The sequence below is a fragment of the Xanthomonas sp. LMG 12461 genome, from assembly GCF_009192935.1.
Taxonomy (GTDB): Bacteria; Pseudomonadota; Gammaproteobacteria; order Xanthomonadales; family Xanthomonadaceae; genus Xanthomonas_A; species Xanthomonas_A sontii.
In genome coordinates, this window is sequence record NZ_NQYT01000021.1 from 1 (window position 1) to 57,671 (window position 57,671).

Annotated in this window: 39 protein-coding genes (1 of these 39 running past the window's edge); 20 read left to right on the forward strand and 19 right to left on the reverse strand. The window is 68.9% G+C overall.

Annotated features, from left to right (window positions below):
* From CEK68_RS05850 to CEK68_RS05915, 14 genes are all read left to right on the forward strand, one after another.
* The coding region (locus CEK68_RS05850) for a methyl-accepting chemotaxis protein (protein ID WP_226977776.1) at window positions 1–503 on the forward strand (503 nt) is incomplete at its 5' end.
* A gap of 689 nt (window positions 504–1,192) precedes the next feature.
* Complete coding sequence (locus CEK68_RS05855) at window positions 1,193–3,691, forward strand: methyl-accepting chemotaxis protein (RefSeq protein WP_152238830.1); 2,499 nt, start codon at window positions 1,193–1,195, stop codon at window positions 3,689–3,691.
* Between the two features lie 333 nt (window positions 3,692–4,024).
* Window positions 4,025–4,459, forward strand: coding sequence for a hypothetical protein (locus CEK68_RS05860; protein ID WP_226977781.1), 435 nt, complete (start codon window positions 4,025–4,027; stop codon window positions 4,457–4,459).
* On the forward strand, window positions 4,456–6,663 hold the full coding sequence (locus tag CEK68_RS05865) for a methyl-accepting chemotaxis protein (protein ID WP_152238832.1): 2,208 nt from the start codon (window positions 4,456–4,458) through the stop codon (window positions 6,661–6,663). The genes CEK68_RS05860 and CEK68_RS05865 overlap by 4 nt, the downstream gene beginning before the upstream one ends.
* Before the next feature lie 60 nt (window positions 6,664–6,723).
* Complete coding sequence (locus CEK68_RS05870; RefSeq protein WP_026144691.1) at window positions 6,724–7,506, forward strand: flagellar brake protein; 783 nt, start codon at window positions 6,724–6,726, stop codon at window positions 7,504–7,506.
* Window positions 7,507–7,628: 122 nt separating this feature from the next.
* On the forward strand, window positions 7,629–8,123 hold the full coding sequence (locus tag CEK68_RS05875) for a chemotaxis protein CheW (protein WP_017910573.1): 495 nt from the start codon (window positions 7,629–7,631) through the stop codon (window positions 8,121–8,123).
* Window positions 8,124–8,323: 200 nt separating this feature from the next.
* Entirely contained in the window at window positions 8,324–8,686 is a 363-nt protein-coding gene (locus CEK68_RS05880) for a hypothetical protein (RefSeq protein WP_017910574.1), read from the forward strand.
* Between the two features lie 101 nt (window positions 8,687–8,787).
* Complete coding sequence (locus CEK68_RS05885; RefSeq protein WP_152180626.1) at window positions 8,788–11,172, forward strand: methyl-accepting chemotaxis protein; 2,385 nt, start codon at window positions 8,788–8,790, stop codon at window positions 11,170–11,172.
* A 169-nt stretch (window positions 11,173–11,341) separates the two neighbouring features.
* Window positions 11,342–13,567, forward strand: coding sequence for a methyl-accepting chemotaxis protein (locus tag CEK68_RS05890; RefSeq protein ID WP_152238833.1), 2,226 nt, complete (start codon window positions 11,342–11,344; stop codon window positions 13,565–13,567).
* Window positions 13,568–13,928: 361 nt separating this feature from the next.
* The gene (locus CEK68_RS05895; RefSeq protein WP_152238834.1) at window positions 13,929–16,157 is read left to right on the forward strand and encodes a methyl-accepting chemotaxis protein; all 2,229 of its coding nucleotides are present in this window, start codon (window positions 13,929–13,931) and stop codon (window positions 16,155–16,157) included.
* Between the two features lie 97 nt (window positions 16,158–16,254).
* On the forward strand, window positions 16,255–17,121 hold the full coding sequence (locus tag CEK68_RS05900) for a CheR family methyltransferase (RefSeq protein ID WP_152238835.1): 867 nt from the start codon (window positions 16,255–16,257) through the stop codon (window positions 17,119–17,121).
* Complete coding sequence (gene cheD, locus CEK68_RS05905; RefSeq protein WP_017908723.1) at window positions 17,118–17,720, forward strand: chemoreceptor glutamine deamidase CheD; 603 nt, start codon at window positions 17,118–17,120, stop codon at window positions 17,718–17,720. Before CEK68_RS05900 ends, cheD begins: the two co-directional genes overlap by 4 nt.
* A complete protein-coding gene (locus tag CEK68_RS05910) occupies window positions 17,717–18,790 on the forward strand; it encodes a chemotaxis response regulator protein-glutamate methylesterase (RefSeq protein ID WP_152238836.1) in 1,074 nt (357 codons plus the stop codon). The genes cheD and CEK68_RS05910 overlap by 4 nt, the downstream gene beginning before the upstream one ends.
* A gap of 4 nt (window positions 18,791–18,794) precedes the next feature.
* Complete coding sequence (locus tag CEK68_RS05915; RefSeq protein WP_152238837.1) at window positions 18,795–21,392, forward strand: EAL domain-containing protein; 2,598 nt, start codon at window positions 18,795–18,797, stop codon at window positions 21,390–21,392.
* A gap of 132 nt (window positions 21,393–21,524) precedes the next feature.
* Here the strand turns inward: CEK68_RS05915 and acnB are convergent, their stop codons facing one another.
* Genes acnB through CEK68_RS05930 form a run of 3 tightly spaced genes read right to left on the reverse strand, consistent with a single transcriptional unit; the run spans window position 21,525 to window position 24,836 of the window.
* Window positions 21,525–24,116 carry a bifunctional aconitate hydratase 2/2-methylisocitrate dehydratase gene (acnB, locus tag CEK68_RS05920; RefSeq protein ID WP_152180622.1) on the reverse strand — a complete coding sequence of 864 codons (2,592 nt, stop codon included), beginning with the start codon at window positions 24,114–24,116 and terminating at the stop codon, window positions 21,525–21,527.
* A 52-nt stretch (window positions 24,117–24,168) separates the two neighbouring features.
* Window positions 24,169–24,576, reverse strand: coding sequence for a type II toxin-antitoxin system VapC family toxin (locus CEK68_RS05925; protein ID WP_017908728.1), 408 nt, complete (start codon window positions 24,574–24,576; stop codon window positions 24,169–24,171).
* Window positions 24,573–24,836 carry an AbrB/MazE/SpoVT family DNA-binding domain-containing protein gene (locus tag CEK68_RS05930; protein ID WP_010343322.1) on the reverse strand — a complete coding sequence of 88 codons (264 nt, stop codon included), beginning with the start codon at window positions 24,834–24,836 and terminating at the stop codon, window positions 24,573–24,575. Before CEK68_RS05930 ends, CEK68_RS05925 begins: the two co-directional genes overlap by 4 nt.
* Before the next feature lie 149 nt (window positions 24,837–24,985).
* Between CEK68_RS05930 and acnA the strand changes: the two genes are divergently transcribed.
* A complete protein-coding gene (gene acnA / locus CEK68_RS05935) occupies window positions 24,986–27,742 on the forward strand; it encodes an aconitate hydratase AcnA (protein ID WP_152238838.1) in 2,757 nt (918 codons plus the stop codon).
* 67 nt (window positions 27,743–27,809) lie between these two features.
* On the opposite strand, the gene CEK68_RS05940 is transcribed toward acnA, so the two are convergent.
* On the reverse strand, window positions 27,810–29,354 hold the full coding sequence (locus CEK68_RS05940) for a BCCT family transporter (RefSeq protein ID WP_152238839.1): 1,545 nt from the start codon (window positions 29,352–29,354) through the stop codon (window positions 27,810–27,812).
* Between the two features lie 167 nt (window positions 29,355–29,521).
* Between CEK68_RS05940 and betI the strand changes: the two genes are divergently transcribed.
* From betI to CEK68_RS05965, 5 genes are all read left to right on the forward strand, one after another.
* Window positions 29,522–30,112, forward strand: a complete 591-nt coding sequence (betI, locus tag CEK68_RS05945) for a transcriptional regulator BetI (RefSeq protein WP_152238840.1) — start codon at window positions 29,522–29,524, stop codon at window positions 30,110–30,112.
* 39 nt (window positions 30,113–30,151) lie between these two features.
* Window positions 30,152–31,624, forward strand: a complete 1,473-nt coding sequence (betB, locus tag CEK68_RS05950; RefSeq protein WP_017913892.1) for a betaine-aldehyde dehydrogenase — start codon at window positions 30,152–30,154, stop codon at window positions 31,622–31,624.
* A 90-nt stretch (window positions 31,625–31,714) separates the two neighbouring features.
* Complete coding sequence (gene betA, locus CEK68_RS05955; protein WP_152238841.1) at window positions 31,715–33,397, forward strand: choline dehydrogenase; 1,683 nt, start codon at window positions 31,715–31,717, stop codon at window positions 33,395–33,397.
* 230 nt (window positions 33,398–33,627) lie between these two features.
* Window positions 33,628–35,310 carry a long-chain fatty acid--CoA ligase gene (locus CEK68_RS05960; protein ID WP_152238842.1) on the forward strand — a complete coding sequence of 561 codons (1,683 nt, stop codon included), beginning with the start codon at window positions 33,628–33,630 and terminating at the stop codon, window positions 35,308–35,310.
* 149 nt (window positions 35,311–35,459) lie between these two features.
* The gene (locus tag CEK68_RS05965; RefSeq protein ID WP_017908735.1) at window positions 35,460–36,329 is read left to right on the forward strand and encodes a crotonase/enoyl-CoA hydratase family protein; all 870 of its coding nucleotides are present in this window, start codon (window positions 35,460–35,462) and stop codon (window positions 36,327–36,329) included.
* Between the two features lie 66 nt (window positions 36,330–36,395).
* Here CEK68_RS05965 and CEK68_RS05970 read toward each other — a convergent pair whose 3' ends face one another.
* The 15 genes from CEK68_RS05970 to CEK68_RS06040 all read right to left on the reverse strand — a co-directional run.
* On the reverse strand, window positions 36,396–38,573 hold the full coding sequence (locus CEK68_RS05970; protein WP_150411295.1) for an ATP-binding protein: 2,178 nt from the start codon (window positions 38,571–38,573) through the stop codon (window positions 36,396–36,398).
* Between the two features lies 1 nt (window position 38,574).
* Window positions 38,575–39,711 carry a two-component system response regulator gene (locus CEK68_RS05975; RefSeq protein WP_043086876.1) on the reverse strand — a complete coding sequence of 379 codons (1,137 nt, stop codon included), beginning with the start codon at window positions 39,709–39,711 and terminating at the stop codon, window positions 38,575–38,577.
* Window positions 39,712–39,858: 147 nt separating this feature from the next.
* Window positions 39,859–41,376, reverse strand: a complete 1,518-nt coding sequence (lysS, locus tag CEK68_RS05980) for a lysine--tRNA ligase (protein ID WP_043091939.1) — start codon at window positions 41,374–41,376, stop codon at window positions 39,859–39,861.
* 94 nt (window positions 41,377–41,470) lie between these two features.
* Window positions 41,471–42,596, reverse strand: a protein-coding gene (prfB, locus tag CEK68_RS05985) for a peptide chain release factor 2 (RefSeq protein ID WP_100224025.1) whose coding sequence is annotated in 2 segments (ribosomal slippage) — window positions 41,471–42,520 and window positions 42,522–42,596 — 1,125 coding nt in all. Because the reading frame shifts where the segments join, the coding sequence is not laid out codon by codon here.
* A gap of 68 nt (window positions 42,597–42,664) precedes the next feature.
* Window positions 42,665–43,561, reverse strand: coding sequence for a LytTR family DNA-binding domain-containing protein (locus CEK68_RS05990; protein ID WP_226977777.1), 897 nt, complete (start codon window positions 43,559–43,561; stop codon window positions 42,665–42,667).
* Between the two features lie 50 nt (window positions 43,562–43,611).
* Window positions 43,612–46,533 (reverse strand): VIT domain-containing protein, encoded by a 2,922-nt coding sequence (locus CEK68_RS05995; protein ID WP_226977778.1) that lies wholly within the window; start codon window positions 46,531–46,533, stop codon window positions 43,612–43,614.
* A 585-nt stretch (window positions 46,534–47,118) separates the two neighbouring features.
* Window positions 47,119–48,852 carry a single-stranded-DNA-specific exonuclease RecJ gene (gene recJ, locus CEK68_RS06000; protein ID WP_152238844.1) on the reverse strand — a complete coding sequence of 578 codons (1,734 nt, stop codon included), beginning with the start codon at window positions 48,850–48,852 and terminating at the stop codon, window positions 47,119–47,121.
* Complete coding sequence (locus CEK68_RS06005) at window positions 48,849–49,769, reverse strand: phosphoglycerate mutase (protein WP_152238845.1); 921 nt, start codon at window positions 49,767–49,769, stop codon at window positions 48,849–48,851. Before CEK68_RS06005 ends, recJ begins: the two co-directional genes overlap by 4 nt.
* 4 nt (window positions 49,770–49,773) lie before the next feature.
* Entirely contained in the window at window positions 49,774–50,238 is a 465-nt protein-coding gene (gene greA, locus CEK68_RS06010; RefSeq protein WP_026143501.1) for a transcription elongation factor GreA, read from the reverse strand.
* Between the two features lie 8 nt (window positions 50,239–50,246).
* Window positions 50,247–53,489, reverse strand: coding sequence for a carbamoyl-phosphate synthase large subunit (gene carB, locus CEK68_RS06015; protein WP_017915611.1), 3,243 nt, complete (start codon window positions 53,487–53,489; stop codon window positions 50,247–50,249).
* 9 nt (window positions 53,490–53,498) lie between these two features.
* Window positions 53,499–53,942 (reverse strand): hypothetical protein, encoded by a 444-nt coding sequence (locus tag CEK68_RS06020; protein WP_043091930.1) that lies wholly within the window; start codon window positions 53,940–53,942, stop codon window positions 53,499–53,501.
* Window positions 53,942–55,066 (reverse strand): glutamine-hydrolyzing carbamoyl-phosphate synthase small subunit, encoded by a 1,125-nt coding sequence (gene carA / locus CEK68_RS06025; protein ID WP_152238846.1) that lies wholly within the window; start codon window positions 55,064–55,066, stop codon window positions 53,942–53,944. Before carA ends, CEK68_RS06020 begins: the two co-directional genes overlap by 1 nt.
* Before the next feature lie 162 nt (window positions 55,067–55,228).
* On the reverse strand, window positions 55,229–55,945 hold the full coding sequence (gene dapB, locus CEK68_RS06030; protein ID WP_081613515.1) for a 4-hydroxy-tetrahydrodipicolinate reductase: 717 nt from the start codon (window positions 55,943–55,945) through the stop codon (window positions 55,229–55,231).
* A 328-nt stretch (window positions 55,946–56,273) separates the two neighbouring features.
* Window positions 56,274–56,990 (reverse strand): MOSC domain-containing protein, encoded by a 717-nt coding sequence (locus CEK68_RS06035; protein WP_152238847.1) that lies wholly within the window; start codon window positions 56,988–56,990, stop codon window positions 56,274–56,276.
* A 20-nt stretch (window positions 56,991–57,010) separates the two neighbouring features.
* On the reverse strand, window positions 57,011–57,671 hold the 3' portion of the coding sequence (locus CEK68_RS06040; RefSeq protein WP_152238848.1) for a PLP-dependent aminotransferase family protein. The gene runs 548 nt beyond the window's last position; the window shows 661 of its 1,209 coding nt (coding positions 549–1,209); its start codon lies off the right edge, out of view; its stop codon occupies window positions 57,011–57,013.

Below are 57,671 nucleotides of genomic sequence, written 5' to 3' on the forward strand. Positions count from 1 at the left end.
TTCGTACCCTGGCCCAGCTTTCCTCGAATGCGGCCAAGGAGATCAAGACGCTGATCGACGACTCGGTCGGCCGCGTCGCCACCGGCTCGGCGCTGGTCGACCAGGCGGGCCGCACCATGAACGAGATCGTCGCCTCGGTGCAGCGTGTCACCGACATCATGGGCGAGATCTCGGCGGCCTCGCAGGAGCAGTCCGCCGGCATCGAGCAGGTCAACCAGACCGTCACCCAGATGGACGAGACCACGCAGCAGAACGCCGCGCTGGTCGAAGAAGCCACCGCCGCCGCGCGCTCGATGGAAGAACAGGCGGTGCAGCTCAGCGATGCAGTCGCGCTGTTCAAGATCGACCGTGTCGCCACGATCGCGCCGCCGGCCGCGGTCCGCGCGGTACCGGCCAAGCCGGCGGCGCGGGTTGCGAGCAAGGCCGGCGCGGCGCCGCAACCGGCGGCACGCCGTCCGGTCGTGGCCGCCGGCAGCAACGGCGACGCCTGGCGGGAGTTCTGAGGCCACGGCGGTGGCCAGGCGCACACGGCCTGGCCACCTCGCCTGCACCAGCGGCACATTCCGCCATCCCCTGCCTGATCGAACGCCGGCTGTCCCGACGCGCGCTCGACACGCGCCGCCATCGGCCATCGCCCCGCGCCTCCTCGCCACCATCGCGTGCCTGCCACGGCGCGCCAGCGCCCCACTGCCCCTGCCTCGCCCGACCTCGATGCCAGCCCGGCACGGCCGGATCACGCCCACTGCAGGCGACACCAGCGACAGCGGCGCGGCACGTCCATCGGCGAATGGACCGAGCGAGGACATGCCAACACGCGCCGGTCACCGCGGTTCCCGCAGCCTTCTCGACAGGCCTGCACATCCCGGAATCGTGCGGCCGTTTGCAGATCGCGCAGCTCCTGCATCGGCGCTGCATCCGCAGCGCGCCGCAGCGCGTATGTCCTGCCCACTCCTTTCCTCACATGGGCGCCACAACCCTGATGGCCGCGTAACTCCGCCGAGATCACAGATTCAATCTTTGTCTCAAGCCGCCGCTAAAGATCTGCCCGATTCGGCCGAGCGCTGGCGATCCCCTCGCATGCGCGCGTCTTCGCCCGGCGAAGTTCGATCGCTGTCCGCCCCCCTACATTCCCATCGTATGCGCTTGCTCGCGAGCGCATGCCTTCTTTCGCTTTCCCCCAGAGACCCGCGCAATGACGTCGCACTCCGCGAACCACGCCGCTCCGCCCGCCTCCGACCGCCGCTCGCGTTTGCGGGTCTGGCACGATCTCCCCATTGCGCGCAAGCTCAGCCTGATCGGCGTGCTGGCCTTGATCGGGCTGGCCATTCCCCTGCTGCTGTACACCCGCACCCTCAGCGACGGCGTGGAGGTCAGCCGCGCCGAGCTGCGCAGCTACGCGCCATTGCGCGAGATGCTGCGGCTGCTGGCGGCCCTGCAGGAAGAACAGGTCGGCGCCGTCGCCGACACGGCGCAGGCGCGCGACACCGCGGACCGGGCGCTGCGCGAACTGCAACGGACCGTGCCGGCCCTGCCCGGCTTCGACCGCAGCACGGCGGCGCTGGCGCAACTGCAACAGACCTTGCAGAGCAGGCGCAACGACTTCGCGGCGGTCGCCGACCAGGCCGACGACGCGCTGGACGCCCTGCGCGACGACAGCCAACTGGTCTATACGCCTTACGTGGAAAGCTACCACCTGGTGGTCAGCAGCCTGATCTACGCCCCGGTGACCAGCCAGACCCTGACCCGGCTGGACGCGATGCGCGACCCCTCGCAGGCCGGCGCCGACACCCCGGTCCTGCGCGCGCAGATCGCCGAACTGGCTCGCGATCAGGGCCGCCTGCGGCATGAGCTGAAGAAGGCGTTGGGCCTGCTCGAACAGCCGGATCCGGCCCTGTCGCAGTCGGTCGCCGCCGAAGCCGCCGTCGCCGATCGCGCTCTGCCGCAACTGGCGCAGGCCCTGGACGGCGGCAGCGCCGATGCCGATCAGCGCTGGAACGCGGCCCTGCATGGCTGGGACGAGGCCTTGCACGGGTTGAGCGCCACCGCGTTGCAGGCGCTGCAGCGCCAGTCGCAGCGTCATCTGGACGCCTCGCTGCAGGCGATGTGGACCGCGGTGGCCGGGCTCGGCGTGCTGACGCTGCTGATCGCGGCGATCTGCGCGCATACGCTGGTCACGCTGACCCGCAATGTGCGTCGCGCTGCCGGCGTCGCCGCCGACATCGCCGAAGGCCGCCTCGACGCCCGCATCGTGGTGCCCAGCCGCGACGAAAGCGGGCGGCTGCTGGCCGACATGCAGCGCATGCAGCAACAACTGCGCGAAGTGCTGGCCGCACAGATCGAGATGGCGCGGCGCCACGATGGGGGCCAGACCAGCTATCGCATGGACGAGAGCGTCTTCCCCGGCGACTACGGGCGCATGGTCCGCGACAGCAATGCCCTGGCCGCCGCGCACATCGCGGTGACCGAGCGCCTGGCGCAGATCATGGGCCGCTATGCCATCGGCGACCTGTCCGAGAACATGGACCGCCTGCCCGGCGAGAAAGCCCGCCTCACCGAGACGATGGACACGGTCAAGCACAACCTGACCGCGATGAACAGCGAGATCAAGCACCTGGCCGGTGCGGCGGCCGCCGGCGACTTCAGCGTGCGTGGCGACGCCGCGCGCTTCCAGTACGACTTCCGCCTGATGGTCGACAGCCTCAACCAGCTGATGGCCACCGCCGACGGCAACCTGCAGGCATTGTCCGCGCTGCTGCAATCGATCGCCGCCGGCGACCTGACCGCACGCATGCACGGCCAGTTCCAGGGCGTGTTCGCGACCATGCGCGACGACGCCAATGCCACCACCGAGCAACTGGCCGCGATCGTCGCGCGCATCCAGACCGCGGCGCTCAGCATCAATGCCGCGGCCAGCGAGATCGCCACCGGCAACGACGACCTGTCGCGCCGCACCGAGCAGCAGGCGGCCAGCCTGGAGGAAACCGCAGCCTCGATGGAGGAGCTGACCTCCACCGTCAAGCAGAACGCCGAACGTGCGCGCCAGGCCAACCAGCTGGCCGCCGGCGCGGCCTCGGTCGCCTCGCAGGGCGGCGACGTGGTCGGCCAGGTCGTGCAGACCATGAGCGGCATCGAAGCCTCGTCGAAGAAGATCGGCGACATCATTTCGGTGATCGACGGCATCGCCTTCCAGACCAACATCCTGGCGCTCAACGCCGCGGTGGAAGCGGCGCGTGCCGGCGAGCAGGGCCGCGGCTTCGCCGTGGTGGCCACCGAAGTGCGCACCCTCGCCCAGCGCTCGGCCAACGCCGCCAAGGAGATCAAGACGCTGATCGACGAGTCGGTCGGCCGCGTCGCCGAAGGCTCGGCCCTGGTCGAGCGTGCCGGCACCACCATGCAGGAGATCGTGACCTCGGTGCAGCACGTCACCGATATCATGGGTGAGATCGCGGTCGCCTCGCAGGAGCAGTCGTCCGGCATCGAGCAGGTCAACCGCACCGTCACCCAGATGGACGAGAGCACCCAGCAGAACGCTGCGCTGGTGGAAGAAGCCACGGCCGCCGCGCGTTCGATGGAGGAGCAGGCCGGCCACCTGCGGCAGGCCGTGGCGGTGTTCAAGGTGCAGGCGGCGGCATCCTCGGTGCGTGCGCCGGCGGTACCGGTCGCGCCCAGGCCGACACACGCGGCCGCCTGAGTCCAGGCGCGCGGGTCGCGCCCCCCAGGCTCGGCCTGTCACGCCGCGCCGCCGGAACAACAACCCGATATGCCGATCGGCCGCGGAACGCCCCCGCGGCCGATTGCGTTTCCAGGCCTGCGCGGCAGCCTTTTTTCGAAAACCCCACAGCAGCATCGTTACCACTGCGTGAAATGTGATGAATACCACCTTAAGGATCGATAGGCGCTGTCGATAACGTGAACAGCCGGTGAGTGCCGGCGTCGCGCTGGCCGGTTTCCAATGCAGGCACTATCCACCACGACGCCCCGTTGGGGAGGCTTCACCCGCCTGCCATGGGGGCTGTTGCTGCTGGTGCTCTGGAGCATCTGGGCGGCAAGCCAACTGGTGGCGCTCGCCAGCCCGCCGCCGGCCGACAGCGCCGAGGCCATTCGCGCGCGCCTGCTGGCCTTTGCGCCCGCCATCGACGCTGCCGACGGGCAGCCCGTGGCGTTCCGCCTGCGCGTGGCCGGCTGCGAGTGCGCCGCGCCTGCGGCGCTCGCACTTTCAGGGATGCGCAGCGTGGACCTGCGCGAGCGGCTGGCGCCGCCGTCCCTGCCCTATGCACTGATCGTCTTCGATGCGCAGTCCCGCCTGATCTATGCCGGCCCGGCACAGCTGGCCGGATGCGGCACGTCCATCGCCGCCGCGTCGCTGCTGCCGCGGCTGCTCGCCACCAGTGGCGCCGCGCCGCTGATCTCTCCCGCCCAGTGCGGATGTCCCACCGACTCCAAGGAATCCCTCTCATGAGCGCCTCGCCTACCCAAGGCAGCTTTCTCGTCGGCAACGAGCGCTACGTCTACCTGCAGAAACTGGCGGCGCAGGCCGACCGGCTGTTCGTGGTCGTCGCGGTCCTGGCCACCCTCGCCAGCCTGGCCGCCGCCTGGCATCAGGGCGCGTGGACGCCGTGGCTGGCGGTCAGCCTGCCGACCCTGGCCGTCATTGCCCTGCAGGTGAAGCTGCATCCAGGCAGCCTGCTGAGCCGCTGCACCGTGGCCTTGGGCCTGATGGTGCTGGCCGCGGCGCTGATCCAGCAGGCCGGCGGCATGATCGAAGTGCACTTCGGCGTCATCCTGCTGATCGCGCTGCTGCTGTACTACCGCGACTGGCGGCCGATCATGGTCGCGGCCGCCGCGATCGCCGTGCATCACGTGCTGTTCTTCTGGCTCCAGCACCGCGGCCTGCCGGTGCGGGTGTTCACCGCCGAGGCCGGGATCGGCATCCTGGCGATCCATGCGCTGTATGTGGCGGTGGAAGCGGCGATCCTGGTGCCGATGGCGGTGCAGATGCGCCGGCAACTGCTGGACGTGGGCCACGACCCGCACGCCCTGGCCCAGGCCGCGCGCGCCATCGCCCAGCAACAGCCGCTATCGGCCGCGATCCGCGAGCTGGACCTGCCGGAAGGCTCCATCGCCCACACCCTGGTGGCCGCCAACGCGCAGCTGCTGCGCAGCCGCGAGCAGGACAGCGAGGCCCAGCGCGAGACCCAGCGCATCCGCAGCGCGCTGGACGATGTCACCACCAACGTCATGATCGCCGATGCCGACCGCCGCATCGTCTACGTCAACCGCCCGCTGCTGCAGATGCTCAGCGAGGTGCAGGAAGACCTGCGCCGCGACCTGCCGCAGTTCGATGCCAGCGCATTGCTGGGCAAGACCATCGACGTGTTCCACCGCCATCCCGAACACCAGGCGCGCATGCTCGCCGAGCTGACCGGCACGCACCGCGCGCAGATCCGCGTCGGCGGCCACACCATGCGCCTGATCGTCAATCCGGTGACCGACGCGACCGGCAATCGCCTCGGCTTCGTGGTGGAATGGGCCGACCGCACCGACGAAGTGGCGGTGGAAGAGGAGATCGCCGGCATCGTGCGTGGCGCGGTCGCCGGCGACCTCGGCGGACGCATCCGCCTGGACGACAAGCACGGCTTCCTGCTGCAGTTGGGCGAGCAGATCAACGCCATGCTCGCCGCCAGCGCCGCCGGCCTGGGCCACATCCAGCAGATGCTGCGCGCGCTGGCCGAGGGCGACCTGTCGCGGCGCATCGACGCCGACCTGCAGGGCGTGTACGCGAACATGAAGGACGATGCCAACGCCACCGCCGAGCAGCTGTCGGCGATCGTGCGGCAGATCCAGGGCGCCTCGGACGCGATCAACACCGCCGCCGGCGAGATCGCCGCCGGCAACGACGACCTGTCGCGCCGCACCGAGCAGCAGGCCGCCAGCCTGGAGGAAACCGCCGCCTCGATGGAGGAGCTGACCTCCACCGTCAAGCAGAACGCCGAGCATGCGCACCAGGCCAACCAGTTGGCGGTCGGCGCCGCGGCGGTCGCCTCGCAGGGCGGCAGCGTGGTCGGCAAGGTGGTCACCACGATGAGCGGCATCGAAGCCTCGTCGAAGAAGATCGCCGACATCATCTCGGTGATCGACGGCATCGCCTTCCAGACCAACATCCTGGCGCTCAACGCGGCGGTCGAGGCCGCGCGTGCCGGCGAGCAGGGCCGTGGCTTCGCCGTGGTCGCCAGCGAGGTGCGCGTGCTGGCGCAGCGTTCGTCCAACGCCGCCAAGGAGATCAAGGACCTGATCGACGATTCGGTGACCCGTGTGGCCGAAGGCTCGGCCCTGGTCGACCAGGCCGGCCGCACCATGCAGGACATCGTGTCCTCGGTCCAGCGCGTCACCGACATCATGCGCGACATCGCCTCGGCCTCGCAGGAACAGTCGGCCGGCATCGAGCAGGTCAACCAGACCGTCGTGCAGATGGACGAGGCGACCCAGCAGAATGCCGCCCTGGTCGAGGAAGCCAGCGCCAGCGCCCGGTCGATGGAACACGAGGCGGGCGAACTGGCACGGGCCGTGGCATCCTTCACCCTGGAGCAGCGCCCGCCGTCGAACGCGGTCGCCACTGGCGGCAACGTGCAGCCGGTCTACAAAAAAGTCCAGCTCAGCCGATAGCATGCGTGGGGCGGCCCGACGCGGTGCCGCCCCACCCACCTCCAGTACCCACTCTCCACCATGGCCGAAGGCACTCCCAGCGACTCCCCTGTCCCGACTTCGCCGGAAGAAGAAGTGGAGGACGACCGTTTCCTGCTGACCAAGCCGCGACAGATCCGCCAGTTGCTGCAGTCGCTGATCCAGCAGCGTTCGCAGGTCAGCGCGCACGTGGGCGGTCGCGACCAGGCCTTCTCGACCGCGTTGCTGGACCTGGACGAGGACAGCGTGCTGCTGGACCTGAGCGTCAACGAGGCCTCCAACCGCGCCGCCGAGCAGGCCGAGTACCTGCTTTGCTTCGCCCAACTGGACAAGGTGCGGGTGCGTTTCCGCATCGAAAGCCCGCAGCGCACCGACGACAACGGCCAGCCGGGCCTGCGCGCGCCGCTGCCGGAATCGCTCTACTACCTGCAGCGGCGCGAGCATTTCCGCCTGGAGACCCCGATCACCGATTCGCCGTTGTGCGTGCTGCGCATCGACGACGATGCCGGCCAGGTCGAACTGAAACTGCGCGTGGTGGACATCAGCGGCGGCGGCCTGGCGGTGGCGCTGGTACAGGGCCAGCCGATGCCGCAGCTGCAGCAGAGCTATCCGAACTGCGTGCTGCAGCTGCCCGATGCCGACGCCATCCGGCTGACCCTGCAGGTCTGCAACATGTATGTCTCCAAGCTCGCCAACGGCCAGGACACCCTGCGCGTGGGCATGCGCTTCCAGGACCTGCCGCGCGGTGCCGACGCGGCGATCCAGCGCTACGTGTTCCGCATCGAGCGCCAGCGCAGCGCCCGCAAGAGCGGCGTGCTTTCCTGAACGCCGCAAGCGGCCGGCCGATCCAGGTCTAAAGTTCGCCGTGGCCGGGCCGATCTAGCATCAGAGTCGCGCTTTCCCACCCACGCCACCACCCGCAATCCCGTGCGCACCAGGAGCACACGATGAACGACAAGACCACCTCCAATTCCGACGCCACCGGCGGCGAATTCCTCAGCTTCACCCTCGGCGAAGAACACTACGGCGTGGATATCCTCAAGGTGCAGGAAATCCGCGGCTACGACTCGGTCACCCGGGTCCCGGACGCCCCCGAGTACATCAAGGGCGTGATCAACCTGCGCGGCACCATCGTCCCGGTGATCGACCTGCGCCTGAAGCTGCGTCTGAAGGAAGCGCGCTACGACGCCTTCACCGTGATGATCGTGCTCAACGTCGAGAACCGCGTGGTCGGCATCGTGGTGGACAGCGTCTCCGACGTGATCCCGCTGAACGAAGAGCAGATCCGCCCGACCCCCGAGTTCGGCGCCGCGGTCGACACCCGCTTCATCTCGGGCATCGGCACCCAGGACGACAAGATGTTGATCCTGCTGGATATCGAGACCCTGCTCGACAGCGCCGAGTTCGGCCAGCAGCACGCCCACGTCGACGAGGCCGCCTGACCCCCGGCCGCTGCGGCGGCCGCCCGGCTGTAGACGAAACCCGCCGCAAGGCGGGTTTTTATTTGAAATGCGAACTGTTTATCACTTGGGCGAATCAAGTTAACCGGTTTCACGCCGATAGCTGAAGAGTGGCCGGCATCACACGGCCCTCACTTCAGCCCCCGTCCCCAAGGAGTCGTTCCATGAAACCGAGCTTTCCCATGCTGCTGGTCCTGCTGCTCGCCGCCAGCCCCAGCACCTTCGCCCAGTCCCAGCAGATGATCCCGCCGGAGATGGCCACCCGTTTCGTCGGCAAGGACGGCATGGTCTGCGGCAAGGTCGAGAAAGCCAAGTACGCGCAGAATTCCGAAGGCGAGCCGACCTTCCTGTACATGGGCGGCATGTTCCCGCGCCACACCTTCTCCGCCCGCATCGCCGGCGCCGACCGCAGCAAGTTCGGCTTCGCCCCGGAAACCCTGGAAGGCAAGGACGTGTGCGTGATCGGCAAGATCGAGCGGGACAGCTCGCGTGCCGAAATCCAGGTCAGCGCGCCGTCCAGCCTGAAGCTGGCCACCATCAAGTAAGCCATTGCGCCGCCGTGCTGGACCCGTGCGCACGGTCCGGCGCGGCGGCGTTTGCTTTTTTGCCCCTTGTCGTCCCCCTCCGAATTATGGGAAACGCGCTCATGCAGTGGATTAAAGATCTGAAGGTGATGCCCAAACTGATGCTGGCGTTCGGCGTCGTGCTGGCGTTGATGCTGATCCAGGGCGTGGCCGCCTACCGCGGTCTTAACTCGCTCGATGGCGTGACCACGAATGTGTCGTCGCAGGTGGTGCCGAGCGTGCGCACCGGCGGCGAAATGCGCGGCATCCTCGGCGAGTACCGCAACGCGGCCTACCAGAGCCTGATCCGCAGCAGCGATGCGCTGAAGAAGGAATCGGCCGCGCGCAAGGTTGCGCTGAAGAAGCAGATGGACCAGATCCTGGCCCAATATCCGCCCAAGATCGGCAGCCCGCAGGAAAAGACCATCTACGACCGTCTGGTCGCCGACTGGAAGAAGGCCAGCGCCTCCTACCAGTCCGTCGACGAAATGCTGCAGCTCGACCTGCACGACGACGCCATCGATACCTTCACCGGCGAGACCCGCACCCTGCACAACAAGGTGGTGGACGACGTCGTCGCCCTGATCGCCGAGAACGATCGCCAGGCCAAGGCCGCGGCCGACGCCGCCAGCGGCACCTACCGCAATGCCTCGGCAACCCTGCTGATCTGCCTGCTGATCGGCCTTGGCGCAGCGGTCGGTCTGGCCTTCCTGTTCGGGCGGATGCTCGCCAACAGCGTGCGCGATGCGGTCAAGGTGGCCAGCGACGTCGCCGCCGGCAAGCTCGACGGACATATCGACGCCAACAGCAAGGACGAGATCGGCGAGCTGATGCAGGCGCTCAAGCGCATGCAGCAGGACCTGCGCGGGCGCATCGAGCGCGACGCCGCGGTCGCCGCCGAGAACCTGCGCATCCGCACCGCGCTGGACAACTCCTCGACCGGCATGTTCATCGTCGATCTGGACTACAACATCGTCTACGCCAACCCGTCGATGCAGGGCCTCACCGACAAGTACGCCGAGCAGATCCACTCGGTGGCGCCGGCTTTCGATTCGAGCCTGCCGCTGGTCGGCTCGCCGGTGACGGTGCTGGAGTACGGCAACCAGCACGATCCCAAGACCCTGGCGGAGCTGGAAAAGAAGGGGGTGATGGAACGCGAGATGGCCTACGTCGACGCGCGCGTCGCCCAGACCATCACCGCCATCCGCGACCAGCACGGCACGCACATCGGCTTTGTCTGCGAATCGCGCGACCGCACCCTGGAAGCGCAGGTCGAGCAGGAAGTGGCCAAGATCGTGCGCGAGGCCGCCGCGGGCGACCTCAGCGGGCGCGTCGGCATCGAAGGCAAGCACGGCTTCTTCCTGCAGCTGGCGCAGCAGCTCAATGGCCTGCTGCAGGCCAACGGCGACAGCATCGGCCAAGTGTCCAGGCTGCTGACCGCGCTGTCGCAGGGCGACCTCACCGCGCGCATGCATGGCGATTTCCAGGGCGTGTTCGCGACCATGCGCGACGACGCCAACGCCACCGCCGAGCAGCTGGCGGCCATCGTCGGCCGCATCCAGCAGGCGGCGAACGCGATCAATGCCGCCGCCGGCGAGATCGCCGCCGGCAACGACGACCTGTCGCGCCGCACCGAGCAGCAGGCGGCGAATCTGGAAGAGACCGCCGCCTCGATGGAGGAACTGACCTCCACCGTGCGCCAGAACGCCGAGCACGCGCGCCAGGCCAATCAGTTGGCCGGCGGCGCCGCCACGGTCGCCTCGCAGGGCGGCAGTGTGGTCGGCCAGGTGGTGCAGACCATGAGCGGGATCGAGGCGTCCTCGAAGAAGATCGCCGACATCATCAGCGTCATCGACGGCATCGCCTTCCAGACCAACATCCTGGCGCTCAACGCCGCGGTGGAAGCCGCGCGTGCCGGCGAACAGGGCCGCGGCTTCGCGGTGGTCGCCAGCGAAGTGCGCACCCTCGCCCAGCGCTCGGCCAACGCCGCCAAGGAGATCAAGGGCCTGATCGACGCGTCGGTGAGCCAGGTGGCCAACGGCTCGACCCTGGTGCGCCAGGCCGGCCAGACCATGACCGAAATCGTCGCCTCGGTGCAGCGCGTCACCGACATCATGGGCGAGATCGCCGCCGCCTCGCAGGAGCAGTCGGCCGGCATCGAGCAGGTCAACCAGACCGTCACCCAGATGGACGAGACCACCCAGCAGAACGCCGCGCTGGTCGAAGAAGCCACCGCCGCCGCGCGTTCGATGGAAGAACAGGCCGGCCAGCTGATCGAGGCCGTGTCGATCTTCCGCGTCGAGCAGTCGGCGCAGGCCAGCGCGGTCCACGCGCCGCAGGCCGTGTCCGCGCCGCGGCCGGCAGCGCCGGCGAAGAAGCCTGCGGCCGTCGCCGCCGCCAAGCCGGCGGCGGTGCGTGCCCGCAAGGTCGAGCCGGCCCTGGCCGATTCGGACTGGCAGGAGTTCTGAGACAGGCCCGGCCTGTCGCTGCATCCCCCCATCCCCGGCCTGCGCGCCGGGGATTTTTTTGACCGCCGCGCCAGCGCGAGGATTGTCTACGGATCGGTCGCGCCGCGCGCTCAACTTCCCCGTTCCCGGAGCCGTTAAACCTTTGGGAACCTTTCCAAGGATCAGGTCGATGTCGTCTCGCTCGTTGCTCACCCGCCTCTCGGATCTGCCGCTGCGCCGCAAGTTCCTCTGGCAGACCTTGTTGCTGGGTGCCGGCATCGTCCTGCTGGCGGTGATTGCCGCGCGCATGCAGTACCTGGACATCCGCAACACGCGCGAGCAGGCACTGAAGAGCCAGATCGAGCTGGCGCTGGGCGTGGTGCGCGCCTATGCGGCCGAGGTGGACAAGGGCAGCATGCCGCTGGCCGAGGCGCAGCGCACCGCCCTGCGCACCCTGGAATCGATGCGCGCCCGCGACGGCGTGGACTACTTCTACGTGCACGACCTGCACCCGACCATGCTGATGCACCCCACCCGCCACGACCTGGTCGGCAAGGATATCGGCCAGGTGCTCAGCGCCGACGGCAAGCCGATCTTCCGCGAGTTCGTGAAGGCAGCCGAGGCCGGCGGCGGCTACGTCGACTACCTGTGGCCCAAGCCCGGCAGCGACAAGCCGGTCGAAAAAATCTCCTACAACGCCGCGTTCGCGCCCTGGCACTGGGTGATCGGCACCGGCGTGTACATGGACGACGTGCAGGCGCAGGCGCTGGTCTTCACCGGGGTGATGACCCTGGCCGGCGGCATCCTGGTGCTGCTCACCTTCGGCATCAACTGGTTGATCGGCAGTTCGGTGCTGCGACCGGTATCGCGCAGCCTGGAGGCGATCCGCGCGGTGTCGCGCGGCGACCTCAGCGTGCGCATCGACAATCCCGGCCGCGACGAGACCGGCGAGATGCTGCGCGCCACCGGCGAAATGATCCGGATGCTGGAGCGCTTTTCCAGCGAGACCGCGCAGATGGCCGTACTGCACGCCGACAAGGACATGTCCCACCGCATGCCGGAGGATTTCCCCGGCGTGTACGGCGACCTGGCTGCCAGCATCAACCGCATGATGTTCGAGCACCTGGACGCGATCGTCGACGCCATCGCGGTGCTCAACGAGTACGCCAACGGCGACCTGCATCGCGACGCACGCCGCCTGCCCGGCAGCCGCGCGGTGCTGCACGAATCGATGGACGCGGCCAAGGCCAGCCTGCTGGCGATCAACACCGAGATCAAGCGCCTGGCCGCGGCCGCCGCCGCCGGCGACTTCAGCGTGCGCGGCGACGCCGGCCGGTTCCAGCACGACTTCCGGCTGATGGTGCAGGACCTCAACGCGATGATGGAGGTCAGCGACCGCAACCTGGGCAAGCTGTCGACGCTGCTGCAGGCCATCGCCGCCGGCGACCTGAGCGCGCGCATGCACGGCGACTTCCACGGCGTGTTCGCAAGGATGCGCGAGGATGCCAATACCACCGCCGACCAGCTCGCCGACATCGTCGGCCGCATCCAGACCGCGGCGCGCAGCATTCACGGCGCCACCACCGAACTGGCCGCCGGCAACGACGACCTGTCGCGCCGCACCGAACAACAGGCGGCCAACCTGGAAGAGACCGCGGCCTCGATGGAGGAGCTGACCTCCACGGTCAAGCAGAACGCCGAGCACGCCCGCCAGGCCAACCAGCTCGCCACAGGCGCGGCCGCGGTGGCCTCGCAGGGCGGCCAGGTGGTCGGCCAGGTGGTCACCACCATGAACGGGATCGAGGCTTCGTCGAAGAAGATCGCCGACATCATCGGCGTGATCGACGGCATCGCCTTCCAGACCAACATCCTGGCACTGAACGCGGCCGTCGAGGCCGCCCGCGCCGGCGAACAGGGCCGCGGCTTCGCGGTGGTCGCCACCGAGGTGCGCACCCTCGCCCAGCGCTCGGCCAATGCCGCCAAGGAGATCAAGACGCTGATCGACGACTCGGTCGGCCGCGTGAGCGAAGGCTCGGCCCTGGTCGACCAGGCCGGTCGCACCATGCAGGAGATCGTCGCCTCGGTGCAGCGGGTGACCGACATCATCGGCGAGATCGCCGCGGCCTCGCAGGAACAGTCGATGGGCATCGAGCAGGTCAGCCGCACCGTGGCGCAGATGGACCAGGCGATCCAGCAGAACGTCGCCGTGGTCGAGGAAGCCAGCGCCTCGGCGCGGGCGCTGGAAGACCAGGGCCGCCGGCTCGGCGAGGCGGCGGCGGTGTTCCGGCTGGACCCGGCGCAGGCCGGCGCGAACGGCGGCGCAGGCCCCACGCCCGCGGCCCCCGCACGCGGCGCGGCGCGGCAGGCGCCGCTGCGGCTGGTGCGCAAGGCAGTCCCGACCATCGAGGCCGATTGAGCGGCCATACCGTTGCGATAGAAACAATCACGCACGACACGCCGATTCGCACCACGGCACGGTTCAAGCTATCGCCGCGCTAGTCGATATCAGGATCACGCTTCGTGGTCCGCGCACGTCACCGCCGGATCACCAACGCGACCGTTCAGGGAGCACGTGATGCCCAGCCGCCGACATCCGCCATCGTCCACCCTCCCGTCGCGGCGCCGCGGCGCCGCACGCGCGCCCCTATTCGGCATGGGTTCCCGCCCGCCTGCGCGCGCCGCCACTGGCGCAGCGCTGCCCTCGCCCCGCTTCGTCTCCGCCGGCTGATCGCCGGCCGCCCTGCCTTTTTTCAACCGCTGCTGCACATGGAATGCCCATGAACGTACTTGCGCACCTGAAAATCCGCGACAAGCTGATCTTCGCCTTCGCCGTGACCACGCTGCTGACGGTCGTGCTGGGAGGCTTTACCTACTCCCGGACCAACCTGTCCATCGCCGAGCTCACGCACATCCAGCACGATTGGGTGCCGGCGACCCAGGCACTGGCCGAGGTGCGCGCGCAACTGGGCGAATTCCGTACCTACGAACTGGCGCAACTGTCGCGCGCCGGCGATCCCCAGGCCCAGGCCGACTACTTCAAGCGCATGCAGAAGGTGCGCACGGAGGTGGCGAAGAACCAGCAGGTCATCGCCGCGATGATGCGCGACCAGAAGCAGATGCAGATGTACGCCGGCGTGCAGGAGACGCTGAAGGCCTACCTGCAGGCCAACACCGAGATGGGTGCGGCGCTGCGCGCCGGCGACGTGGCGGGCGCACAGAAGATCTCCGACACCCAGTCGCGGACGCTGCGCCGGACCCTGTTCGAGCGCATCGTGGCGCTGACCCAGTACAACGTCGCCGAACTGAACCGGGAGATGGAGCGCGCCGACAGCCAGCTGGCCAACACCAAGACCCTGATCGTGACGCTGCTCGGGCTGGCCGTGCTGTTCGCCAGCATCACCGCCTGGCTGATCGCACGCGGGATGGCACGCCAGCTGCATGCGGCCAAGCGCCTGTCGCAGGCGGTGGCACGCGGCGAACTGGAGGGCGCCACCTATCCGCACGGCAAGGACGAGATCGGCGAGCTGATGGACGATATGCTGATCATGCGCTCGCGCATCCACAGCGTGATCCGCGCCCAGGACGAGATGGCCCGGCAGCACGCGTGCGGCACCATCAGCTACCGCATGGACGAGAACGCCTTCCCCGGTGAGTACGGGCAGATGGTCAAGGGCACCAACGAACTGGTGGCCTCGCACATCGCGGTGAAGATGCGCCTGCTGCAGATCATCCAGCGCTATGCGATCGGCGACCTGTCCGAGGACATGGACCGCCTGCCCGGCGAGAAGGCCGTGCTCACCGAAACCATGGACATGGCCAAGCAGAACCTGACCGCGATGAGCGAGCAGATCAAGCAACTGGCGGAGGCGGCCGCGGCCGGCGCCTTCGGCACGCGCGGCGACCCGGAACGCTTCCAGTACGGGTTCCGGGTGATGGTGCAGGATCTCAACGCGATGATGGAGGTCAGCGACCGCAACCTGGGCGAGCTGTCCACGCTGCTGCGGGCCATCGCCGCCGGCGACCTGACCGCGCGCATGCACGGCGAGTTCCATGGCGTGTTCGGTCGCATGCGCGACGACGCCAACGCCACCGCCGCGCAGCTGGCGGCGATCGTCGGCCGCATCCATGCCGCCGCCGCCAACATCAATGTCGCCTCCACCGAGATCGCCAGCGGCAACGGCGACCTGTCGCGCCGCACCGAACAGCAGGCGGCCAGCCTGGAGCGCACCGCCGCCTCGATGGAGGAGCTGACCTCCACCGTCAAGCAGAACGCCGAGTACGCACGCCAGGCCAACCAGCTTGCGGCCGGTGCCGCCGCGGTGGCCTCGCAGGGCGGCGACGTGGTCGGCCACGTGGTCACCACCATGAACGGGATCGAGGCCTCGTCGAAGAAGATCGCCGACATCATCGGCGTGATCGACGGCATCGCCTTCCAGACCAACATCCTGGCACTGAACGCGGCCGTCGAGGCCGCGCGCGCCGGCGATCAGGGCCGCGGCTTCGCCGTGGTCGCCACCGAGGTGCGCACCCTCGCCCAGCGTTCGGCCAATGCCGCCAAGGAGATCAAGACGCTGATCGACGAGTCGGTCGGCCGCGTCGCCGAAGGCTCGGCCCTGGTCGACCAGGCGGGCCGCACCATGAGCGAGATCGTGACCTCGGTGCGCCGCGTCACCGACATCATGGGCGAGATCGCCGCCGCCTCGCAGGAGCAGTCCGCCGGCATCGAGCAGGTCAATCAGACCGTGGTGCAGATGGACGAGACCACCCAGCAGAACGCCGCGCTGGTGGAAGAAGCCACCGCCGCGGCGCGCTCGATGGAGGAACAGGCCGGCCAGTTGGGCGCGGCCATCGCCGCCTTCAAGCTGGACACCTACCACGGCGTGGCCGCCAACGCGCCGACGGCGCAAGCCGCGCCGACCCCGGCCCGCGCCAGGCCCCGTGCGGCGGCGGCGCGCCCGCGCCCCGCCAGCGCCGCCGCCAGCGAGGCCCAGTGGCAGGAATTCTGAGCCCGCACGCCACCGCCGGCGCTCTTTCCTGACTGCCGGCTGTCAATTTCGTCCGTTCCCGGCCGATAACCCGATTGACCGACCATCGCTGCGCACCATGGCCATCCAGACTCCCGCTTCGCCCTCCTCCGGTTCCGACAATCGCGACTTCGACTTCAGCGACCGCGATTTCAAGCGGGTCTGCGACCTGATCTACCAGAAGGCCGGCATCGCCCTGGCCCCGGCCAAGCGCGACATGGTCTACGGCCGGCTGTCGCGGCGCCTGCGCGTGCTGGGCCTGCGCTCGTTCCGCGACTACCTGGACTGGCTGGAGCGCGACGGCGGCGACGAATGGGAGGCGTTCACCAATGCGCTGACCACCAACCTGACCTCGTTCTTCCGCGAGCCGCACCATTTCGAGCGGCTGCGTGAAGAGTTGCAAAAGCACTCCGGCGCGGCGCCGCTGAAGATCTGGTCCTGCGCCTCGTCCACCGGCGAGGAGCCCTACTCGCTGGCGATCACCGCCTGCGAAGCGTTCGGCACGCTGACCCCGCCGGTGCGGATCCTGGCCACCGACGTCGACACCCAGGTGCTGGCCACCGCCTCGCGCGGCGTCTACGCGCTGGAACGCGTCGCCAGCCTCGATCCCGCCCTCAAGCGTAAGTATTTCCAGCGCGGCAGCGGCGCCAACGAAGGCCACTGCCGGGTGCTGCCGGCGCTGCGCGACCTGCTCGAGTTCCGCCAGCTCAACCTGCTGGAACCGCGCTACGACGTCGCCGGCCCGTACCTGGCGCTGTTCTGCCGCAACGTGATGATCTATTTCGACAAACCCACCCAGCGCGGCATCCTGTCGCGGCTGATTCCGCACCTGGACGACGACGGCATGCTCTACACCGGCCATTCGGAGAACTATCTGCATGCGGCCGACCTGATCCAGCCCTGCGGCCGCACGCTGTATCGCCGGGCGCAGAAGGATCGCGCATGAGCGCCGCGGCCATGGCCCTGGACCAGGTGATGCGCTATCACGACACGCGCTTCCAGACGATGGCGGCCAAGCTGTTGCCGACCCAGTACCTGGTGGTGGACGACGACACCGCGCTGACCACCATCCTGGGTTCGTGCGTGGCCGCCTGCATCCGCGACCCGCTGCTGAAGATCGGCGGCATGAACCACTTCATGCTGCCCGACGGCCAGAGCGGCGACGGCGCGCCGGCCCGCTACGGCAGCTATGCGATGGAAGTGCTGATCAACGACCTGCTCAAGCGCGGCGCCGCCCGCAACCGCCTGGAAGCCAAGGTGTTCGGCGGCGGCAACGTGCTCAAGGGCTTCACCAACAATCCGGTCGGCACGCGCAACGCCGACTTCGTGCTGAACTACCTCAAGGCCGAACATATCCCGGTGGTGGCCGAGGATCTGCGCGGCATCCATCCGCGCAAGATCTGGTTCTTCCCCGCTACCGGCCGCGTGGTCGTGCAGCGCCTGCCGCACGCGCACGAGGAAGCCGAAATCGCCGCGGCCGAGTCGGCGGTGCGCGCCCGTCTCGCCAAAGCCCCCGTCACCGGTGCCGTGGAGTTGTTCGAATGAGCCTGGAAGCCCCTTGCCGCGTGCTGATCGTCGACGACTCGGCGGTCGTGCGACAGATCCTTACCGAAATCCTGTCGGGCGCGCCCGGCGTGGAAGTGGTCGGCTCGGCCGCCGACCCGCTGCTGGCGCGCGAGAAGATCAAGCGCCTGAATCCGGACGTGATCACCCTGGACGTGGAAATGCCGCGCATGGACGGCCTGGCGTTCCTGGAAAACCTGATGCGGCTGCGGCCCACGCCGGTGGTGATGATCTCCTCGCTGACCGAGCGCGGCGCCGACACCACCCTGCAGGCGTTGTCGCTGGGCGCGGTCGACTTCGTCTCCAAGCCCAAGCTCGACGTGGCCCGCGGGCTGGAGGAGTACGCCGAAGAGATCATCGCCAAGGTCAAGAACGCGTCCAAGGCCAAGGTCCGCGCCCTGGACCGGCCGGCCGCGCCGAAACCGGCCGGCGCCACCGCCACGCCCGCCGCGGTGTCCTCGCTGAAGTTCCGCACCACCGACCGGCTGATCGCCATCGGCGCCTCCGCCGGCGGCACCGAAGCGCTGCGCGTGGTGCTGGAAGGGATGCCGGCCGATGCGCCTGCGGTGGTCATGACCCAGCACCTGCCGGCCGGCTTCAGCACCGCCTTCGCCGACCGCCTCAACCGGCACTCGGCCATGGCCGTGCGCGAGGCCAGCGAAGGCGAAGCGATCCTGCCCGGCCACGCCTACCTGCCGCCCGGCGGCAAACACCTGCAGGTGATCCGCGACGGTGCGCGCTGGCGCTGCAAGATCGACGACGGCCCGCCGGTCAACCGGCACAAGCCGGCGGTGGACGTGCTGTTCCAGTCGGTGGCACGCAACGCCGGCGCCAACGCCATCGGCGCGATCCTCACCGGCATGGGCGACGACGGCGCGCGCGGCCTGCTGGAAATGCTGCAGGCCGGGGCCAGCACCCTGGTCCAGGACGAGGCCACCAGCGTGGTCTGGGGCATGCCCGGCACCGCCTTCCGCCTGGGCGCGGCGCAGGAGGTCTTGCCGCTGGACAAGATCGCCGAGCGCCTGATCGCGCTGTCCGTGCACGCGCGCTGACACCATGCCGGGCCGCCGCGTCACAACGTCGAGCGTGCCCAGCGACGTCAGCGTGGAGGCGGCGCGGGTGGCATCGGCCCGTTCCGAACTGGACCTGCTGCACTGCCTGCAGTACGCGCCGGAAGGCGTGCTGATCGTCGATATGCAGGCGCGCGTGGTCGCCTTCAACCACACCGCCGAGGCGCTGTGGAACCGTCCCCGCGCGCAGGTGCTGGGGCGTCCGCTCGGCGAGTTGGCCGATGCCGACGTGCGCGACGACTTCCTCGCGCATTGCCTGCACGACGGCGGCAGCGGCAGCTACGAGCTGCTGTTGCGCGACTACGATGGCGCAGCGCGCTGGCTGGCGGTGAGCGCGGCGCGGGCACCGCAGCACTACAGCCAATTGCAGGTGCTGTTCGTGCGCGACATCAGCGCCGAGCGCGCCCGCGACGCCAGGATGCGACTGCTGTCGCTGGCACTGGACTCCAGCGACGCCGCCATCGTCGTCTGCGATCCGGAGTTGAACATCCTCTACGTCAACGCCGGCTTCAGCCAGGTGTTCGGCTATGCCGAGAGCGAAGTGCTGGGGCATCTGCCGAGCAACGTGTTGGCCGGCCCCGGTACCGACATGCAGACCGTGCAGCACACCCGCGAGCGCGTGCGCGCCGGTTTCGGCCACCAGACCGACATCCTCGCCTACCGCAAGGACGGCACCCCGCTGTGGGCCACCCTGGTGGCCACCCCCATCGCCAGCGAGGATGGCAGCCAACAGCACTACATCCTCTCGTTCACCGACATCACCCAGAGCAAGATGCACGAGGTGCTGCACAAGAACGTGCTGGATGCGCTGGTCCGCGAACAGCCGCTGATCGAGGTCGCCACGCTGATCTGCAAGGAGGTCGAGCGCATCGCGCCGGAACTGATGGCCGCGATCGTGAGTGTGGACGGCAGCGGCTGCCTGCAGCCGCTGGCGGCGCCGAGCATGCCGGCGCGGTTCGGCGAGACCATGAACAATATGCGCGCCGGACCGCGTGCCGGCGCCCTCGCCACCTCGATCTGGCGCGGCAAGCAGGTACTGGTCCTCGACCCGCACACCGACCCGCTGTTCGCCGACTACATGGGGCTGGTGCAGCATGTGCAGTTGGGCACCTGCGTGGCCACCCCGATCAAGTCCAGCAGCGGTCGCGTCCTCGGCAGCTTCGCGCTGTGCTATCGGCAGGTACGCGAGCCATTGGCCTGGCACCTGCGCCTGATCGAGCTCTGCGTGCATCTGTGCGCCCTGGCGCTGGAACGCGAGCAGACCAGGGCACGCGTGCACCAGCTCGCCTTCTACGACTCGCTCACCGGCCTGCCCAACCGGGTGATGTTCAGCGCCCGCGCCGAGCAGGCGCTGGCCGCCGCCGAGCATCAGGGCGCACCGGTGGCGATCCTGTTCGTGGACCTCGACCGCTTCAAGCGCATCAACGAGACCCAGGGCCATGCCGCCGGCGACGGCCTGCTGCGCGACATCGCCCAGCGCATCGGCGACACCCTGGGCCTGACCGATCTGGTCGGCCGCCAGGCCGGCGACGAGTTCGTGCTGATGCTGCCGAACTGCAGCGTCGAACAGGCCGCCGGCGTCGCCGAGCGCCTGCTGCTGGTGCTGGCCGAGCCGCTGGTGGTGGGCCAGGTGACCCTGCACCCCAGCGCCAGCATCGGCGTGGCCATGTTCCCCGACGACGGCCGCGACATCGAGACCTTGCTGCGCCATGCCGACCTGGCCATGTTCCGGGCCAAGCACGAAGGCGGCGACAGCGTGCGTTACTTCAGTTCCGACATGAACCGCATGGCGCAGGAACGCGTGGCAATGGAGACCGCGCTGCGCGACGCCCTGCATCGCAACAAACTGCAGTTGCACTACCAGCCGCAACTGGACAGCCAGGCGCCGCACGCGCTGTACGGCGTGGAGGCGCTGCTGCGCTGGGAACATCCCAATCTCGGCGCGATCTCGCCGGCGCGGTTCGTACCGATGGCCGAAGAATGCGGGTTGATTGACGAGCTCGGGCAGTGGGTCTTGCGCGAAGCCTGCCGGCAGATGGCCGACTGGCGTCTGCGCGGCATCGCGGTGCCGCGCGTGGCGGTGAACCTGTCGGCGAACAACTTCGCCGACCCCGAATTGCCCACGCGGGTGGAAGCCCTGCTCGCCGCGTCCGGCCTGCAACCGGCCGATCTGGCACTGGAAATGACCGAGAGCGTCATGCTCTCCAACACCAACGCGGTGCTGGCCAACCTGCGCCAGTTGCAGGCCAGCGGCGTGCTGCTGTCGCTGGACGACTTCGGCACCGGCTATTCCAGCCTCAGCCATCTGCACCAATTGCCGGTCAACGAGCTCAAGCTGGACATGAGCTTCGTCAGCGACCTGGAGCACTGCCAGACCTCGCGGGCGCTGACCACCTCGGTCCTGCGGATCGGCGAGACCCTGGGCATGCACACGGTCGCCGAGGGCGTGGAAACCGAAGCGCAACGCGCGTTCCTGGCGCGGCTGGGCTGCCGCGTGCTGCAGGGCTTCCTGTTCGCGCCGGCGCTGCCGGCGGCGGCGCTGGAACACTGGCTGCAGGGGCGAGCGTCCGCACCACAGGCCTAGCGCAGGCAAGCGGCGAACCCGCCGTCGTACGCAGCGCAGGCGACACCAACGAAAAAGCCCGGCAGTGCCGGGCTTCTTCGTTGCGACCGTGCCGCATCGGCGGCACGTCGCGCCAGCGCATCGCCGGGGCGATCAGGCCGCGACCGTCGCGGCCACGTCCTGGTAGTCCTGGATCTGATCGAAGTTCATGTAGCGATAGATCTGTTCGCCACTGGTCTTGATCACGCCCACGTCGGCCATGTACTCGTCCTTGGTCGGGATGCGGCCCAGGCGCGAGCAGATCGCCGCCAGTTCCGCCGAGCCCAGGTACACGTTGGTGTTGCGGCCCAGGCGGTTGGGGAAGTTGCGGGTGGAGGTCGAGAACACCGTGGCGCCCTCGCGCGCCTGCGCCTGGTTGCCCATGCACAGCGAGCAGCCCGGCATTTCCATGCGCGCGCCGGCGGCACCGAAGGTGCCGTAGTGGCCTTCCTTGGTCAGCTCCGAGGCGTCCATCTTGGTCGGCGGCGCGACCCACAGGCGGGTCGGGATGTCGCGCTTGCCTTCCAGCAGCTTGGCCGCGGCACGGAAGTGGCCGATGTTGGTCATGCACGAACCGATGAACACTTCGTCGATCGCCGCACCGGCGACGTCGGACAGGGTCTTCACGTCGTCCGGGTCGTTCGGGCAGGCCACGATCGGCTCGTGGATGTCGGCCAGGTCGATCTCGATCACCGCCGCGTACTCGGCGTCCGCATCGGGCTCGAGCAGCTGCGGGTCGGCCAGCCACTCCTCCATCTTCTTGATCCGCCGCGCCAGCGAACGCGCGTCGGCATAGCCTTCGGCGATCATCCACTTCAGCAGGGTGATGTTGCTGGTCAGGTACTCGACGATCGGCTCCTTGTTCAGGCGCACCGTGCAGCCGGCGGCCGACCGCTCGGCGGAGGCGTCGGACAGTTCGAACGCCTGCTCCACCTTCAGCTCCGGCAGGCCTTCGATCTCCAGGATACGGCCGGAGAAGATGTTCTTCTTGCCCTGCTTGGCCACGGTCAGCAGGCCCTGCTTGATCGCGTACAGCGGGATCGCGTTGACCAGATCGCGCAGGGTCACGCCCGGCTGCATCTGCCCCTTGAAGCGCACCAGCACGCTCTCGGGCATGTCCAGCGGCATGACGCCGGTGGCGGCGGCGAAGGCCACCAGGCCGGAACCGGCCGGGAACGAGATGCCGATCGGGAAGCGGGTGTGCGAGTCGCCGCCGGTGCCGACGGTGTCGGGCAGCAGCATGCGGTTGAGCCAGCTGTGGATCACGCCGTCGCCCGGACGCAGCGACACGCCGCCGCGGGTGGAGATGAACTCCGGCAGGGTGTGGTGGGTCTTGACGTCCACCGGCTTCGGATACGCCGCGGTGTGGCAGAACGACTGCATCACCAGATCGGCGGAGAAGCCCAGGCAGGCCAGATCCTTCAGCTCGTCGCGGGTCATCGGGCCGGTGGTGTCCTGCGAGCCGACCGAGGTCATCTTCGGTTCGCAGTAGGTGCCCGGGCGCATGCCCTGGCCTTCCGGCAGCCCACAGGCGCGGCCGACCATCTTCTGCGCCAGCGAGAAGCCCTTGCCGGTGTCCGGCGGGTCCATCGGCAGGCGGAACAGGGTCGAGGCCGGCAGGCCCAGGAACTCGCGCGCCTTGGCGGTGAGGCCGCGACCGACGATCAGCGGGATACGGCCGCCGGCACGCACTTCGTCGAACAGCACGTCCGACTTCATCGCGAACTCGGCGATCACCTGCCCGTTCTTCAGCGCCTTGCCCTCGTACGGACGCAGTTCGACCACGTCGCCGTGCTCCATCTGCGACACGTCCAGCTCGATCGGCAAAGCGCCTGCATCTTCCATGGTGTTGTAGAAGATCGGCGCGATCTTCGAACCCAGGCACACGCCGCCGAAACGCTTGTTGGGGATGTACGGAATGTCCTCGCCGGTCCACCACAGCACCGAGTTGGTCGCCGACTTGCGCGAGGAACCGGTACCGACCACGTCGCCGACGTAGGCGACCAGGTGGCCCTTGGCCTTGAGGTCGGCGATGGCCTGGATCGGGCCGCGCTTGCCGTCTTCTTCCGGCTCGAACGGCGCGCCGTCGCGCTTGTTCTTCAGCATCGCCAGCGCGTGCAGCGGGATGTCCGGGCGGGTGGTGGCGTCCGGCGCCGGCGACAGGTCGTCGGTGTTGGTCTCGCCCGGCACCTTGAACACGGTGATGGTCAGACTCTGCGGCACTTCCGGCTTGCTGGTGAACCACTCGGCCTCGGCCCAGCTCTGCAGCACGGCCTTGGCGTGCGCATTGCCGGCCTCGGCCTTTTCCTGCACGTCGTGGAAGGCGTCGAAGATCAGCAGCGTGTGCTTGAGGCCCTCGGCGGCGACCGCGCCCAGCTCGGCGTTGTCCAGCAGTTCGACCAGCGGATGGATGTTGTAGCCGCCGAGCATGGTGCCCAGCAGTTCGGTGGCGCGGGTGGGCGAGATCAGCGGGGTGGTCTCGCTACCGAAGGCGACCGCGGCCAGGTACGAGGCCTTGACCTTGGCGGCGTCGTCGACGCCGGCCGGCACGCGCTGGCTCAGCAGCTCGACCAGGAACTGCTCCTCGCCGGCCGGCGGGTTCTTCAGCAGTTCGATGACCTGCGCGGTCTGCTGCGCGCTCAGCGGCAGCGGCGGGATTCCGAGCGCGGCGCGCTCTGCAACGTGGTGGCGATAGGCTTCCAACATGCGGGTTCTCCGGAAAAATACGGTGGGGATGTGCGGTAGCGGCGGCGCGGCGTCAGCCGGCAGGCTTGGGGACGATGATCTTCAGGCCTTTGAAGTAATCGCGGAAAAAACGGTCGTCGTGGGTGATCAGGCCATCGCATTGCAGCAGCGCATGCGCACCGATCAGGAAATCGGCCACCACCCGCTCGCGCTTGCCGCCACGGGCGCGGAAGCGGCGCTGCATCTCGCCGGCGCGCAAGGCCGACTTGGCCTCCAGCGCGCTGAAGCGGATGCTCATGTCCTCCAGCACCGACAAGGCCTCGGCACCGTCGCGCAGCGCGCTGCAGACTTCGGCCAGGACGATGTCGCAGACCACCACCGGGCCGGTGCTCAGGCACTGGCGCAGGCAGGCTTCGGTGGCATCGGCCTGCGGGCCGTCGGCCAGCAGGTCCACCAGCACGGACGAGTCGATGGCGATCATGCGCCGGCGTCGGGCTCGGGTTCGAACGGATCGCCCGGGGCGCGGCCGCGGATCGCGCGCATCGCCTCGTCGGTGCTGGCGAAGCCGTCGAGCTTGAAGCGGCCGCGGGCGCGCGAGATGGCATCGTCCACGCTCTTGCGCAGGATGATCCGGCCGCCGTCCAGTTCCACCTTCAGGATGGTGCCCTTGCTCAGGCCCAGCGCATCGCGCACGGCCTTCGGCAGGGTGATCTGACCGCGTTCGGCGACAGTGGCTTCCATGGGACGGGCTCCGCAAGGTATGTACGAATTTTACATACTTGAAGCGTCATACTCAAGCCCGCATACAGCGGCGGTCACACCTGCCATACACACTGAATCGGTCAGAATGACCGCAGTCCCTACAGCCGCGACGCCATAGGAGTTCCGTGATGAGCGATTCCTTTTCCACCCGCGCCTCGCTCGAGGTCAACGGCCAACGCTACGCTTACTACAGCCTGCCCAAGCTCGCCGAGCGCTTCGATATCGCCCGCCTGCCCTACTCGCTGAAGATCCTGCTGGAAAACCTGTTGCGCCACGAAGACGGCGGCGTGACCGTGGGCAAGGACCACATCGAGGCAGTGGCCAAGTGGGATCCCAAGGCCGAACCCGACACCGAGATCGCCTTCATGCCGGCGCGCGTGGTGCTGCAGGACTTCACCGGCGTGCCCTGCGTGGTCGACCTGGCGGCGATGCGCGATGCGGTGGTCAAGCTCGGCGGACGCCCGGAGCAGATCAACCCGCTGATCCCCTCGGAACTGGTGATCGACCATTCGGTGCAGGTGGACGTGTTCGGCAAGCCCGACGCGCTGGACCTCAACGGCAAGATCGAATTCCAGCGCAACAAGGAACGCTACGGCTTCCTGCGCTGGGGCCAGAAGGCCTTCGACAACTTCAAGGTGGTGCCGCCGAACACCGGCATCGTGCACCAGGTCAACCTGGAACACCTGGCACGGGTAGTGATGACCGGCGAGCGCGACGGCGAGGCGATCGCCTACCCGGACACCGTGTTCGGCACCGACAGCCACACCACCATGATCAACGGCATCGGCGTGCTCGGCTGGGGCGTGGGCGGCATCGAGGCGGAAGCGGCGATGCTCGGCCAGCCCTCGTCGATGCTGATCCCGCAGGTGGTGGGCTTCAAGCTCACCGGCAAGCTGCCCGAAGGCGCCACCGCCACCGACCTGGTGCTGACGGTGACGCAGATGCTGCGCAAGCACGGCGTGGTCGGCAAGTTCGTCGAGTTCTTCGGCGACGGCCTGCAGCACCTGCCGCTGGCCGACCGCGCCACCATCGGCAACATGGCGCCGGAGTACGGCGCCACCTGCGGCATCTTCCCGATCGACGCCGAATCGCTGACCTATCTGCGCCTGTCCGGGCGCAGCGAGGAGCAGATCGCGCTGGTCGAGGCCTACGCCAAGGCGCAGGGCCTGTGGCACGACGCCGACAGCGCGCATGCCGAATACAGCGCCGTCCTGGAACTGGACATGGGCGACGTCAAGCCGTCGCTGGCCGGCCCCAAGCGCCCGCAGGACCGCGTGCTGCTGGAAGACATGCAGCGCAACTACCGCGACAGCCTGGTGCCGTTCGCCGACGCGCGCGCCAAGCGCCGCAGCGATGCCGTGCAGGAAGACCGGCTCAAGAACGAAGGCGGCGGCACTGCGGTCGGCGCCCAGGCGGCGCATGCGCAGGACGCCGAGGCCAGCGGCGCCGGCTGGCAGCTGCGCGACGGCGCGGTGGTGATCGCGGCGATCACCTCCTGCACCAACACCTCCAACCCGGCGGTGATGCTCGGCGCCGGCCTGCTCGCGCGCAATGCCGTGGCCAAGGGCCTGAAGGCGCAGCCGTGGGTCAAGACCTCGCTTGGGCCGGGCTCGCTGGTGGTCACCGACTACCTGAAGAAGGCCGGGGTGATGCGCGACCTGGAGCAGCTCGGCTTCTACGTGGTCGGCTATGGCTGCACCACCTGCATCGGCAACTCCGGCCCGCTGCCCGAGGACGTCTCCGCGGCGATCGCCAAGGACGACCTGGTGGTGGCCTCGGTGCTGTCGGGCAACCGCAACTTCGAAGGCCGCGTGCATCCGGAAGTGAAGATGAACTACCTGGCCTCGCCGCCACTGGTGGTCGCCTATGCCATCGCCGGCACCACCGACATCGACCTGACCCGCGACCCGCTGGGTACCGGCAGCGACGGCCAGCCGGTGTACCTGCGCGACATCTGGCCGAGCAACAAGGAGATCGGCGACGCCATCGCCGCCACGGTCGGCCCGGAAATGTTCAAGCAGAACTACGCCGACGTGTTCAAGGGCGACAGCCGCTGGAACACCATCGCCTCGCCCGATGGCGAGCTATACGCGTGGGACGGCGCCTCCACCTACATCAAGAACCCGCCCTACTTCGACGGCATGACCATGCAGGTCGGCCGCATCGAGGACGTGCACGGCGCGCGCGTGCTGGGCCTGTTCGGCGATTCGATCACCACCGACCACATCTCCCCGGCCGGCAACATCAAGAAGGACTCGCCGGCGGGCCGCTTCCTGCAGGAGCGCGGCGTGCAGCCGGCCGACTTCAACAGCTACGGCAGCCGCCGCGGCAACGACGACGTCATGGTCCGCGGCACCTTCGCCAACATCCGCATCAAGAACCTGATGTTCGGCGGCGAGGAAGGCGGCAACACCCTGTACCACCCGCCCGGTGGCGGCCAGCCGGAAAAGCTGGCGATCTACGACGCGGCGATGAAGTACAAGGCCGACGGCGTGCCGCTGGTGGTGATCGGCGGCAAGGAGTACGGCACCGGCTCCTCGCGCGACTGGGCGGCCAAGGGCACCAACCTGCTCGGGGTCAAGGCGGTGATCGCCGAGAGCTTCGAGCGCATCCACCGCTCCAACCTGGTCGGCATGGGCGTGCTGCCGCTGCAGTTCCTGCAGGGCCAGAACGCGCAGTCGCTGGGCCTGGACGGCTCGGAGGTGTTCGAGATCACCGGCCTGCAGGACGGCGCCAGCAAGCGCGCCCAGGTCAGCGCGACCAAGGCCGACGGCGCCGTGCAGACGTTCGAGGTGGCGGTGATGCTGCTGACGCCGAAGGAAGTGGAGTACTTCCGCCACGGCGGCCTGCTGCAGTACGTGCTGCGGCAGTTGGCTGCGCGCTGATCGACCCGGCGGTTTGCGACAGCGGAAGCCCGGCCCCCGCGACTGCGCGGGGGCGCTGCGCGGTGGCTCAGGGCGCGTCCTCGTCGCTGCGCAAGGCGCGCAGCAAGCCGATCATGTACAGCACCAGGATGAACGAGAACGGCAGGCCGCACAGCACCACCGCGGTCTGCATCGCGGTGAAGTTGCCGGCCAGCAACAGTCCGATGCTGGCCACCGTGATGCCCGCCGCCCAGAACACGCGCAGCCAGATCGGCGCATCGTGCTCGTCCTCCGTGCCGCCCTCGACCCGACGCGTACACAGGTTGGCGATCATCAAGGTGCCCGAATCCACCGGGGTCAGGAACAGCACGAAGCCGATCACCACCGCGGCGCCGGCCACGTACGGCGCGGCGGGCAGATATTCCAGCAGCTTGAACAGGGTCATCGCCGCATCGTGCTGCGCCACCTGGCCCAGAACCGCCTGGCCATGGTTGAGCACCAGATCGATCGCGGTGTTGCCGAAGATCGACAACCACGCCAGGGTGAAACCCAGCGGGATCAGCAACACCCCCAGAATCACCTCGCGAATGGTGCGGCCGCGCGAGATCCGGGCGACGAACAGCCCCACGAACGGCGCCCAGGCGATCCACCACGCCCAATAGAACAGCGTCCACGAGCCGAGCCAGGTGCGCCCGTTGCGATCGTTGAGATACATCTCGAAGCTCTTGCGCACGAACGCGGCCAGATAGTCGCCGGTGTTCTGCACCAGGCCGTCCAGCAGGTGCAGGGTCGGCCCGGTGCACAGCACGAACAGCAGCAGCACGCACAGCAGGCGCACATTGAGGTTGGACAGCCAGGCGATGCCCTTCTCCACCCCGGCGACCACGCCCAGCGTCGCCACCGCCATCATCGCCAGCACGATCAGCACCAGCACCTGCGGGGTATTGGGCAGGCCGAACAGGTAGACCAGGCCCGATTGCAGCACCAGCGCGCCGATGCCCAGGTTGGTGACCATGGAGATCAGCGTGGCCAGGATGCCGAAGCCATCCACCATGTCGCCGATGCGGCCATGCACGCGGTCGCCGAAGACCGGCTGCAATGCCGAGCGCAACGCCAGCGGCAGGTTGCGGCGATAGGCGAAATACCCCAGCGCCACGCCCACCAGCGCGTACAGCGCCCAGCCGTGCAGCCCCCAGTGCAGAAAGGTCAGCACCAGCGCCTCGCGCGCGGCCGCCGCGGTGCCGCCAGGCTGTCCGGGCGGGCTCAGGAAATGATCCAGCGGCTCGTAGGCACCGTAGTACAGCAGCGCGATGCCGATACCGGCGGAAAACAGCATCGACACCCAGGCCACGTAGCCGAACGCCGGCACTTCGTCGTTGCGGCCCAGGCGGATGCGCCCGTACGGCGAAGCCGCCAGCCACAGCACGAACCCCAGGCACGCCACGATCAACACCATGTACCACCAGCCGAAACCGGCCGACACCCCGGCCTGCGCCCATTGCAGCCAGTGTTCGCTGGCCTCGGGGAAGAGCGCGGTGAGCAGCCCGAGCACGCCGATGGACAGCGATGCGCTGAAGAACACGAAGCGATTCAGGCGCAGGGCCGAGCGCTTGGGAGGAGCCTGGAAAGACATGCAGTTGTCTCATCGGTCCGGATGGGCGCATGGGCAAGGCCGGACCGGAAACCGGGCCCATGGCGTGGGGGCGGGTGCATCGTATGGTTTATTGATTGAACGTTCAATCAATAAAAAGCATAATGGCCGCCAGCCGATCCCGTGGGATCGAAGACCGTGGAGCCGCGATGCCCAAGAAAGGCGTGGAACCGATCCGCCGCGAGCAGCTGATCCGTGCCACTTTCCAGACCATCGACGAGATCGGCATGGCCGATGCGACCGTCGCCACCATCGCCAGGAAGGCCGGGCTTTCCAGCGGCATCGTCGCCCACTACTTCGGCGACAAGGACGGCCTGCTCAATGCCGCGATGCGGCAGATCCTGCGCGATCTGCGCGCCGCGGTGTCGCGCTGCCGCGGCGCGTCCGAGGAAACCCCGCGTGCGCAACTGCGCGCCATCGTCGATGGCAATTTCGACGACAGCCAGGTCAACGGCGCGGCCATGCGCGTCTGGCTGACCTTCTGGGCCGCGAGCATGCACCAGCCGGAACTGGCGCGGCTGCAGCGGGCCAACGATCAGCGCCTGTTCTCCAACCTGTGCCATCAGTTCAACCGGGCGCTGCCGCGGGCGCAGGCGCGCCAGTCCGCGCGCGGGCTGGCCGCGATGATCGACGGCCTGTGGTTGCGCGGCAGCCTGGTCGGCGCCGCCTTCGATACCGGCAAGGCGCAGCGCATCGCCTACGAATACATCGACTTCCAACTGCGGGCCGACACGCCCTGACGCGCGCCTGCCGCGCCCACCGCCTTTCCAGGAGCCCCCATGACCGCCCTTCCCGTCCAACAGCTCTACATCCACGGTCGCCTGGTCGATGCCAGCAGCGGCAGGACCTTCCAGACCGTCAATCCGGCCAACGGCCAGGTCCTGGCCGAGGTGCAGATCGCCAGCCAGGCCGACGTCGAGCGCGCCGTGCAGAGCGCGGCCGCAGGCCAGAAGGTCTGGGCCGCGATGACCGCGATGGAGCGCTCGCGCATCCTGCGCCGCGCCGTGGATCTGCTGCGCGCGCGCAACGACGCCCTGGCCCGGCTGGAAACCCTGGACACCGGCAAGGCGCTGAGCGAGACCACCAGCGTGGACATCGTCACCGGCGCCGACGTCCTGGAGTACTACGCCGGCCTGGCCACCGCGATCGAAGGCATCCAGTTGCCGCTGCGCGCATCGAGCTTCTTCTACACCCGCCGCGAGCCGCTGGGCGTGGTCGCCGGCATCGGTGCCTGGAACTATCCGATCCAGATCGCCCTGTGGAAATCGGCCCCGGCGCTGGCCGCGGGCAACGCGATGGTGTTCAAGCCGTCCGAAGTCACCCCGCTGAGCGTGCTGGAGCTGGCCAAGCTCTACACCGAGGCCGGCGTGCCGGACGGCGTGTTCAACGTGGTGCAGGGCCCGGGCCGCGAGATCGGCAACTGGCTGACCGAGCATCCGGCGATCGAGAAGATCTCCTTCACCGGCGGCGTGGCCACCGGCAAGAAGGTGATGGCCGCCGCGGCCGCCTCCTCGCTGAAGGAAGTGACCATGGAACTGGGCGGCAAGTCGCCGTTGCTGATCTGCGACGACGCCGACCTGGACCGCGCCGCCGACATCGCGGTGATGGCCAACTTCTTCAGCTCCGGCCAGGTCTGCACCAACGGCACCCGCGTGTTCGTGCCGCGCCGCATGCTGGCCGCGTTCGAGGCGGCGCTGGTCGAGCGCGTGCAGCGCATCCGCATCGGCGACCCGATGGCGGCCGCCACCAACTTCGGCCCGCTGACCAGCTTTGCGCACATGGAGAATGTGCTGCGCTACATCGACAGCGGCAAGGCCGAAGGCGCGCGCCTGCTGATCGGCGGCGGCCGCGCCAGCGCAGGCGCGCTGGCCGACGGTGCCTACGTGCTGCCGACCGTGTTCTCCGACTGCCGCGACGACATGCGCATCGTCAGGGAAGAGATCTTCGGGCCGGTGATGAGCCTGCTCGCCTACGACGACGAGGAAGAGGCGATCCGCCGCGCCAACGCCACCAGCTTCGGCCTGGCCGCCGGCGTGGTCAGCAAGGACATCAGCCGCGCCCACCGCATCATCCACCGCCTGGAAGCCGGCATCTGCTGGATCAACACCTGGGGCGAATCGCCGGCCGAAATGCCGGTCGGCGGCTACAAGGAATCGGGCGTCGGCCGCGAGAACGGCCTCTCGACCCTGGCCCACTACACCCGCGTCAAGTCGGTGCAGGTCGAACTGGGCGACTACGCCAGCGTGTTCTGAGCCGCGCCCCCCTCGTCCGGCCGACGCGCCGATCCGACCTTCCGCCGGGACGCCTGCGCGCAGCGCGCCCCGGCCTGCTGGAGAACCGTCATGAAGACTGCCCAAGCGTACGACTACATCATCATCGGCGCCGGCTCGGCCGGCAACGTGCTGGCCACGCGGCTGACCGAGGATGCCGATGTCAGCGTGCTGTTGCTGGAAGCCGGCGGCCCCGACTACCGCCTCGACTTCCGCACCCAGATGCCGGCCGCGCTGGCCTTCCCGCTGCAGGGCCGGCGCTACAACTGGGCGTACAAGACCGACCCGGAGCCGTTCATGAACCACCGCCGCATGGACTGCGGCCGCGGCAAGGGCCTGGGCGGCTCCTCGTTGATCAACGGCATGTGCTACATCCGCGGCAACGCGATGGACTACGACAACTGGGCCGGCATGCCGGGCCTGGAAGACTGGACCTACCTGGACTGCCTGCCCTATTTCCGCAAGGCCGAAACCCGCGACATCGGTGCCAACGACTACCACGGCGGCGACGGTCCGCTGCGCGTGACCACGCCCAAGTCCGGCAACAACCCCCTGTTCGCGGCGATGATCGAAGCCGGCGTGCAGGCCGGCTACCCGCGCACCGACGACCTCAACGGCTACCAGCAGGAAGGCTTCGGCCCGATGGACCGCACGGTGACGCCGCACGGGCGCCGCTCCAGCACCGCACGCGGCTACCTGGATCTGGCCAGATCGCGGCCGAACCTGACCATCGTCACCCACGCGCTGACCGACCGCATCCTGTTCTCCGGCAAACGTGCCATCGGCGTGCAGTGGCTGCGCAACGACGTGCTGCAGCACGCCACCGCCCGCCGCGAAGTGCTGCTGTGCGGCGGCGCCATCGCCTCGCCGCAGATCCTGCAGCGCTCCGGCGTCGGCCCGGCCGACCTGTTGCGCGGGCTGGACATCGAGCTGGTCCACCACCTGCCCGGCGTCGGCGCCAACCTGCAGGATCACCTGGAAATGTACCTGCAGTACGAATGCAGGCAGCCGGTGTCGCTGGCACCGGCGCTGAAGCTGTACAACCAGCCGGCGATCGGTGCGCAATGGCTGTTCCTGGGCACCGGCATCGGCGCCAGCAATCAGTTCGAGGCCGGCGGCTTCATCCGCAGCCACGAGGACTTCGCCTGGCCGAACCTGCAGTACCACTTCCTGCCGGTGGCGATCAATTACAACGGCTCCAACCCGATCAAGACGCACAGCTTCCAGATGCACGTGGGGTCGATGCGCTCGCCCAGCCGCGGCCGCATCCACATCGTCTCCAAGGACCCGCGTCAGCATCCGAGCATCCTGTTCAACTACATGTCGCACGAACAGGACTGGCGCGAGTTCCGCGCCGCGGTGCGGATCACCCGCGAGATCTTCGCGCAGCCGGCGCTGGCGGCGTACAGCGGCCGCGAGATCTCGCCGGGGAGCGAACTGCGCAGCGACGCGCAGATCGACGCGTTCGTGCGCGAACACGCAGAGACCGCCTACCACCCGTCGTGCTCGAACAAGATGGGCCACGCCGACGATCCGATGGCGGTGGTGGACGGCCAGGGACGCGTGCACGGCCTCGAAGGCCTGCGCATCGTCGATGCCTCGATCATGCCGCAGGTGGTGACCGGCAATCTCAACGCGCCGACGATCATGATCGCCGAGAAGCTGGCCGACCGCATCCGCGGCCGCCAGGCGCTGCCACGCAGCACCGCGCCGTACTACGTCGCCGATGGCGCACCGGTGCGCCGCACGCGCTGAGCCGGACCTAACCCGCGGTGGCGCTGCCGCCGGGCTGCGCGTGGCAGCATTGCTCGGGCCGGCACCGCCCACGCGCGCGCGCCAGTGGTGGCCGCGCGCCGCCGACGCGGCGCCGCAGCCTGCGGCCCTGCCCTGTTCGCCTTTGCCCTACGGAACGGTATGCTGCTGTCGTCGGTTCTGATGGATACTGTCCGCGCCGCACACATCACTACGTTTCCTGGAGGGGGAATATGAGTCTGGATCGTCCGTGGTTGCAGAGTTATCCGGCCGGCGTTGGCGCCGACATCAACGTCGACGAGTACCGCTCCGTCGCCGCGGTGTTCGAAAGCTCCGTGGCCAAGTTCGGAGACCGCCCCGCCTACTGCAACTTCGGCAAGACCCTGACCTACCGCGAGGCCGGCGAACTGGCCCGGCAATTCGCCGGCTACCTGCTGGGCGAACTGCAGCTCAAGAAAGGCGACCGCGTCGCCCTGATGATGCCCAACTGCCTGCAGTACCCCATCGCCACCTTCGGCGTGCTGCTGGCCGGCATGACCGTGGTCAACGTCAATCCGCTGTACACCCCGCGCGAACTGCGCCACCAGCTGATCGACTCCGGCGCCAGCGCCCTGGTGGTGATCGACAACTTCGGTACCACCGTGCAGGAAGTGATCGCCGATACCCCCGTCAAACAGGTCATCACCACCGGCTTGGGCGACATGCTGGGCTTCCCCAAGGGCCCGCTGGTCAACTTCGTGCTGAAGTACGTCAAGAAGCTGGTGCCGGACTACGACATCCCCAACGCGATCCGCTTCCGCGACGCGCTGACCCTGGGCCGCCTGCACACGCTGCCTCAGATCGACATCGAACCGGACGACATCGCCTTCCTGCAGTACACCGGCGGCACCACCGGCGTGGCCAAGGGCGCCATGCTGACCCACCGCAACCTGGTCGCCAACATGCTGCAGGCCGGCGCCTGGATCTCGGCGACCGGCAAGCTGGAGGAAGGCAAGGAAGTCATCATCACCGCGCTGCCGCTGTACCACATCTTCGCGCTGACCGCGAACGGGCTGGTCTTCATGAAGCTCGGCGGACTCAACCACCTGATCAGCAATCCGCGCGACATGCCGGGCTTCGTCAAGGAGCTGCAGAAGACCCGCTTCACCGCCTTCACCGGCGTCAACACCCTGTTCAACGGCCTGCTCAACACCCCCGGCTTCGACAAGGTGGATTTCTCTTCGCTGAAGTTCACCCTCGGCGGCGGCATGGCGGTGCAACGCGCGGTGGCCGAACGCTGGAAGCAGGTCACCGGGGTCACCCTGGTCGAAGCCTACGGCCTCACCGAGACCTCGCCGGCGGCCTGCATCAACCCGCTGACCCTGACCGAATACAACGGCGCGATCGGCCTGCCGATCCCGTCCACCGACGCCTGCGTCAAGGACGACCAGGGCCAGGTCCTCGCCCATGGCGAGGTCGGCGAGCTGTGCATCCGCGGGCCGCAGGTGATGAAGGGCTATTGGCGCCGTCCGGAGGAAACCGCCAGCGCCATCGATGCCGACGGCTGGCTGCACACCGGCGACATGGCGCGGATGGATCCGCAGGGCTTCTTCTACATCGTGGACCGCAAGAAGGACATGATCCTGGTGTCCGGCTTCAACGTGTATCCGAACGAGGTCGAGGACGTCATCGCGATGATGCCGGGCGTGCTGGAAGTGGCCGCGGTCGGCGTGCCGGACGAAAAATCCGGCGAAGCGGTCAAGGTGGTGATCGTGAAGAAGGACCCCAACCTGACCGCCGACGAGGTGAAGGCGCACGCCCGCGCCAACCTCACCGGCTACAAGCATCCGCGCATCGTCGAGTTCCGCAAGGAGTTGCCCAAGACCAACGTGGGCAAGATCCTGCGGCGCGAACTGCGCGACGCGCCGCCGCAATAAGCAGGTCCGACGGGCGCCCACGCGGCGCCCGTGCAGGCGCTGGCGGGGCGAGTTCCGGCCGCGGCACCCGGGTGTAGCATCCGCCGGGTGGAAACGCACTCGCCCGCTGCGCCACGCCATCTCCGCGGGCGTCTTTCCGAGAGCCCGCCATGAGCACGATCGACACGCTGCCCCGTACCCGCGCCTACTCCAGCATCCGCATCGATGCGGACGGCGACGACGATAGCCATTGGCTGTACATGCATGCGAATCCGCAACTCGGAACGCGTCCCTGCTTCCATAGCCAGATGCTCGATGACGTCCTGGCAGCGCTGGAGGTCATGACGACGCGATCGCAGGCGCCCAGGAAGAGCGCGCTGCAGCATCTGGTCATCGCCTCGGACGCCAATGTCTTCAACCTCGGCGGCGATCTCGCGCTTTTTTCCGACCTCATCCGCCGCAAGGACCGTGCGCAACTGCTCGACTACGCCTATCGCTGCGTCAGCGGCGTCCACCAACTGCATCGCGGCCTGTCGGGCGATGTGCGCACCATCGCTCTGCTGCAAGGCGATACGCTGGGCGGGGGGCTTGAGATGGCGTTGGCCTGCCACACCATCGTTGCGGAGGAAGGCGTCACCATGGGCTTGCCCGAGGCGATTTTCGGGCTGATTCCCGGCATGGGCGCTTATTCGTTCCTGTGCAAGCGCGTCGCTCCGCATGTCGCCGAACGGATCATTCTGAGCGCCGACCTCTACAGCAGCGAGCAGATGCATGCGATGGGCATCGTCGATGTGCTGGTCCCGCGGAATCAGGGCATCGACCGCGTGAAGCAACTCATCCACGACCAGCGCCGCAACCCGCAGTCGTACCTGGCGATGAACGCCGTGCGCAATCTGGCGCAACCCGTGACGCTGCAGGAACTGCAGGCGATCACCGACATCTGGGTCGACTCCGCGTTGGCGTTGGACGAGAAATCGCTGCGCACGATGGATCGGCTGGTACGCGCGCAGACCCGGCGTGCGCGGGACGTCGCAGCCTAGGGCAAGACGTCAGCGGTCTGCGATCAGTGGTCGGCCCGGTGCCATGCCCGGGCCCTACTGCGGGCGTCAGCGCAGCTCGTTCTCTTCGGAACTCGCGCTGCGGCGCGCGCGCGCCTCGAGTACTTCCCTGCCCTCGGTCAGACTGGCATTGAGTGCCATCAATCGGGAGCGCCATTCGCTGCGCATCTGCCATTCCGCCATCTGCATCAGTTCGCCACCGAGGCTGGCCAACCGGATCAGGCCCAGATTGCTCGCCACGCCCTTGATCGCGTGGGCATGTTCGCGCAGGCGCTCCCAATGCTCCGCGTCACCTGCGATCTGCATGCCGCCCAGACAGCCTTCGGCGTCGTTGAGGCACTGCGAAATGAACTCGCGCTCGAATCCCTCGCCCATGCCCAGCCCGGCCAGTTCGTCGAGCACAGAGGAATCCAGCACCCCTTCGGCGCTGGCACTCAACTGCCTGACCTGAGCCTCGCCCGAACCGCGCAGACGTCCTTCCACCGCGATGTCGGCCAGGGTATCCAGCAAACGGCTGGCCACCACCGGCTTGGCCAGGAACGTGTGCGCACCGGCCTGCTCGCAACGCTGGATCGCATCGGGCGTGACGTCCGCGCTGAGCACCACCACAGGCGTTCGCGGGCCGCCAGCCTGCATGATCCGCAACTGCTTCAGCATGTCCAATCCGCTCATGCCCGGCATGTGCAGATCGACGATGACCCCGTCGAACTCGCTCTCCGCCAAGGCGTCCAGCACCGATTCGGCCCCTTCGACGCAGATCGGACGGTGACCGGCCTTCTGCAGCAGTCGCTGCAGCACCATGCGATTGGCGGCATGATCGTCGGCCACCAGAATGCGCATGCTGCGGATGCGTGCACGGTGGCGCAGGAAGGGATCGGAAAAGGCGATGACGTTCCCGGGCTGACCGTTTTCCTCGGGATGTTCGGCGGCAGCCGCTTCCGTTTCCGGCGCTTCCTCGACGCTGCTCGCGGCGATCTCGAAAGGCAGATCGAACCAGAACCGGCTGCCGCGCGGCAGGTTCTCCTGATAACCGATACTGCCGCCCATCGATTCCACCAGGCCTTTGGCGATCGTGGTCCCTAGCCCGGTGCCCTCGTAGCGCCGGGCCAGCCCCACATCCGCCTGCTCGAACGCATCGAACAACCGCGATCGCATCGATTCCGGCACCCCGATACCGGTATCGACAATATCGAAACTCAGCCACGTCCGCTCCGCGTCGCTGCGCAGCAGCTTGACCCGCACGTCGACGCGACCGGAATCGGTGAACTTGATCGCGTTCCCGGCCAGATTCAGCAGCACCTGGCGCAGGTGACCCGCGTCGCCCAGCAGATGGTTCGGCGCTTCGGCAGCGATGTCGACGAAATAGCCGATCGCCTTGGCCCGCGCCTGCGGCTGCAGGATCAGCCCGATCTGCTCCACGGTCTCGCGCAGCGAGAAGGCGCTCTTGTCGACGCGGACCTTTCCGGCCTCGATGGCGGAGATGTCCAGCACCTCTTCGACCAGCGAGAGCAGGCTCTTGGCAGAGGCCTGGATGGTGCTGACGCACTCGCGCTGCTCGGCATCGAGCCTGGTTGTCGACAGCACCTCGGTCATGCCCGAGAGGCCATTGAGCGGCGTGCGGAACTCGTGGCTCATGTTGGCCAGAAAGCGGCTCTTCGCCTCGTTGGCGCGCTGCGCTTCCTTGGTCGCCTGGGTCAATTGCCGCAGCAGCCCAGACAGATAGAGCGGCACCGCCAGCAGGCCGACGACCAGACCGATCCCCAGCCCAAGGTTGTTACGCCAGTAGGGTGTCACCAGCACGGTGGTGCCGAAGCTGGTCACCCCCATGGCCACCGCCAGATACAGATACCGGTTGCCGTAGCGCAAACCGTTGCCGACCGTCACCCACAGCACCACGACGTACATCCAGGCCAGCGGCTCGCCCATGCCGATCATGGCCGCGGCGATCAGGCCGTAGTCGGCGATCATGCCGATGATCCGTCGCGTGTCGCAACGCTCCGGCCGCCACAGCAGCCAGGCCAGCACGCCCAGCGACAGCACCAGACCGGAGGACACCACGGCGACCACGTTCAAATACTCGCGCATCGGCAAGGTCGCCCGCGGGCCCGGAAGCAGCACGTAGCTCAGGATGATGGAGATCAGGACGATCCGCACCAGGGCCTGCGCATGCTCGGTATCCTTGCGCTCCGCGAACCGTTGCCGCACCCACGTGATCGCCGAGGTCATGTCAGACTCCTGGTCGCGCCGAGGCGGTGGAGAATTTCTCGCAGATCACCTGCAGCTGCTCGCGGCCGCGGAACAGCGCGTCCACGCAGCGCGGGTCGAACAGGCGGCCGCGCTGGGCGTAGAGATAGGCCAGCGTCGCATCCATGGTCCAGGCTTCCTTGTAGGGGCGCGGCGAGATCAGCGCGTCGAATACGTCGGCGACCGCCACGATCCGCGCTTCCAGCGGAATCGCCTCGCCGACCAGGCCGTCCGGGTAGCCGCTGCCGTCGTAGCGCTCATGGTGGCGCAGGGCGATCAGCGCGCCGACCTGGATGAAACGGTTCTGGCTGCCGCTGAGCAGTTCGTAGCCGATGCGCGGGTGCATGCGCATCACCGCCATCTCGTCCTCGTTGAGCTTGCCCGGCTTGAGCAGCACCGCGTCGGGAATGGCGATCTTGCCCATGTCGTGCAGGCTCGCGGCCATCTCGATGACCCGCACCTCGTCCTCGGACAGGCCCAGTTGCTCGGCGATCAGCCCGGCCACGTGCGCCATGCGTTCCAGGTAGGCGCTGGTACCGACGTCGCGGTACTCGATAGCCCGCGCCAGCCGCGACAGGGTCTCGCGCTCGCGTTCCTCGACCTCGCGCATGCTGGCCAGCAGGCGCTGCTCCAGCGACATCGCGCGCTGCTTGATGTTCTCGCTCTGCAGCCGCAGCTGCAGCAGGTTGTGGCAACGCGCGCGCAGCTCGCGCGGGCGGATCGGCTTGACCAGGAAGTCGATCACCCCCGCTTCCAGCGCCGCCTGGCGGATCGGCTCGTCGCCGACCACGGTGATCAGGATGATCGGGATGTCGCGGTGCTTGGGCAGCCGGCGCAGGCGCCGCGCGAACTCCAGCCCGTCCATGCCCGGCATGCGGTAGTCGAGCAGCAACAGGTCGACCTTGCCGGCCTCGCACCAGGCCAGCGCGGCCTGCGAGTCGCCGAAGTCGCGCACGGTCAGTTCCGGGGCGATGTCCTCGATGACATGCCGCAGCATCGTCCGCGCGGAGGTCTGATCGTCGACGATGACGATGTTCAAACGATTGTCGCTTCCGTCCGCCCAGTGGAGACGGTCCCCGTTCGAGGACGCGCCGGAGAGGCTCATGCTGGCATCATGCATCTGCAATCCTCCGCCCGTCGCATCTGCGCGGGCTGCTGAGACGACAACGGGAACGCGCCGACGCTGACTCACCCCGGCCCGTCCACCTCACTTCCTTTTGCGTGCAACGCCTGGTGCAAGAACCGCGCCACCTCGTCCGCGGCTAGGTTAAGCCTCCGGACGCATGTACGGAAACAGCAGCACGTCACGGATCGAGCTGCTGCCGGTGAGCAACATTACCAGTCGGTCGATGCCGATGCCCAGGCCGCCGGTCGGCGGCAGCCCCACTTCCAGCGCCCGGATGTAGTCGGCGTCGAAGTGCATGGCCTCGTCGTCGCCCCCCTCCTTCGCCGCCACCTGGGCCTGGAACCGCGCCGCCTGGTCTTCCGGGTCGTTGAGCTCGGAGAAGCCGTTGGCGATTTCCTTGCCGTTGATGAACAGCTCGAAGCGGTCGGTGTAGCCCGGCTCGGTGTCGCTGGAGCGGGCCAGCGGCGACACCTCGACCGGGTGGTCGGTGATGAAGGTCGGCTGGATCAGGGTGTGCTCGACCGTGGCCTCGAAGATCTCCAACAGCAGCTTGCCCCAGCCGTAGGACGGCTTGGTGCGGATCTTCAGCCGCTCGCAATGGCGCAGCAGGGCCTCGCGGTCGGTGCAGTCGGCGGCGCTGATCTCCGGGTTGTGGTGGCGCACCGCCTCGTCCATGCGCCAGCGGCGGAACGCCGGCGCCAGGTCGATGTCGGCGCCGTCCCAGTGCACCTGGGTGGTGCCCAGCACCTCGCGGGCGACGTCGCGGATGACGTTCTCGGTCAGGTCCATCACCTCGTGGTACGTGGCGTAGGCCTCGTACAGCTCCATCATGGTGAATTCCGGATTGTGCCGGGTGCTGACGCCTTCGTTGCGGAAATTGCGGTTGATTTCGTAGACCCGTTCCAGGCCGCCGACCACCAGGCGCTTCAGGTACAGCTCCGGGGCCACCCGCAGGTACAGGTCCAGGTCCAGGGCGTTGTGGTGGGTGGTGAACGGCTTGGCGGTGGCACCGCCGGGGATGTAATGCATCATCGGCGTCTCCACTTCCAGGAAGCGGCGCGCGTCCAGCCAGGCGCGCATGGCGCGGATGATCTTGGAGCGCTTGACGAACACCTCGCGCGCCTCCGGCGACACGATCAGGTCCACGTAGCGCTGGCGGTAGCGCTGCTCCACGTCGGACAGGCCGTGCCACTTGTCCGGCAGCGGCCGCAGCGCCTTGGTCAGCAGTCGCAGGCCAGTGGCCTTGACCGACAGCTCGCCGGTCTTGGTGCGGGTCAGCCCGCCCTCCACGCCGATGATGTCGCCGATGTCCCAGCCCTTGAAGGCGTCGTAGGCCTCGCCCAGGGCGTTGGCCTGCAGGAACAGCTGGATGCGCCCGGACTCGTCCTGCAGTTGCACGAAGCTGGCCTTGCCCATCACCCGCTTGGCCAGCAGGCGCCCGGCCAGGCGCAGGCTGCGGCCCTGGGCCTCCAGCGCCTCGGCGGTCCAGCGCTCGGTGTCGGCGAACTCGGCCTGCAGATCGCCGGCGAAGTCGCTGCGGCGGAAATCGTTCGGATAGGCCACGCCCTGCGCGCGCAGCGCGGCGAGTTTGGCGCGCCGTTCGGCGATGAGGCTGTTCTCGTCGACGGGAAGGGACGGCGCGGGGGTCTGCTCGGTCATGGGATGGGGGATGCGTGAGGAAGGGAAAGAATGCACCAGCCGGCGGGCCGTGTGCCGCCGCACGGCCTCCGTCGCCAGGACGGAGGCCGCCGGTTCAGGCGTCGCTGCGTTTCGCGCCGGCTTCCAGGCCGGACTTGAGGCTGGCCTCGACGAACTCGTCCAGGTCGCCGTCGAGCACCTTCTGGGTGTCCGAGCGCTCCACGCCGGTGCGCAGGTCCTTGATCCGGCTCTGGTCGAGCACGTAGTTGCGGATCTGGCTGCCCCAGCCGATGTCGGACTTGGTCGCCTCCACCGCATCGCGTTCGGCGTTGCGCTTCTGGATCTCCAGCTCGTACAGCTTGGCGGCCAGCATCTTCATCGCGTTGTCGCGGTTCTGGTGCTGGCTGCGCCCGGTCTGGCAGGCCACCACGATGCCGGTGGGCACGTGGGTGATGCGCACCGCCGACTCGGTCTTGTTGACGTGCTGGCCACCCGCGCCGGAGGACCGGTACACGTCGGTCTTCAGATCGGCCGGATTGATGTCGATGTCGATGTTGTCGTCCACTTCCGGCGACACGAACACCGAGGTGAAGCTGGTGTGGCGGCGGTTGTCCGAGTCGAACGGCGACTTGCGCACCAGCCGGTGCACGCCGGTCTCGGTCTTCAGCCAGCCGTAGGCGAAGTCGCCCTCCACGCGCAGCGTGGCGGACTTGATCCCGGCCACTTCGCCGCCGGAGACTTCCATCAGCTCGGTCTTCCAGCCGCGCGACTCGCACCAGCGCAGGTACATGCGCAGCAGGATCTCGGCCCAGTCCTGGGCCTCGGTGCCGCCGGCGCCGGCCTGGATGTCGACGAAGGCGTTGCTGGCGTCCATCTGCCCGGAGAACATGCGCTGGAACTCCAGCTTCTCCACCTGCGCCTGGAAGCGGTCGACGTCGGCCAGCACCGCCTGCGCGGTGGCCTCGTCGTTCTCGCTCTCGGCCAGTTCCAGGAATTCCAGCGACTCGTTCAGGCCATCGAGCACGCTGGCGATGCCGCCGACGGTCTTCTCCAGGCTGGCGCGTTCACGGCCCAGACCCTGGGCGCGCTCGGGGTCGTTCCAGACGTCGGGGCTTTCCAGCTCCCGGGTGACTTCCTCTAGACGCTCCTTCTTGGCGTCGTAGTCAAAGAAACCCCCGTAGCGACAGCACCCGATCGGACAGATCGGCGATGCGGTGGCGAATCGGATTGAGTTCGATCATTGCGGCGTTTCCGGCAGACAAGAGCGCGATTCTAGCAATTCCGGCCGCCGCGCCACAGCGCCGCCGGACTACTCGACGGTCGCCGCCTCGCCCTCCCCGGCCGCCACGCGCAGCGCGGCGCGGTAGCGGCGGCTGCACGGCACCTGGCTACCGTCGCGCAGGTGCACCCGCGCCTCGCCCGCCTCCAGCGGCTCGATCGAGACCACGCTGGCCAGGTTGACGATGTAGCTGCGGTGGATGCGCACGAACCGCGCCGGGTCCAGCCGCGCCTCGATCGCGGCCATGGTGCTGCGCAGCGGGTAGTCGTGGCCGCGCACGCGCAGGTTGACGTAGTTGCCGGCGGCCTGCAGCCACTCGATGTCGGCCGCGGCGACCAGGAAATCGCGGCCCAGCTTGCGCACCAGGAAGCGCTCCGGCCGTTCCAGCGAGCCCACCGGCGGGCCGGCGTCGGGCGCGCCGAGCAGCGCCGCCTCGCCCTGCCAGCGCCGCAACAGGAACCGGTACATCTCCACGCACAGCGCGATCGAGGCCAGGCTGCGCACGTCCTTGAGGTATTCGTAGGCCAGCCCCTGCGGCCACGGCCCGAAGTCGTACTGCTGGCCCTGCAGGCGGTAGACCAGGCTGCGCAGGGCGACCATGCCCACCACGTGCAGCACCGACAATGCCACGCTGCCCAGCAGGTAGCCCGGCAGCCGGCGCCGCCAGGTGTCCCAGTGCAGCGGGTAGCGCCGGGTCAGCAGCACCACCAACGGCACGATCAGCAGGAACATCAGTTGGCTGGACCACTCCCAGACCACCGGCTCCCATGCGGCGAAATGCAGCCCGGTGGTGCGGATGTCGATCAACACCGTGACGCTGTTGGCGATGGCGTTGATCAGGGTGAGCGCGACCCAGAAGCCGATTTCGAAGCTGCGGCGCCAGGGCTGGAAACGGGAATAGGCGCTGGCGCCGGACGGATCGGACATGGTCGAAGTGTAGCGCGCCGGCATGACCGCACCGGCGCGCCTTGGGCGGATCAGCGCACCTCGAACTCGCCGACCAGCACCGTTTCCTTGCGCTCGGCCAGGCGCAGCGTCACCTGCTGGTCGCGCTGCGCGGCCGTACCCCAGCCCGTGCTCAGTTGCAGATGCAAGGTGGTGGCACCGGTGACCAGCGGCTGGCGCTCGCCGAAGAAGTTCGCTTCCACCTTGTACTTGCCGGGCTTGGCGGTGCGCAGCGAGAACTCCTCCGGCCCGTAGCCGCCGGTGAAGTCCGGCGACAGCTGGCCGCCCTGGTAGGTCGCGCGGTTTCCGTAAAAGCAGCGCTCGCCATTGGGGTCGGTCACCCACAGGTCCATGTCGCTGTTGTCGCTGTCCCAGTTCAGCACCACGCGCAGGTCCAGCGGCAGATTGCGCAGCAGCCGTGGGTCGACGAAGCCGGTGTCCAGCGGCCGCGGCGCCCGCGCCACGATCGCGTTCAGTTCGTTGAGCGCGATCATGCTCACCCCGTCGAAGCGCGTGTCCCAGTCGCGCACCACCACCTGGTACAGCTGTGCGATCGCCGCCTGCGCGTCGCCGCGCGCGGCATAGGCCAGGCCCAGGTCGCGGAAACTCTGCGGCTCCTCTTCGCCCAGCCGCAGCACCTGCTCGAACACCGGCACCGCCAGGTCGGCGCGACCGGCCTGCAGCAGCCGGTAGCCGAGCACGCGCAGCACGTGGCGATTTTCCAGTTGCAGCTCGGCCAGGTTGGAGAGCACCCGCAGGGCCAGGTCGCGCTGGCCGCGCTCGAACAGCACATCGGCCACGTCCAGGTAGAACGCCACGCTGTCGGCGTGCGCCGCGCGTTCGCCCAGATACAGCGGATACACCGCGTCCGCCGCGGCCGCACGCAGGCGCCGCGCATACGGCGAATCCGGCTGCCAGGGCTGCACGGCCAGGGAGATCGTGGCCGGAGCCGCCACACGCTCGCGCGCAGTCGCCGACGCGGCCGCGTCGCTGGGTGCGCTGGACGAACCGCCGACGATGTCCAGTTCCAGCGGCGCGAGTGCAGGCGCGGCAGCGGGCATCGGCGCAGGCGCTGCGAGGGCCATGGACCGTTGCGGGCCCGACGGGGCCTGCATGCGCTGGTCGGCAGTGTCAGCGGCGGCGATCGCCATTGGCGGCGCGTCCTTGGGAAAGCGCCGCTGCCACCAGGCGACACGCTGCGCGAACGCGTCGGCGATCGCGTCGATGCGTCGCTTGCGCGTGTCGTCCTGCAGCTTCTGCTGCCGCACCTGCGCACCCGCAACCGCCGCACGCAGCGCCGGGGGCGCCGGGATGCCATAGCGGGCGTAGTCGTCGGCATTCTCCAGCACCAGCAACGAGGTGTCGGCGCTGACCAGCCCGAAGCGCGTCGCCAGCGCCTGGCGGCGCGCGGCCGATCCCTGCGGATCGGCGGACAGACTGCGCAGCATGGCCCGCGCCCAGGCGCCCGGCACCAGGTCGCCTGGAACTTCCTCCGCCTCGCGCAACGGCAAACTCAGGCGTCGGGTGCTGGCGGCGGTGGCGATCTCCAGGTGCAGCGTCGCATCGGCGCCGAGCAGTCGCCCGGCGATGCGCAGGTAACCATCGTCGGCGTCGCGCGAATCGGCGACCAGATCGGCAACGTGGCTACCGTCCAGCGCGACCAGTTCGCCGCCACGCCGCAACAGCCGCTCGCTGGCCAGTTGCACGCCCGGCAGGCCCTGCAATGCGATCGCGCGTCCGCCGCGCGCTTCCGCGATCGCCGCCAGGCGCGCGGCATCGGCGTGCACGCCGGCCGAGTCGATCGCATACAGGCGCTGCCCCGGCGCCAGCGTCGGCATGGTCTGCGCGCCGTAGTTGCCCAGGCCATCGCTGAACAACAGATACTCCTGCACGTGCGCCGCCGGTTGCCAGGCGCCCAGCGCACTGGCGCCGTCGGGCTGCTCGGCCTGCAACGCCGCCTTCAGGGCGCTCCAGTCGCCGTTGCGCACCTGGAACCTGCGCGGCGCCGCGGCACGGTCGCGCAGCACGATCAGATCGACCTGGGCAGTGCCGACCGCGGCGAAATAGCGCTGCAGCAAGGCCAGTTCGGCCGGAATGTCGCGCTGCCGTGCCGAACCGGACGCATCCCAGAGCAGGCCGATGCGCTGCGGCAGCGGGCGCGGGCCATGCAGGTCGGCGATCGGCACCAGCGCCTGGAAGTAGCGCTGCCCATCGTGGAGACCGGTCGCCACGCGCGGCGTGGCGCTCGCGCGCAGCGACAGCACCAGCTCCGACGGCAACTGCGCCGGGCTGCCGGACCAGGACGCGGCGTAGCCACCGTCCGCCGTCGGCAGCAGCCGCATGCCGGACGTCGCCGCGCGTTCATCAGGCGCGGCCTGGGTACTCAGCGCGACCTGCAGCGACCGCGCGCCGACCGCATACGCCAGCGGCAAGCGCCATTGCCAGCCGGCGGCGGTGCGCTGTAGCGATTCGCGATAGACCAGGCGCACATGGCGGCTGCCATGCGCCGGCAGCGGGTAGACGCGCAGCCGGAACTGGTTGCCGGCGGTCTGCTCGAGCAGGCCCGGATCCACGCCGCGCCGCTCGACCGCTTCGAACACCTGGCGCCCGCGCGCCTTGGGCACCGGCACCGCGTCGCGCATCTGCCCGTCGACATCCAGGGCGAAACCGCTGAGCTGCTGCCCCTCGCGCAGCGGGAACGTCAGTTGCCCTTCCAGCACGCGCGCGTTGGGATTGAAGAACTCCAGCTCCACCGTGGTTTCGGCTAGGCCAGCGGCGGCATGCGCACGCACGGTCGCCGAGCGCAGTTCGACCGGACGTTCGCCGGCGTCGGTGTGCAGCAACGGCGCGACCAATTGCCGCTGCGGCGCGGACTGCACCCCGACCGGGACCGTGGCGAGTAACGACAACGAAAGCAACAACACGCACACGTTGCTGCGCATGGTGGACGGCATGGAACGCTCCTTGCTGGGACGGTATGGCTTGAACGTCCGCCGTGACGCGATGGGGTTGCGTGTGTGCGTCCAGACTCAGGCGACGCGCAAGCCCCTCTCCCATCGGGAGAGGGGTTGGGGTGAGGGTGCGGCGCAAGGCGCGGCGCTTTGGCGATGCGAGGCTGCGTCCGTACCCTCATCCGCTCCTGCGGGCCACCTTCTCCCGGGGGAGAAGGGAAAGCAAAGCCCCTCTCCCTCCGGGAGAGGGGTTGGGATGAGGGTCCGGCACAGGCGCGATGCAACAGACGGCGCGAGGCTGCGCCCGTACCCTCATCCGCCCCTGCGGGGCACCTTCTCCCGAAGGGAGAAGGGAAAGCAAAGCCCCTCTCCCATCGGGAGAGGGGTTGGGGTGAGGGTGCGGCGCAAGGCGCGATGCAACAGACGGCGCGAGGCTGCGCCCTACCCTCATCCGGCCCTGCGGGCCACCTTCCCCCAAGAAGGGGGCCATGGTCCCGGCGGGAGAAGGGAAAGCAAAGCCCCTCTCCCACCGGGAGAGGGGTTGGGGTGAGGGTCCGGCACCACGCGCAGCGTCAGACCGCCAACTGCTCAGCCATCCAACGGCAGACAGTGCTCCACCACCAGTTGCACCGCATCGCCGCCGCGGTAGTCGTCGGCGACCAGCCGATAGGCGATGTGCACGCGGCGGCCCGGTTCGCGACCGTGCCAGCCGTTGAAATGGATCGCGTTCAAGGGCGCGGCGCGGCCAGGACAGCGCAGGCTCAGCTTGAGGTGGCGCTCCTTCAGCACGCGCCACTGCAGCACCTCGAATTCGCCATCGAACAGCGGTTCGGGGAAGCCCTGCCCCCATGGCCCACCCTGGCGCAGCGCCTCGGCATGGCGGTGGTCGAGTTCGTGCGGTTCCAGCACGCCGTCGCTGAGCAGTTCGGCCTGCAGCAGTTCCGCGTCCAGGCTGGCCAGCGCATGCGCGCGGAACACCTCTTCGAACTCGGCCAGCGCGTCCTGCGGCAGGCTCAGGCCCGCGGCCATGGCATGGCCGCCGAACTTCTCCATCAGGCCCGGCCGCTGCGCCTCAACCGCCGCCATCGCGTCGCGGATGTGGAAGCCGGGAATCGAACGCGCCGAACCGCGCAACTGGGTGCTGCCCGGCTCGGCCGGGGCGAAGGCGATCACCGGCCGGTGCAGGCGGTCCTTCATCTTCGAGGCGACCAGGCCGATCACGCCGGGATGCCACTGCGCATCGAACAGGCACACCGCCACCGGCGGCTGCTCGGGCGCGGCCAGCAGCGCCTGCGCCACCACCGCTTCGGCCTCGTCGGTCATCTGCTGCTGCACGGCGCGGCGCTCGGCGTTGATCTCTTCCAGCGTCGCGGCGATCGTGCGCGCCTGTTGCGGGTCCTCGCACAGCAACAACTCGATGCCCAGGGCCATGTCCTCGAGGCGGCCGGCGGCGTTGAGCCGCGGTGCCAGGGCGAAGCCGATGTCGCTGGCGCTGAGCCGCGCCGGGTCGCGGCCGCTGGCCTCGATCAGGGCGCGCAGGCCGAGGCAACCTTCGCCACGCTGCAACCGGCGCAAACCGGCCGAGACCAGCGCGCGGTTGTTGGGATCCAGCGGCACCAGGTCGGCGACGGTGCCGACCGCGACCAGGTCCAGCAGCACACTCAGGTCCGGCGGTGCCGTCGCGAACGCGCCTTGCGCGCGCAGGTGCCGGCGCAAGGCCAGCAGCACGTAGAAGATCACCCCGACGCCGGCCAGCATCTTGCTCGGGAAGGCGTCGCCGGCCAGGTTCGGATCGACGATGGCGTCGGCCGGCGGCAAGGCCGGACCCGGCAGGTGGTGGTCGGTGACCAGCACCTGCCAGCCCAGCGCCTTGGCCGCGGCGACGCCGGCATGGCAGGCGATACCGTGGTCCACCGTCACCAGCAGGTCCGGCTGCAACGGCGCCAGTTCCGCGACCAGCGCCGGCGACAGCCCGTAGCCATGGACCATGCGGTTGGGCACCGCATGCAGCACCTGCGCGGCGCCGAGCAGGCGCAGCCCGCGCACCGCCACCGCGCAGGCGGTGGCGCCGTCGCAATCGAAATCGCCGACCACCAGGATGCGCTTGCCCGCCGCGATGGCTTCGGCCAGCAATTCCACGGCGGCGTCGATGCCGCTCAGCGCATCCGGCGGCAGCAGTTGCGCCAGCTTGGGCTGCGCCAGGCCGCTGTCGTGGGCGCCGCGCGCGGCATAGATGCGCCGCAACAGCGGCAACGTCGCCTCGTGCCACGGGCCGGCCGCGGCCGCCGCGGTCCGCCGCACGATGCGCGCGCTCGAACTCATGCGTCCAGGCGCGACAGCGGTCGCCGCCACAGGCGCCAGCGTTGCGCGGGGGCGATGCGGAAACAGGTGCCGTCCTCGAAATCCAGTTGCAGCTGCTGCAACTCGCCGTCGCGCAGCGCCTGCAGCAGCGGCTGCACCACCTCGCCGACGAACTGCTCGGGCGCGCGCAACTGGCGCAGGTCGACCAGCGCATCGACCCGCGGCGCCTGCGCATCGGCGACGCCGGCGGCCTGGGCCAGCGCGCGCAACAGCGGATCGCGGCTGCGCACCTGCGCATGCGCAGTGCCGACGGTGGCCGGCAGGCGGCCGCCGCCCCAGAACCACAGCGAGTTGATCGCCGGTTGGCCGCGGGCGACGCGTTCGCGGTTCCAGGGATGCTGGTGCAGCACGATCTGTACTTCGGTCAGCAGGGCACGCCAGCGGCGCGCGTCCTCGCCCTGCGGCAGATGATCGAACAGGTCCGCGCCGAGCACCTGCGCCGGTGCCGCGAACACAGGCAGCACACTGTCGGCCGGCAGGCGCAGGTACCAGCGGGTCGGATCGGGCGCATCCAGGGTCAGCCCGCTCTCGGCGAACACGCCCTGCACCGCCGGCAACAGCGCGTCCAGGTCCACCGCGTCGAGCGGCAGCATGTCGCCATGCGCCATCAGCCGTGCGCCCTGCATGTCCGGCACCAAGTAGGCGGGATCGGCGCGCAGCCACACGCCGTCGCCGGCATCGCCGGCGTCCAGTTGGCGGGTCAGCGCCGCGGCCGGCAGCGATGCTTCCGCCACCACGAAATGGCGGCGCAACTGCGCCTCGCCGCCGGGCGCGGCCTGCGTGCGGTCGGCGCGGCCGAACGCGCGCGCCACCTCGCCGGCCAGCACGGCGCCGGCCAGGCGGACCCGCTCCGGCAACAGCAAGGTGGCGACCGCCATCGGATCAGCCGACGTAGGCGACGCTGACGATCTCGTACTCGCGGCGTCCGGCCGGGGCGTCGATGCTGACGCTGTCGCCTTCCATCTTGCCGATCAGCGCACGCGCCAGCGGCGAAGAGATCGCGATCAGGCCCAGCTTGATGTCCGCTTCGAGATCGCCGACCAGCTGGTAGCGCTTCTCTTCGTCGGTCTCCACATCGGCCAGGGTCACGGTGGCGCCGAACACCACCTTGCTGCCGACCGCCAGCTTGCTGACGTCGATGACCTCGGCGTGCGACAGCTCGCTCTCCAGCTGCTTGATGCGGCCTTCGATGAAGCCCTGCTGCTCGCGCGCGGCGTGGTACTCGGCGTTCTCCTTGAGGTCGCCGTGCGCGCGCGCCTCGGCGATCGCGGTGATGACCTCGGGACGCTTGACCGACTTCAGGTGATCCAGTTCCTCGCGCAACCGCTGCGCGCCTTGCATGGTGATCGGGGCTCTCACGCTTCCAGCTCCTTGTGCAGTTCCTGCAGCGCCCAGACCGGACCGGTGCCGCGGAATTCCAGTGAATGCACCAGCGCTCGCGCGCCGGCGACCGTGGTCGAATAAGTGACGCGATGCTGCAGGGCTTCGCGGCGGATCGAGAACGAGTCGGAGATCGCCGCCCGACCCTCGGTGGTGTTGACGATATACACGATTTCGCCGTTCTTGATCAGATCGACGATGTGCGGGCGACCCTCGGCGACCTTGTTCACCTGCTCGCACTGCAGACCGTGCTGCTGCAGCCAGGCGCAGGTGCCGCGGGTGGCGACCAGGGTGTAGCCGCGCTCGACCAGCGCCTGCGCCACCGGCAGCACGCGCTGCTTGTCCGGATCGCGCACCGACACGAAGGCCTTGCCCAGCGGCGGCGCCTTGATGCCGCCGGCTTCCTGCGCACGCGCGAACGCCGCGCCGAAGCTGCGGCCCACGCCCATCACCTCACCGGTGGAACGCATCTCCGGGCCGAGGATCGGATCGACGCCCTGGAACTTGGCGAACGGGAAGATCGCCTCCTTCACCGAGTAGTAGTCGGGCACGATTTCCTTCAGCGCGCCCTGCTCGGCCAGGGTCTTGCCGGCCATGCAGCGCGCGGCGATCTTGGCCAGCGGCACGCCGATCGCCTTGGACACGAACGGCACGGTGCGCGAGGCGCGCGGATTCACTTCCAGCAGGTAGACGATGTCGTCGCCAGCATCGTTCACCTGCACCGCGAACTGGGTGTTCATCAGCCCGACCACGTTCAGCGCCTTGGCCAGTTCGACCACCTGGCGGCGCAGCTCGGTCTGGGTCGCCGGCGACAGCGAGTACGGCGGCAGCGAGCAGGACGAATCGCCCGAATGCACGCCGGCTTCCTCGATGTGCTCCATCACGCCGCCGATCAGCACCTGGCCGCTGTGGTCGGCGATGATGTCCACGTCCACTTCCACCGCGTTGTCGAGGAAGCGATCCAGCAGCACCGGCGAATCGTTGGAGACCTTGACTGCGTCGCGCACGTAGCGCGCCAGGTCGGATTCGCCGTAGACGATTTCCATCGCGCGGCCGCCGAGCACGTAGCTCGGGCGCACCACCAGCGGATAGCCGATCTCGCGCGCCAGCACCAGCGCCTCGTCGGCGTTGCGGGCGATACGGTTCGGCGGCTGCTTCAGGCCCAGCTTGTCGACCAGCTGCTGGAAGCGCTCGCGGTCCTCGGCCAGGTCGATCGAGTCCGGCGAGGTGCCGATCACCGGCACGCCGTTGGCCTCCAGCGCGCGCGCCAGCTTCAGCGGGGTCTGCCCGCCGTACTGCACGATCACGCCCTTGGGCTGCTCCAGCTCGACGATCTCCAGCACGTCTTCCAGGGTCAGCGGCTCGAAGTACAGGCGATCGGAGGTGTCGTAGTCGGTGGACACGGTCTCCGGATTGCAGTTGACCATGATGGTCTCGTAGCCGTCCTCGCGCAGCGCCAGCGCCGCGTGGACGCAGCAGTAGTCGAACTCGATGCCCTGGCCGATGCGGTTGGGGCCGCCGCCGAGGATCATGATCTTGTCGCGATTGCTGGGCGCGGCCTCGCACTCGTCCTCGTAGGTCGAGTACAGGTAGGCGGTGCTGGTGGCGAACTCCGCCGCGCACGAGTCAACGCGCTTGTATACCGGGCGCACCTTGTGCGCGCGGCGCAGCGCGCGCACCGCGGCCTCGTTGGTGCCGCACAGCTCGGCCAGACGCGCATCGGAGAAACCGGCGCGCTTGAGCGTGCGCAGGCGCTTGGCGTCCAGCGCGCCGAGGCCGTCGGCGGCCAGCTGCGCTTCCTGCGCGATCAGGTCTTCCATCTGGTCCAGGAACCAAGGATCGATGAACGACAGCGCGTGCACCTGCTCCACGCTCATGCCGGCGCGGAAGGCGTCGGCGACGTAGAACAAGCGCTCCGGACCGGGCGCCTTCAGCTCGCGCTTGAGCGTGGCCAGGTCGTCTTCGCTGCTCAGGTCCAGCCCGGTCGGGTCCAGCCCGATCTTGCCGGTCTCCAGGCCGCGCAGGGCCTTCTGCAGCGATTCGGAGAAGGTGCGGCCCATCGCCATCACCTCGCCCACCGACTTCATCTGCGTGGTCAGGCGCGCGTCGGCCTGCGGGAACTTCTCGAAGGCGAAGCGCGGAATCTTGGTGACCACGTAGTCGATCGACGGCTCGAACGAGGCCGGGGTCAGCCCGCCGGTGATCTCGTTCTTCAGTTCGTCCAGGGTGTAGCCCACCGCCAGCTTGGCCGCGACCTTGGCGATCGGGAAGCCGGTGGCCTTGGAGGCCAGCGCCGAGGAGCGCGACACGCGCGGGTTCATCTCGATCACCACCACGCGGCCGGTCTGCGCGTTGATGCCGAACTGCACGTTGGAACCGCCGGTGTCCACGCCGATCTTGCGCAGCACCGCGATGGAGGCGTCGCGCAGGCGCTGGTATTCCTTGTCGGTCAGGGTCTGCGCCGGGGCCACGGTGATCGAGTCGCCGGTGTGCACGCCCATCGGATCCAGGTTCTCGATCGAGCAGACGATGATGCAGTTGTCCGCGGTGTCGCGGACCACTTCCATCTCGAACTCCTTCCAGCCCAGCACCGACTCCTCGACCAGCACTTCGCTGGTCGGCGACAGCTCCAGGCCGCGGCCGACGATCTCGATCAGTTCCTCGCGGTTGTAGGCGATGCCGCCGCCGCTGCCGCCGAGGGTGAAGCTGGGGCGGATGATGGTCGGGTAGCCGACCGTGGCCTGAATCTCCAGCGCCTCTTCCAGGGTGTGCGCCACTGCCGCCTTCGGGCACTCCAGGCCGATCTCGCCCATCGCCACGCGGAACAGCTCGCGGTCTTCGGCCATGCGGATGGCCTCGCGCTTGGCGCCGATCAGCTCGACGCCGTACTTCTCCAGCACGCCGTGGTCGGCCAGGTCCAGCGCGCAGTTCAGCGCGGTCTGCCCACCCATCGTCGGCAGCAGCGCGTCGGGCTTTTCCTTGGCGATGATCTTCTCGACCGTTTGCCAGTTGATCGGCTCGATGTACACGGCGTCGGCCATGTTCGGGTCGGTCATGATCGTGGCCGGGTTGCTGTTGACCAGCACCACGCGGTAGCCCTCGTCGCGCAGCGCCTTGCACGCCTGCGCGCCGGAGTAGTCGAACTCGCAGGCCTGGCCGATGACGATCGGGCCGGCGCCGATGATGAGGATGGTTTGGAGGTCGGTGCGCTTGGGCATGGGGGATTCTCAGTAGAGGCGGTCCTGCCACGCCGCGGGGGCGCGCCAGGTGATCTGATCGGGCGAACGCGCATCGATCGCGCCATGGTCGACCGCGGCGCGAACCTCGCGCTGCATCGCGGCCCAACTGCTGGCGGTGGCGCCGATGCGCGCGCCGATCCGGTTGTTGTGGGCGTCCATCGCCCGGCTGGCGTTGCCGTGGCCGTCGCGCTCCATGACCGCCGTGACCCAGTCCACGCAGCGCGGCGACAGGGTGTAGGCGACCACGGCGCTGGCCAGGCTGTGGCGGTACGCATCGGCCGGGCCGTCGCGTCCGCCCGGCAAGCCGGCGCTGAGCCACTGCGGATACACCGCGCCCAGCACGAAGGCCGGATACGCGGCGAGCACCAGCAACGCCGTGGCCGGCCACCGCCAGCGGCGGGTCGGCGACGGCATGGCCGGCGCTGCGGCCATCAGGCGGCGGCCGCCATCAGCGCGGTGAAGCGATCGAACAGCGGCGCCACGTCGCGTGGACCCGGCGACGCTTCGGGGTGGCCCTGGAAGCTGAAGGCCGGCGCGTCGGTGAGCGCAATGCCCTGGTTGCTGCCATCGAACAGCGAGCGATGGGTGACGCGCACGTTGGCCGGCAAGGTCGCCTCGTCCACCGCGAAGCCGTGGTTCTGCGAGGTGATCATCACCCGGCCGCTGTCCAGGTCCTGCACCGGATGGTTGGCGCCGTGGTGACCGTGGCCCATCTTCAGGGTCTGCGCGCCGGCGGCCAGCGCCAGCAGCTGGTGGCCCAGGCAGATGCCGAAGGTCGGGATCTTGCGCGCCAGCAGTTCCTTGATCGCGGCGATCGCGTAGTCGCACGGCGCCGGGTCGCCGGGGCCGTTGGACAGGAACACGCCGTGCGGGTTCATCGCCAGCACCTCGGCGACCGGCGTCTGCGCCGGCACCACGGTCACCTCGCAGCCGCGCTCGGCGAGCATGCGCAGGATGTTGTGCTTGACCCCGTAGTCGTAGGCGACGACCTTGAACCTGGGCTCGGCCGTGACGAAGGCGTTGCTGTCCAGGTCGAGCTGGCCGTCGCGCCAGGGATAGGACTTGTCGGTGGAGACCACCTTGGCCAGATCCATGCCCTTCAGCCCCGGGAACTTGCGCGCCGCGTCCAGCGCGGTGTCCACGTTCACCTCGCCGGCCATCAGCGCGCCGTTCTGCGAGCCCTTCTCGCGCAGGATGCGGGTCAGCTTGCGGGTGTCGATGCCGGCGATGGCGACCACGCCGCGCTGGATCAGCCAGTCCGGCAGCGCCACCTGGTTGCGCCAGTTGCTGGGGCGGCGCGGCACGTCGCGCACGATCAGGCCTGCCGACCAGACCTGGGCGGCCTCGTCGTCCTGGTCGGTGCAGCCGGTGTTGCCGATATGCGGATACGTCAGCGTGACCAGTTGGCGGGCGTAGGAGGGATCGGTGAGGATCTCCTGGTAGCCGGTCATGGCGGTGTTGAACACCACTTCGCCGACGGACAGGCCGGCAGCGCCTACGGATTCGCCCTCGAACACGGTGCCGTCTTCAAGGACAAGGATTGCGGGTTGAGTCACGGGGTTCGCCTTGGGGATAGAGGAACCCTGCCCCACCAACTTGCAGGCTGCAAGAAACCGCGAACTCGGCGCTTCTCCGGGTCCGTGGCGATGGGTAACAGGCGAGCGAGAATTGTACCGGCGCGGGGCGGTCCGCGCCAGCCGTTTATGTGAAAACCGCGTTCAGCCGAGCAGGTCGCGCAGCCGGTAGGCCCCGGGCGCACGCCCCGGCAGGCGGGCGGCCGCATGCAGCGCGCCGCGGGCGAAGATGTCGCGGTTGCTGGCGCGGTGCACCAGTTCGACCCGCTCGCCGAGTCCGGCGAACTGCACCAGGTGTTCGCCGACGATGTCGCCGGCACGCAGGCTGGCGTAGCGCGGGGTCGCGCCGCCGTGCGCGGCCGCGTCGCCGAGGGTGAGCGCGGTGCCGGAGGGCGCGTCCTGCTTGTGCACGTGATGGGATTCGACGATGTCGCAATCCCAGCCCGGCAGCGCCGCGGCGGCGCGCTCGACCAGATCGTGCAGCACCGCCACGCCCAGGCTGAAGTTCGACGCCCAGATCAGCGGAATGCGTTCGGCCGCAGCGGCCAGCGCCTGCCGCTGCGCGTCCTCCAGTCCGGTGGTGCCGGACACCAGCGCCGCACCGCGCGCGGTACACAGGGCCAGCACCGGGTCGAATCCCTGCGGCAAGCTGAAATCGATCGCCACGTCGAAGGGCGGCACGCCGCCCAGTTCGGCTGCGGCGAAGTACGGCACGCCGTCGATCACCCGCTGCGCCGGCGCGCGCCGCACCACCGCGGCCACCACTTGCAGCGCCGGGTCCTGCGCGGCCAGCCGCAACAACGCCTGGCCCATCCGGCCGGACGCACCATGGATCAACACACGCAGCGGAGAAGTCGTCATCGGCACAAGGCTAGCGGTTTGCGCGCGGGTGCGACAGAGGGCGCGCGCGCCCGAGACGCAAGCGTCCCACGCGCCACCTCGGACGTGGCGATGCTTCCGTCGTCGGGGCTGAAGCCCCTCCCACAGGGGCGTGGCGGCACTGGAAGCGACAAAAAAGCCGCCGGGCGAGGCACCTGGCACCTGCCAAGAGACATCGCAGCCGATCGGACACCCCCCGGTGGGAGGGGCTTCAGCCCCGACGCATTGCACCGACCCAATCGGGCATGCACCTGTCGACGCCATCGCTCCCGCCAAGAGGGGAGCACACTCGCCGGATCGATCAACCGCCCTACTCGGCCGCCGCCTGCCCCAACAGGCGCTTGTCCCAGTCCTCCACCGCACGCTGCGCCAGGCGCCGCTCGAACAGGGTGCGCCAGTTCGGCACCAGTGGCAGCGCCAGCACGTCCTGCAATTGCGCCGGGTCGATCTCGCGCCGGTACAGCAGGCCGACCAGCCGCGCCAGCGGCCACTGCGGATACGGACGCTCCAGCAACTCCAGGCGATCGCCGGCGGCGACCTCGCCGGGCTGCAGCACGCGGTAGTACCAGCCGGTGCGGCCGCTGTCCTGCACGCGCCGCGCCAGCGCGGCCACGCCGAACCGGTCGGACAGCTTCCAGCACGGCTGCCGCGACTGCGACACCTCGACCACGGCCGTCCCCAGGCGCAGCCTGTCGCCCAGGCACAGGTCGGCTTCGGTCACCCCGCTACTGCTGAGGTTCTCGCCGAACGCGCCCGGCGCGTCCAGCAAGGCATGTGCGCCGAGTTCCTCGCGCCAGGCCGGGTAGTGATCGCGCGGGTAATGGTGCAAGGCCTTGTCGGGGCCGCCATGCACGCGGCGGTCGCCCTGCTCGTCCAGCTCCAGCCCCTCCGGGCCGATGCGCAGGCGTCCGTCCTGGGGCCGCTTGTCGATCGCGCTGCGGCTGCCCGGGCGGGTGAACGCCTGCGCGCGGCCGACCAGGACCGCGTCGATGGTCCAGGACGCGACGGCGGCATCGGACGACGTCATCGACGGAGGCGACGCCGGACTCAGGCCGTCGCGCGCCGGTGCGCAGCGACCTCGTCCTGCAGCAGCGCACCGAGGATGCGCACGCCGGTCTCGATGCGTTCGGCCGGCACGGTCACGAACGACAGCCGCAGGGTATTGCGCTGCGGCGCGACCGCGAAGAACGGCGCGCCCGGCACGAAGGCCACGTTGCGCTCGATCGCCTTGCTCAGCAGCGCGCCGCCGTCCATGCCCTCCGGCAGTTCGACCCAGATGAACATGCCGCCGGCCGGGCGGTTCCAGCGCACCTGCGCCGGGAAGTACTTGGCCAGGGCGGCCAGCATCTGCTCGCAACGGCTGGCGTACAGCGCACGGATGCCGGGAATATGCGCATCCAGGAACCCGTCCTGCACCGCCTCGTAGACGATGCGCTGGCTGAACGAGGGCGTGTGCAGATCCGCCGCCTGCTTGGCCTGCACCAGCTTGGCATGCACCGGCTCCGGCGCGACCACATAGCCCAGGCGCAGGCCCGGCGCGAACACCTTGGAGAACGAGCCCATGTAGATGGCGCCCTCCGGGTTCATCGACAGCAGGCTCGGCAGCGTGTCGCCGCTGTAGCACAGCTCGCCGTAGGGATCGTCCTCGACGATGGGCACGCCGGCCGCGGCCGCACGCGCCACCAGCGCCTGGCGCCGGTGCAGCGGC

Bases quoted from the DNA above. Each gene is read 5' to 3' on its own strand.
- CEK68_RS05855 (WP_152238830.1), top strand. From the start codon at position 1,193: ATGACGTCGCACTCCGCGAACCACGCCGCTCCGCCCGCCTCCGACCGC.
- CEK68_RS05865 (WP_152238832.1), top strand. From the start codon at position 4,456: ATGAGCGCCTCGCCTACCCAAGGCAGCTTTCTCGTCGGCAACGAGCGC.
- CEK68_RS05870 (WP_026144691.1), top strand. From the start codon at position 6,724: ATGGCCGAAGGCACTCCCAGCGACTCCCCTGTCCCGACTTCGCCGGAA.
- CEK68_RS05875 (WP_017910573.1), top strand. From the start codon at position 7,629: ATGAACGACAAGACCACCTCCAATTCCGACGCCACCGGCGGCGAATTC.
- CEK68_RS05880 (WP_017910574.1), top strand. From the start codon at position 8,324: ATGCTGCTGGTCCTGCTGCTCGCCGCCAGCCCCAGCACCTTCGCCCAG.
- CEK68_RS05885 (WP_152180626.1), top strand. From the start codon at position 8,788: ATGCAGTGGATTAAAGATCTGAAGGTGATGCCCAAACTGATGCTGGCG.
- CEK68_RS05890 (WP_152238833.1), top strand. From the start codon at position 11,342: ATGTCGTCTCGCTCGTTGCTCACCCGCCTCTCGGATCTGCCGCTGCGC.
- CEK68_RS05895 (WP_152238834.1), top strand. From the start codon at position 13,929: ATGAACGTACTTGCGCACCTGAAAATCCGCGACAAGCTGATCTTCGCC.
- CEK68_RS05900 (WP_152238835.1), top strand. From the start codon at position 16,255: ATGGCCATCCAGACTCCCGCTTCGCCCTCCTCCGGTTCCGACAATCGC.
- cheD (WP_017908723.1), top strand. From the start codon at position 17,118: ATGAGCGCCGCGGCCATGGCCCTGGACCAGGTGATGCGCTATCACGAC.
- CEK68_RS05910 (WP_152238836.1), top strand. From the start codon at position 17,717: ATGAGCCTGGAAGCCCCTTGCCGCGTGCTGATCGTCGACGACTCGGCG.
- CEK68_RS05915 (WP_152238837.1), top strand. From the start codon at position 18,795: ATGCCGGGCCGCCGCGTCACAACGTCGAGCGTGCCCAGCGACGTCAGC.
- acnB (WP_152180622.1), bottom strand. From the start codon at position 24,116: ATGTTGGAAGCCTATCGCCACCACGTTGCAGAGCGCGCCGCGCTCGGA.
- CEK68_RS05925 (WP_017908728.1), bottom strand. From the start codon at position 24,576: ATGATCGCCATCGACTCGTCCGTGCTGGTGGACCTGCTGGCCGACGGC.
- CEK68_RS05930 (WP_010343322.1), bottom strand. From the start codon at position 24,836: ATGGAAGCCACTGTCGCCGAACGCGGTCAGATCACCCTGCCGAAGGCC.
- acnA (WP_152238838.1), top strand. From the start codon at position 24,986: ATGAGCGATTCCTTTTCCACCCGCGCCTCGCTCGAGGTCAACGGCCAA.
- CEK68_RS05940 (WP_152238839.1), bottom strand. From the start codon at position 29,354: ATGTCTTTCCAGGCTCCTCCCAAGCGCTCGGCCCTGCGCCTGAATCGC.
- betI (WP_152238840.1), top strand. From the start codon at position 29,522: ATGCCCAAGAAAGGCGTGGAACCGATCCGCCGCGAGCAGCTGATCCGT.
- betB (WP_017913892.1), top strand. From the start codon at position 30,152: ATGACCGCCCTTCCCGTCCAACAGCTCTACATCCACGGTCGCCTGGTC.
- betA (WP_152238841.1), top strand. From the start codon at position 31,715: ATGAAGACTGCCCAAGCGTACGACTACATCATCATCGGCGCCGGCTCG.
- CEK68_RS05960 (WP_152238842.1), top strand. From the start codon at position 33,628: ATGAGTCTGGATCGTCCGTGGTTGCAGAGTTATCCGGCCGGCGTTGGC.
- CEK68_RS05965 (WP_017908735.1), top strand. From the start codon at position 35,460: ATGAGCACGATCGACACGCTGCCCCGTACCCGCGCCTACTCCAGCATC.
- CEK68_RS05970 (WP_150411295.1), bottom strand. From the start codon at position 38,573: ATGACCTCGGCGATCACGTGGGTGCGGCAACGGTTCGCGGAGCGCAAG.
- CEK68_RS05975 (WP_043086876.1), bottom strand. From the start codon at position 39,711: ATGCATGATGCCAGCATGAGCCTCTCCGGCGCGTCCTCGAACGGGGAC.
- lysS (WP_043091939.1), bottom strand. From the start codon at position 41,376: ATGACCGAGCAGACCCCCGCGCCGTCCCTTCCCGTCGACGAGAACAGC.
- CEK68_RS05990 (WP_226977777.1), bottom strand. From the start codon at position 43,561: ATGTCCGATCCGTCCGGCGCCAGCGCCTATTCCCGTTTCCAGCCCTGG.
- CEK68_RS05995 (WP_226977778.1), bottom strand. From the start codon at position 46,533: ATGCCGTCCACCATGCGCAGCAACGTGTGCGTGTTGTTGCTTTCGTTG.
- recJ (WP_152238844.1), bottom strand. From the start codon at position 48,852: ATGAGTTCGAGCGCGCGCATCGTGCGGCGGACCGCGGCGGCCGCGGCC.
- CEK68_RS06005 (WP_152238845.1), bottom strand. From the start codon at position 49,769: ATGGCGGTCGCCACCTTGCTGTTGCCGGAGCGGGTCCGCCTGGCCGGC.
- carB (WP_017915611.1), bottom strand. From the start codon at position 53,489: ATGCCCAAGCGCACCGACCTCCAAACCATCCTCATCATCGGCGCCGGC.
- CEK68_RS06020 (WP_043091930.1), bottom strand. From the start codon at position 53,942: ATGGCCGCAGCGCCGGCCATGCCGTCGCCGACCCGCCGCTGGCGGTGG.
- dapB (WP_081613515.1), bottom strand. From the start codon at position 55,945: ATGACGACTTCTCCGCTGCGTGTGTTGATCCATGGTGCGTCCGGCCGG.
- CEK68_RS06035 (WP_152238847.1), bottom strand. From the start codon at position 56,990: ATGACGTCGTCCGATGCCGCCGTCGCGTCCTGGACCATCGACGCGGTC.